A 57,671-nucleotide genomic window follows, 5' to 3' on the forward strand; every position below is an offset into this window, starting at 1 on the left:
GAACTACAAAAAAGAATACCCGAACGTAAACATCCAGATTCAGGCCGCTGGCTCCGCCACCGCGCCACCTGCGCTGACTGAAGGCACCTCCAACCTGGGCCCGATGAGCCGCAAGATGAAGGACACCGAACTGGCGGCCTTCGAACAGAAATACGGCTACAAGCCAACCGCTATCCCGGTTGCCGTGGACGCCCTGGCTGTTTTCGTGCACAAGGACAACCCGATCCAGCACCTGACCATGGAACAGGTTGACGCGATCTTCTCGTCCACCCGTCTGTGCGGCGCCAAGGCCGACGTGAAAACCTGGGGTGACCTGGGCGTGACCGGCGACCTGGCCAACAAGCCGGTTCAACTGTTCGGTCGCAACTCGGTATCCGGCACCTACGGCTACTTCAAGGAAGAAGCCCTGTGCAAAGGCGACTACAAGCCTAACGTCAACGAACAACCAGGCTCGGCTTCGGTCGTGCAGTCGATCAGCTCCTCGCTGAACGGCATCGGTTACTCGGGCATCGGCTACAAGACCGCCAGCGTGAAAACCGTTGCTCTGTCGAAGAAGGGCAGCACTGACTTCATCGAAGACACCGAAGAAAACGCCCTGAACGGCAAATACCCGCTGTCGCGTTTCCTGTACGTGTACGTCAACAAGGCCCCGAACAAGCCTCTGGCCCCGCTGGAAGCCGAGTTCGTGAAACTGGTTCTGTCGAAACAGGGCCAGGAAGTGGTCGTGAAAGACGGCTACATCCCGCTGCCAGCCAAGGTTGCTGCAAAAGCACTGGCTGACCTGGGTCTGCAGGAAGGCGGCGCTGAAGTCGCAAAAAAGTAACAAACTGAGTCAGGGGTGAACCACGCCTGACTCCCGTGTGGGGCCCGGCCCGCAAGCGGCCCGGCCCCCACACTCCCCGAATTCTTCTATCCACTGCCAGTGCCCTGCTGGCGGCGGATTTGGTGCGTCACTGCATTGTCATCTTTCTGTCATACAGGATCGCTAGGGTGTGCGCATGAATGATCTGGCCAATTCCAAAATGACTACGAACCCTCCCAAGCGCATTGACTTCAATACGCCTGAGTTGCAACGCAAGCGCCGCATTCGCGCGCTCAAGGATCGCTTCACCCGCTGGTACGTCCTCGTCGGCGGTCTGGCGGTGCTGGCAGCCATCACCCTGATCTTCTTCTTCCTCGCCTACGTGGTCGCGCCGCTGTTCAAAGGTGCTGACCTGACTGCGAAAGATGCAATCACCCCGGCCTGGATGCAGGACGCCGGCAAGCCGCTGATGATTTCGCTCGAAGAGCAGAATCAGGTGGCCATGCGCGTTTCCGACAAGGGCCAGGCGCTGTTCTTCGACATCGACAGTGGCGCTGAATTGAAGCGCGTCGATCTGCCCCTGCCGGCAGGCGCCAGTGTGACCTCGATCGGCGAAGACCAGCCGGGCCATCCGCTGGTGGCCGTGGGCCTGTCCAACGGCCAGGCGCTGGTGTTCCGTCACACTTATAAAGTCAGCTACCCGGATGGCAAGAAGACCATCACTCCGGCCATCGAGTACCCGTACGGCGAGACACCGATCGCACTCAACGAAAGCGGCGGTGCGCTGGAGCATGTCAGCCTCAATGCCACCGATTCGACCCTGATGCTGGTCGGCTCCACCGGTTCGCAACTCAATGTGCTGTCGCTGACCAGCGAAGAAAACATGATGACCGGCGAAGTCACCAACGAGCAGAAGCGGATTGATCTGCCGCAGATGACCGAGCCGGTGAAAAACATCTTCGTCGACCCGCGCCAGCAATGGCTGTACGTGGTCAACGGGCGTGCCCAGGCCGACGTGTTCAGCCTGCGCGACAAGAGCCTCAACGGACGCTACAAGCTGCTGGAAAACGCCGACGCCGAAGTCACCGCCGCCACGCAACTGGTGGGTGGCATCTCGCTGATCGTCGGTGACTCCAAGGGTGGTCTGGCCCAGTGGTTCATGGCCCGCGACACCGATGGCGAACTGCGCCTGAAGCAGATCCGCACCTTTCAGATGGGCACCACGCCGATCGTGGAAATCTCCGCCGAAGAACGTCGCAAGGGCTTCCTGGCCCTGGATGCCAGCGGCAAGCTCGGCGTGTTCCACAGCACCGCGCACCGCACCTTGCTGGTCGATCAAGTCGTCGAAGGCCAGGGCCTGTTCGGCCTGTCGCCGCGCGCCAACCGCGTGATCGTCGAAGCCGGCGGCAAGCTGCAACCGCTGCTGCTCGACAACCCGCACCCGGAAGTTTCGTGGAGCGCGCTGTGGAGCAAGGTCTGGTACGAGAACTACGACGAGCCTAAATACGTCTGGCAATCGACTGCGGCCAACACCGATTTCGAACCGAAACTGAGCCTGTCGCCACTGACCTTCGGCACCCTGAAAGCCGCGTTCTACGCGATGCTGCTGGCTGCACCGCTGGCCGTCGCCGCTGCGATCTACACCGCGTACTTCATGGCCCCGGGCATGCGCCGCAAGGTCAAGCCGGTGATCGAGCTGATGGAAGCGATGCCGACGGTGATCCTTGGTTTCTTCGCCGGTCTGTTCCTCGCACCGTATGTAGAAGGGCATCTGCCGGGCATCTTCAGCCTGCTGATGCTGCTGCCGATCGGCATTCTGATCGCCGGTTTCACCTTCAGCCGCCTGCCTGAATCGATCCGCCTGAAAGTCCCGGACGGCTGGGAAAGTGCGCTGCTGATTCCGGTGATCCTGTTCGTGGGCTGGCTGTCGCTGTACATGAGCCCGTTCATGGAGAACTGGTTCTTCGGCGGTGACATGCGCATGTGGATCTCTCACGACCTGGGCATCACCTACGACCAGCGCAACGCCCTGGTGGTCGGTCTGGCCATGGGTTTTGCGGTGATCCCGAACATCTACTCGATCGCCGAAGACGCCGTGTTCAGCGTGCCGCGCGGCCTGACCCTGGGCTCGCTGGCCCTCGGTGCCACGCCTTGGCAGACCATGACTCGCGTGGTGATCCTGACCGCCAGCCCGGGCATCTTCTCGGCGCTGATGATCGGCATGGGTCGTGCGGTCGGTGAAACCATGATCGTGCTGATGGCCACCGGCAACACTCCGGTCATGGAAATGAACCTGTTCGAAGGCCTGCGCACCCTGGCCGCCAACGTCGCGGTGGAAATGCCGGAGTCGGAAGTCGGCGGCAGCCACTACCGTGTGCTGTTCCTCTCGGCGCTGGTGCTGCTGTTGTTCACCTTCGTCATGAACACCCTCGCGGAACTGATTCGTCAGCGTCTGCGCAAGAAATACTCGTCGCTTTAAGCAAAGGTAGAAGTCTGTGAAACAGAACTCCCTGAAAGGATGGTTCAAGAGCGGCGCCCCCGGCGTCTGGATCAGCGGCGGCGCGGTGTCCATCGCGGTCATCATGACCATTGGCCTGCTGGCGGTGATCGCCGTGCGCGGTCTGGGTCACTTCTGGCCAGCGGATCTGATCCACGCCAGCTATGACGTACCGGGCCAGGGCCAGCATCTGGTCGTGGGCGAGGTGGTGCAGAAAGAAGAAGTGCCGCGCGCCCGTCTGAAGAGCGCCGGCCTGCCGGTGCCGGACGAAGGTCCGGAATTCATGACCCGCGAGCTGATCAAGGTCGGTAACCGTGACCTGAACGGCAACGACTTCACCTGGATCGTCGGCGAGTGGCTGACCGACCAGAAGAATCCGCCGGAGCTGATGGCGCTGGAGCGTCGTGAGTGGGGCAACTTCTACGGCTACCTGGTCAACGTCAAACAGGACGGCAAGGTGATCGCCGAAGGCGAAGCCGCCTGGCCTGAGCTGCAAGCGCGGATCGATCGCGTGAACAAACTTGCCGCCCAGCTCAAGACTCTGGAAAAAGTCGATATCGGTGCGATCAACGCCGGCCTCGAGCGCATCCGTCTGCACGGTCGCAAGCTGGAACTGGAAGGCAAGCTCGACGCCACCGCGCAAGCGGACATGGAATCCGAGCGCGCCGAGCTGAACGCCCGCTATCAGGACATCGAGGCTCGTCTGGCCGACCTGCACGCGCAGTTCAACCGTGACGCCTTGACCGCTCGTGATGCGAACGGCAAGGAAATTGAAATCGGCCTGGGCAAAGTGGTTCACGCCTACCAGCCGAACGCGATGGGTACGTTCACCAAGATCGGTTTCTACTTCAGCAAGGTCTGGGAATTCCTGTCCGACGACCCGCGTGAAGCGAACACCGAAGGCGGGATTTTCCCGGCGATCTTCGGCACCGTGATGATGACCCTGATCATGGCGATGATCGTGACCCCGTTCGGCGTGCTGGCGGCGGTATACCTGCGTGAATACGCCAAGCAGAACACCCTGACCCGGGTGATCCGGATCGCGGTGAATAACCTGGCGGGTGTTCCGGCGATTGTTTACGGCGTGTTCGGTCTGGGCTTCTTCGTCTACGTGCTGGGTGGCTCGCTCGACCGTCTGTTCTTCCCTGAAGCGCTGCCGGCACCGACCTTCGGTACGCCGGGTCTGCTCTGGGCTTCGTTGACCCTGGCGCTGCTGGCGGTGCCGGTGGTGATCGTGGCCACTGAAGAAGGTCTGGCGCGGATTCCTCGCACCGTGCGTGAAGGCTCGCTGGCTCTGGGCGCGACCAAGGCTGAAACCCTGTGGAAGATCGTTCTGCCGATGGCCAGTCCGGCCATGATGACCGGCATGATCCTCGCCGTGGCCCGCGCCGCCGGTGAAGTGGCGCCGCTGATGCTGGTGGGTGTGGTGAAACTGGCGCCGTCGCTGCCGGTGGACGGCAACTACCCGTACCTGCACCTGGATCAGAAGATCATGCACCTGGGCTTCCACATCTATGACGTCGGCTTCCAGAGCCCGAACGTCGAGGCCGCGCGGCCGCTGGTGTACGCCACGGCGCTGTTGCTGGTGCTGGTGATCGCCACCCTGAACCTGTCGGCGGTGTACATCCGTAACCACCTGCGCGAGAAGTACAAGGCGCTGGACAGCTGATCGCCGTCACAAGAATTGAAGGGCTGCCGGCCTGTATCCCGGCAGCCAACCGAACCGAATTTGTTAGCACAGGGGATCTCCCATGCAGCACGAAACACATACCCACGGCATCAACATGTCTGCCCTGGGCCGCGACAAGCAGAGCCTGAACCTCGAGCAGGAAACCGTGGCCATCGAAGTGCCGGGCCTGAGCCTGTTCTACGGCGAGAAACAAGCGCTGTACGACGTCAGCATGAACATCCCGAAACAGCGCGTGACCGCCTTCATCGGCCCGTCAGGCTGCGGCAAGTCCACGCTGCTGCGTACCTTCAACCGCATGAACGATCTGGTGGACGGCTGCCGCGTCGAAGGCGCGATCAACCTGTACGGCAACAACATCTACCGCAAGGGCGAAGACGTGGCCGAGCTGCGTCGCCGGGTCGGCATGGTGTTTCAGAAGCCTAACCCGTTCCCCAAGACCATCTACGAGAACGTGGTCTACGGCCTGCGCATCCAGGGCATCAACAAGAAGCGCATCCTCGACGAAGCCGTCGAGTGGGCGTTGAAAGGCGCGGCCTTGTGGGACGAAGTGAAAGACCGTCTGCATGACTCGGCACTCGGCCTGTCCGGTGGTCAGCAACAGCGTCTGGTGATCGCCCGCACCATCGCCGTGGAACCGGAAGTGCTGCTGCTCGACGAACCGTGCTCGGCGCTTGACCCGATCTCGACCCTGAAAGTCGAAGAGCTGATCTACGAGCTCAAATCCAAGTTCACCATCGTCATCGTGACCCACAACATGCAGCAGGCGGCGCGGGTGTCCGACTACACGGCGTTCATGTACATGGGCAAACTGGTGGAATTCGGCGACACCGATACCCTGTTCACCAATCCGGCCAAGAAGCAGACCGAAGACTACATCACCGGTCGTTACGGCTGACAGTTGCGGGTTATTCACAGAATTGACGCTGCGGCCCGCCGCACCTTACCGGACGCTCCAAGGACGCCAACATGATTAGTAAAGAAGGCCTTACCCATCACATTTCCGCGCAGTTCAACGCCGAACTGGAAGAAGTGCGCAGCCACCTGCTGGCCATGGGCGGGCTGGTCGAGAAGCAGGTCAATGACGCGGTCACCGCGCTGATCGAGGCCGACTCGGGCCTGGCCCAGCAAGTGCGTGAGATCGACGACCAGATCAACCAGATGGAACGCAACATCGACGAAGAATGCCTGCGCATTCTGGCCCGTCGTCAGCCTGCGGCCTCCGACCTGCGTCTGATCATCAGCATCTCCAAGTCGGTGATCGACCTTGAGCGCATCGGCGACGAAGCGACCAAGATCGCCCGCCGCGCGATTCAGCTGTGCGAAGAAGGCGAAGCGCCGCGCGGTTACGTCGAAGTGCGCCACATCGGTGACCAGGTGCGCAACATGGTGCGCGATGCGCTGGACGCGTTTGCCCGCTTCGACGCCGATCTGGCGTTGTCGGTGGCGCAGTACGACAAGATCATCGACCGCGAATACAAAACCGCTCTGCGCGAACTGGCGACCTACATGATGGAAGACCCGCGCTCTATCTCGCGGGTCTTGAGCATTATCTGGGTGCTGCGTTCGCTGGAGCGGATCGGCGACCACGCCCGCAACATCTCTGAGCTGGTGATCTATCTGGTGCGCGGCACCGATGTGCGCCACATGGGCCTCAAGCGCATGAAGGAAGAAGTTGAAGGGACAAGTGGTGAAACCGCTAATGTTCCGGGCGATGCTGACGATAAGTAAGATTGCCTGAGAAAAGCGCCCGGCCCTTTGGCCGGGCGTTTTTGTTTCTGCTTTTCATAGGCAGAACCGAATTAAAAAGCAGCACCCGCGAACGAAAAGTCCCGGCGTGACTGAAGAGTTTTGGCAATGTGCCATCAGCCAGCGTTATGCTTGCCGGGATTTTAATAGGGGTGTTGGATGAGCAAGATCAGTGTGTTGGTCGTGGACGATGCATCGTTCATTCGTGACCTGGTGAAAAAGTGCCTGCGTAATTACTTCCCGGGGATTCGCACCGAGGACGCCATCAACGGCAAGAAGGCCCAGGCCATGCTGGCCAAGGAAGCCTTCGACCTGGTGCTGTGCGACTGGGAAATGCCGGAAATGTCCGGCCTCGAACTGCTGACCTGGTGCCGTGAGCAGGACAATCTCAAGACCATGCCGTTCATCATGGTTACCAGCCGTGGCGACAAGGAAAACGTCGTGCAGGCGATCCAGGCCGGCGTCACCGGTTACGTCAGCAAACCGTTCACCAACGAGCAACTGCTGACCAAGGTCAAACAGGCTCTGAACAAGGTCGGCAAGCTCGACACCCTGATGAACAGCGCCCCGACCAAGATGAACTCGGCGTTCGGCAACGACTCCCTGAGCGCGTTGACCGGTGGCAAGGCTGCCGTGGTCGGTTCCGCACCCGCTGCTGCTGCGGCCAACCCGTTTGCCAAGCCTGCCGCGGCGGCCCCGGCACCTGCCGCCGCGCCACAGCGTGGCCTGCTCAACAGCCCGCCGGTGAAAGCTCCGGCAGCCTCCAGCGCTCCGGCCGGTGGTCGCGGTCAGGGCCAACTGCGCTTGCCGAGCGGCACCCAGCAATGCGTGATCAAGGCCCTGAGCATCAAGGAAGCGCTGCTGGTGGTGAAACGCACCGACACCCTGCCGCAGATCCTCGACAGCGCCGTGCTCGATCTGGAGCAGGGCGACAACGCCGAAATCGCCCGCCTCAACGGCTACCTGCACGCCGTCGTTGCCCACGAGCCGAAACCCGACAGCGACTGGCTGCAACTGACCTTCCGCTTCGTCGACCAGGACGCGCAGAAGCTCGACTACATCTCCCGCCTGATTGCTCGCGGTACGGCGCAGAAGCACTTCGTACCGGGCGCTTGATCTTCGTCGACTGACCGTCCGCCATCGCCAGCAGGCTGGCTCCCACAGGGTTCACACCGAACCTGTGGGAGCCAGCCTGCGGGCGATGGGACCATCAAAAGCACCACCCATCTCTCGCGCTGCCCAATTTGAAACATCTGTCGACTAGCCTGGTCTGCTTCAGCTGCTAGGCTCATTCCCAGGCCTTACTCGACAGAATTTTTGCCCATGCCCCTGCGCCTGCTGTTTTTTTGTGGTCTGTTCATGGCCTCCACCTCGACTGTGGCCATGACGATCTACAAATCCACCGATGCCAACGGAGTGGTTTCGTACAGCGACCGTCCGAGCAAAGGCTCCCAGGTGTTCGTGTTTCAGGACCGGATGGTCGAGCGCCTCGAGCGCCAGGTCTATCTCGACATCAAGAAGCAGAAGGGCGCGGACGTGGTGTTCGTGCGCAACGACCTGTACGCGCCGGTCGAGATTGCCCTGGCGTTTACCGGGATGAGCAACGTGCGCGGCGCGCCGGCGCAAACGATCCGCCGGGTGTTGCCGGCGCGCAGCAATACGCGGCTGGCGCTGCTGACGGCGGTGTCCGGTGGCAAGCCGCTGGTGTACACGCCGCAGTTCCATTATTCCCTCGGTGACCCGGCTGGCGCGGCTCAGGGCTATCGCTATCCGTTTCCGTGGCGTGGCGGGCCGTTTCGCCTCAGCCAGGGCGCCAACGGCGACTACAGCCACTTCGGGCCGAAGAACAAGTACGCGATGGACATCGCCATGCCGGTCGGCACGCCGATCATTGCGGCGCGGGCCGGGGTGGTGGTGAAGACCGAGAATTCCCAGAACGGGCGCGGCACCGATCCGTCCGGCAACTTCGTGCGGATACTGCACGACGACGGCACGATGGGTGTGTACCTGCATCTCAAGCAAGGATCGGTGAGTGTCCGGGAGGGGCAACGGGTTACGGTGGGCAGCCCGCTGGCGCTGTCAGGCAATACCGGCAACAGCAGCGGCCCGCACCTGCACTTCGTGGTGCAGCGCAATACCGGGATGGGGCTGGTGTCGATTCCGTATCAGTTCAACCGGCCGCTGGGGGCGTTGCCCAACTTTGCGTTGGGCAAGCAGTAAACCCCGTCAGTCGAGCATCAGCACCTTGGCCAGAATGATCTTTGGACCTTTCATCTTCTTGATGATGATCCGCAGGCCTTCGACTTCCAGCACTTCTTCCTCTTCCGGCACCCGTTTCAGGGTTTCGTAGATCAGCCCGGCGAGGGTTTCGGCTTCGATGTGGTCCAGGTCGATCCCCAGCAGGCGCTCGACCTTGAACAGCGGCGTATCGCCCCGCACCAGCAACTTGCCCGGCTGATAGGCGAGGATGCCGCGCTCGGCCTTGCGGTGTTCGTCCTGGATATCGCCGACCAGCACTTCCAGCACGTCTTCCATGGTCAGGTAGCCGATGATGTTGCCGTCGGCTTCTTCGACCACAGCGAAGTGCGAGCCGCCCTTGCGGAACTGCTCCAGCAGCTGCGACAGCGGCATGTGCCGGGAAACGCGCTCCAGCGGGCGGGTCAGCTCGGCGAGGTTGAACGACTCGGGAATGTGATCCAGCGCTGCCAGTTCCAGCAGCAGATCCTTGATGTGCAGCAGGCCGACGAATTCCTTGCGCTCGCTGTCGTACACCGGATAACGGCTAAATTTGTGGCGGCGGAACATCGCCAGGATTTCTTTCAGCGGGGCGTTGAACTCGAGGGTGATCAGGTCTTCCCGGGAGTTGGCCCAGTCGACCACTTCCAGTTCGCCCATTTCCACCGCCGAGGCCAGCACGCGCATGCCCTGGTCGCTCGGGTCCTGGCCACGGCTGGAGTGCAGGATCAGTTTCAGTTCTTCGCGGCTGTAATGGTGCTCGTGATGCGGCCCGGGTTCACCTTGACCCGCAATGCGCAGGATGGTGTTGGCGCTGGCATTGAGCAGGTAGATCGCCGGGTACATGGCCCAGTAGAACAGGTACAGCGGCACCGCCGTCCACAGCGACAGCAGCTCGGGTTTGCGGATCGCCCAGGATTTGGGTGCGAGTTCGCCGACCACGATGTGCAGGTAGGAAATGATGAAGAACGCGGTGAAGAACGAAATGCCTTTGACGACTTCGGCCGACTGCACGCCGACCGCGCTCAGTAGCGGTTCGAGAATGTGCGCGAACGCCGGCTCGCCGACCCAGCCCAGGCCGAGGGAGGCGAGGGTGATACCGAGCTGGCACGCCGAGAGGTAAGCATCGAGCTGACTGTGTACGGTGCGCAGGATGTGCCCGCGCCAGCCGTGCTGTTCAGCGATGGCTTCGACCCGGGTCGAGCGCAGTTTGACCATGGCGAACTCCGCCGCAACGAAGAAGCCGTTGAGCAGAACCAGGATCAGAGCGAAAAGAATCATGCCGAAATCGGCGAATATGGTTGCGAGGGACAAGCCAGGGGAAGGGTCCATGATGGAGTTTTGCGGGTTCCGTGTGATTCGAAAGAAAGAAAAATCCGCACCTGAAAGGCAGGCGCAAGTCAGCCAATGTAGCGGCTGACCTGGCGATTGCCTAGTCCGGCATTACTCAGCGGCGCTGATGACCCGTGCCTGAGCGACCTGGGCCGGGGCGAAATGGCAGGTGAAGGTGCTGCCATGACCGGGCACGCTGCTGATCTCCATCCGTGCGCGATGGCGCAGCAGCACGTGTTTGACGATGGCCAGGCCCAGGCCGGTGCCGCCGGTGTTGGAGTTGCGGCTGGAGTCGACGCGGTAGAAGCGTTCGGTCAGGCGCGGCAGGTGTTTGCTGTCGATGCCGATCCCGGAATCCTGCACGCTCAGGTGCGCACCCTGATCGTCGCCCCACCAGCGGATGCGGATATTGCCTTCGGCCGGGGTGTATTTGACGGCGTTGAACACCAGGTTGGAAAACGCACTGCGCAGTTCCGCTTCGCTGCCCTTGAGTAGAATGCTGGTGTCGGCTTCCAGGGTGATTTTCTGATTCTTCGAACCTGACAGCTGCTGGGCGTCGCTCTTGATCGACTGCAACAGGGTGTCGATGTGCACCGGCTGATTGTCCGACGGGTAATCGGTGGCTTCCAGCTTGGCCAGCAACAGCAAGTCGTTGAGCAGGGTCTGCATGCGCCCGCCCTGCTGCTGCATCTGCTGCAGGGCGCGGCTCCAGCGCGGGTTCACTTCCTCAACGTTGTCGAGCAGGGTTTCCAGGTAGCCGCAGATCACCGTCAGCGGGGTGCGCAGCTCGTGGGAGACGTTGGCGATGAAGTCTTTGCGCATCTGTTCCAGTTGATGGATGCGCGTGACGTCGCGCACCAGCATCAAGTGTTCGTTGTTGCCGTAGCGCGTGAGGTACAGCTGGATGCGTACGCGATCGTTGGTCGGCGAGGGGATTTCCAGCGGTTCGGCGTAGCTTTCCTGCTCGAAGTATTCCTTGAAGCGCGGATGGCGGACGAGGTTGGTCACCGGTTGACCGCTGTCCTGCGGGGTCTTGAGACCGAGCAGGGTTTCGGCGGCGCGGTTCCACCATTCCAGGTTGCCGTCGCTGTCGAGCATGATCACCGCGTCTTTCAGCGCAGCGGTGGACTCCTGGACGCGGTCGATCACCGCTTGCAGGCGCCCGCGTACCCGTTGGTCGCGGCGTTGCAGGTGGTAGATGCTGTCGAACACCTCGCCCCACAGGCCATAGCCGTCGGGCGGTGCTTCATCGGGTTGGTGCAGGCGCAGCCATTCGTGCAGGCGCAGCAGTTGCTTGAGCGTCCAGGCCAGGTACAGGCCCAGGCCTGCCGCCAGACTCCAGCCGTAGTAGCCGGTGATCAGGCCGATCACCAGGCAGCCGGTGACCAGCAACAGCATGTGGCGGATCAGGGTGCCATGCCAGTTTTGGTTCACGGAAAATGCGGTCCTTGTCTACGGGGCTGGCGCTCGGCTCAGGCCTTGGTGGAGAACCGGTAGCCGGTGCCGCGCACGGTTTGTACCAGATTTTCGTAGGCGTCGCCGAGGGCCTTGCGCAGGCGCCGGATGTGCACGTCGACGGTGCGCTCTTCAACATAGACGTTGCCGCCCCAGACCTGGTCCAGCAACTGGCCACGGGTGTAGGCGCGCTCCTGGTGGGTCATGAAGAATTGCAGCAGACGGTATTCGGTCGGGCCCATCTCGGCCGGACGGCCGTCGATGGTCACGCGGTGGCTGATCGGGTCGAGCAGCAGGCCGCCGACTTCGATCGGCGCTTCGCCATCGGTCGGGCCGGCGCGACGCAGCACGGCCTTGAGGCGTGCCACCAGTTCGCGGGGGGAAAACGGTTTGGTGATGTAGTCGTCGGCGCCGACTTCCAGGCCCTGGATCTTGTTGTCCTCTTCGCCCTTGGCGGTGAGCATGATGATCGGGATGTCCCCGGTCAGTTCGTCACGCTTGAGGCGGCGGGCCAGCTCGATGCCGGAGGTGCCGGGCAGCATCCAGTCGAGCAGGATCAGGTCCGGCTTGCGGTCGACGATGATGGCGTGGGCCTGCTGCGAGTTCTCTGCCTCGAGGCAGTCATAGCCGGCCATTTCCAACGCAACGGCGATCATTTCGCGAATGGGCGCTTCGTCGTCGACGATCAGAATGCTCCTGCCAACCATGCCTTAATCCTCTTGTCATTTAACTGTCTTGCGCCGCATTAGATAACGGAATTATTGCAGTCGTGTGACAGTATTTTAGTCCGGCGGCGATTGCGCGAATCCTGAACTAAGCTTTAAGTCCGAATCCTGACAACCACAAGAGAAGGTTTCCATGACTCAAATGACTGCTTCCTTTAAGGCTTTGCTGATGGCTGCCGCCCTGACTTTGCCTGGACTGGCGATGGCGGCCGAGCCGGCCATGATGAAAGACGGAATGATGGTCGACCACAAGGGCATGACGCTTTACACGTTCGACAAGGACAGTGGCGGCAAGTCGATGTGCAACGGCGACTGCGCCAAGAACTGGCCGCCGCTGATGGCTCCCGCAGGCGCCAAGGCCGAAGGCAAATGGACGGTCATCAAACGCGATGACGGCATGATGCAATACGCCTACGACGGCAAACCGCTGTATACGTTCATGAAGGATGAGAAGCCCGGAGAAATGAAGGGCGATGGCATGAAGGACGTGTGGCACGTGATGCGCGAGCACAAATAAACGCAAATGCCCTGTGGGAGCGAGCAAACTCGCTCCCACAGGTTCTGTGGATCAACGCAACGCATAATCCAGCACGATCCCGACGAAAATCGCCAGCCCGGCCCAGTGGTTGTGCAGGAACGCCCTAAAGCAACGCATCCGGTCCCGGTCGCGGGTGTACCAGAACTCCCAGGCGTAGCATCCGGCCGCCACCAGCAGGCCGAGGTGGAACCACATCCCCAGCTCGAATTTCGATCCCGCCAGCACCAGGCAGCCCAGTGACAGAGCCTGCAAGGTCAGGATGATCACCCGGTCGGCATCGCCGAACAGGATCGCCGTGGATTTCACGCCGATCTTCAGGTCATCGTCGCGGTCAGTCATCGCGTAATAAGTGTCGTAACCCACCGTCCACAGCAGATTGGCGATCCACAGCAGCCAGGCCGTTGCCGGCAGCTCACCGGTTTCGGCGGTGAACGCCATCGGCATCCCCCAGGAGAACGCCGCGCCCAGCACCACTTGCGGGTAGTAGGTGTAGCGCTTCATGAACGGATAGGTGAACGCCAGCGCCAGACCGCCCAGCGACAGCCAGATCGTCGCCGCATTAGTGCACAGCACCAGCAGGAAACTCACGCCCATCAGCAGCGCGAAGAACACCAGCGCCTCTTTAGAACTGATCTTGCCGGCAGCAATAGGCCGCTGTGCAGTGCGTTTGACGTGGCCGTCGACCTTGCGGTCGGCCCAGTCGTTGATCACGCAGCCGCCGGCACGGGTCAGCACCACGCCGAGGACGAAAATCACGATATTGGCCAGCGATGGCGAGCCTTTACCGGCAATCCACAGGGCCCAGAGGGTCGGCCACAGCAGCAGGTAAATGCCGATCGGCTTGTCCATCCGCGTCAACTGGATGAAGTCCCAGGCGCGCGGGTTCAAGCGATTCAGAGATTTGAGCAGGCTTTGGTACATCAGCAGTTCTCCGGACGGGCGCGGACGGCTTCCCACAGCGTAGGCAGGAAAATCTCCGCCACCAGTACGCTCAATGCGCCACGGTCGAACCGCGAGCGCCGTCCCCACAGGCCGGCAGCCCGGGAACCTTCGGGCAACCAGTGTTCCGGGTAATGGCAGACCTCGATGGCGCGACGCTGGAAGGCGTGATCGCAGAACAGCAGTTCGCCCAGCGAGCGGCTGCCCAGTTCATCCATGTGCAAGCCGTCGCCCTGCAAGGCACTGCGCGACGCCACGCTGCGGGCGAACACCCAGGCCTCGCCATGCCCACGCAGATACACCTCGCGCACCCAGCCCTCGCTGCCTTCGGCCAGATCCAGCGCGGCGCATTCGTCGTCGCGCAGGGTCTGCCAGCCTTCGAACAGCGGCGTCACGCTGAAGCCGTCATCGGACAGACGGGTCAGGCGGCGGGTCAGGGAGCCTTCGTCGAACAGCCAGTCGAGCGTGGATGTGTCGGGGAGGGGTGTCAGGTGGCTTTGCGGGCACCACAGCGGGGCATTTTTGAGTTGCACAATGAGTCAGTATTGGCAGCAAATGAGGCGGCGAGCTTACCATGGTGAGCCGCGAGTTTGATTGATCCGGGTCGCCGCTGCGCCGAACAGGCTTGCATCTGCCCGGCACGATCAGTACAAAACGCCCTGAGCCGGACGGCAGCGCTGCACCATCGACCGTCCGCGCCGGTTAAAGCCTGAACCCTGAGGAAGTACCTGAATGAAAAAGTGGCAATGTGTGGTCTGCGGCCTGATTTACAACGAAGCCGACGGCTGGCCGGATGACGGCATTGCGCCGGGCACCCTGTGGCAGGACGTGCCGGAAGACTGGCTGTGCCCGGACTGCGGCGTCGGCAAGATGGACTTCGAAATGATCGAAATCAACTGAGAAAACACTGAGGAGTAGGGCATGAGCGCACCTGTCGTAATCGTTGGCACCGGGCTGGCGGGTTACAACCTGGCCCGCGAGTTTCGCAAACTCGATGGCGAAACCCCGTTGCTGCTGATTACCGCCGATGACGGTCGCTCCTACTCCAAGCCGATGCTGTCCACCGGCTTCGGCAAGAACAAGGACGCCGACGGCCTGAGCATGGCCGAGCCGGGCGCCATGGCCGAACAGTTGAAGGCCGAAATCCGCACCCACACCCGCATCAGCGGCATCGATCCGGGCCACAAGCGTCTGTGGATCGGCGAGGAAGCGGTGAGCTATCGCGACCTGATCCTCGCCTGGGGCGCGGAAACCGTGCGTGTGCCGATCGAAGGCGATGGCGCGGACCTGGTGTTCCCGATCAACGATCTCGAAGACTACGCCCGTTTTCGCGCCGCAGCGGCCGGCAAGCGTCGGGTGTTGCTGCTCGGCGCCGGACTGATCGGCTGCGAGTTCGCCAATGACCTGATTCTGGGCGGCTACGAGGTGCAGCTGGTCGCGCCGTGCGAACAGGTCATGCCGACTCTTCTGCATCCCGCGGCGGCGGCTGCGGTGCAGGCCGGGCTGGAAAGCCTCGGTGCACGTTTCCACCTCGGCCCGGTGCTGACCCGCCTGCAAAAAGTCGCGGATGGGCTGGAAGCGCACCTGTCCGACGGTCAGGTTGTCCCGTGCGATGTGGTGGTCTCGGCCATCGGCCTGCGCCCGCGGATCGACCTGGCGGCAGCCGCCGGCATCCAGACCAATCGCGGCGTGGTGGTCGACCGTCACCTGCAAACCTCTCACACCAACATTTACGCCCTGGGCGACTGCGCCGAGGTCGACGGGCTGAATCTTCTGTACGTCATGCCCCTCATGAGTTGTGCGCGAGCGCTGGCACAAACCCTGGCCGGCAACCCGACCGTGGTGAACTATGGACCGATGCCGATCACCGTGAAAACCCCGGTCTGCCCACTGGTGGTTTCCCCGCCGCCTCGGGGCCGCGAGGGTGTTTGGACCGTTGAGGGGCAGGGCGCCGATATCAAGGTGTTGTGCCACGACGCAGAAGGGCAATTGCTCGGTTACGCCCTGACCGGCGCGGCGGTGATGGAAAAACTCGCACTGAACAAACAGCTTCCGGCCTTGCTGGCGTAAATACTGGTCGTTCTGTCGGAATCACCCCGCTTTTGCCCCCACAAACGTCGCGGGGAGACTGGCGCCGCCCTTAACCGCGTGCCATCCTCACTCCCGTCTGCCGCAGAGTAGAGCCTGCGGCGCCTTGGGCGCTGTTCCAACGAGAACAGCACGGACATAACAACAAAAAACCGTCAAAGGGGCTTCACTAATGCGTAAACCAGAACTCGCCGCTGCAATCGCTGAAAAAGCGGATCTGACCAAAGAGCAGGCCAACCGCGTTCTCAACGCCGTTCTCGAAGAAATCACCGGCGCCCTGCACCGCAAGGACAGCGTCACGCTGGTGGGCTTCGGCACCTTCCTGCAACGCCACCGCGGTGCCCGCACCGGCAAAAACCCGCAAACCGGTGAACCGGTGAAGATCAAGGCCAGCAACACCGTTGCGTTCAAGCCAGGCAAATCGTTGAAAGACAGCGTTAATCCGTAATCGCGGCGAATGCCCGGTCAGCTGGGCGCGCTGCATGAAAAATGGGCATACCGATTGCGGTCGGATGCCCATTTTTTTGGCTGATGGCGAGCCGAGCTGGTCTTGGTGGATCGTTATGGGATTCGTCTAGCCGGTTACCCGTAGGTGGCCAGCACCATTCTGGCGAACTCGTTCTTGCTTGGCTGGTGTCCATAAGATTTCAGGTATTTACGCCACTCGGATTCGAGTATGGGACTTTCGTATTCACCCTCCGTCGCCAGATGCGCAGCTGCATCGTCTATCAAGGCTTGGGTGTAATGTTTCGAGGGGCCATCCAAACTGGCGTCTGAAGTTGAAATGAACGGTCCAACCGTTGTGAATAGCAACCCGATCCCGGTCAGCATCGAGAACTCCAAGGGGCCACCGTTCAATAGGCATCCAAATCCGATGCAGCCCTCAGCACGAGCAGAGGTGCTGGTTGTGAGCGTTAGCATGACAACCAAAGCGCATCCAAACCCTGATATTGATCGTTTATTGTGTCTGCCGCTCATGATGGTTTAACGCTCCCTGACGTTACTTATGGATCCCTTTGTTCAGTGATTGCAGATTGGCAAGTGACTGGAGGGGGTGAGATGCCTTACCAGCTCCCGAAGGGGATGCCGTATTTTTCGATGTAGGTTTTGGACTCCGGTGAAAGAGGTAGCGCGTAGCGTCCTCCATTTTTCCCTTGATACGGCCCCTGCTTGACGATGCTCCCTTCAACCCGAGTTATCTCGACAGACTTGAGACAAGGCGCTCCCAGCCAGACCTTGGCAATGCCGCCTGGAGCCAAGCCAATACCTATGCGGTCGCGGTAGTCTGTGATCCATTTGCCATCCAGTCTGCAAAAAGCCTTTTCCGGTTTGCGCATGATTTCCCGCGCGGACTCGGGAATAACAATGTAGGCCTCGTAGGTTTGAGGCTCTGCCAATGATTGCCATCGCACATAGATCAAGCGGGGAAGATCGGCACCGGTGACGTCACGTCCGGCGCCGCTGCCGGGGCTGTCAGGCCATCCTGCGGGCTTGCCCTTGTTGTCGGCGGGGGTGTTCACCGAGGCAATCCCGGCGCCGGCGCGTTTGAATACACGTTCGCGGATATCCACCACGTCGGCCGTTTCAATCCAGACCTCCATGTAGGTGGGTGCACCGAAGCCAAGATACCAGGGCTGTTTGGTGATCGGCTGTGCATTGCTTGGAGTGCAGAGCAACAACAGCAATCCGAAGATGAAACCTGTGTTTTTTTTGATGGGACGAGTGGGTTTATTCATGGGGGTGCACCACTCGTTGTTTGTCTTTTGTCGGTCGGTTTATGAAAACAATGCTCATGTCGCTGTTGTTGAAATCTTTGGCTGCGTTCCAGTGCGCAGAAAGATGGATATAGCGACTGCGTAACAAAGCCCGTTCTTTGATAGTCAGTCCTTCAACAGATGACTCGCCCAAGGCGTAAGCCTGGAGTTTTTTGTGAATGGGTATTAACTCTACGGGCAAATTTAGCTCTGGCCTGTCGGGAATCAACTTGAGCGGTACACCGGCTCTCACCGCAAGCTCATGCATGATGCGTAGATACACCAGCGACAACTCACCGTGTACCGGGCGCTCAATCATGGCCGCAGCATAAACCCGCTTCTGGGGATCCGGTGTGGATCGGCCCCTTTCCAATCGTTGAATGACAGGGGTTTCCCAGAGTGCAACCCGCAGTTGATTGCCTGGAGCGTCATCTTCGATGACGCCTTTTGTATACCAGGCAAACGCCTCCTTTTCGGCAGTGACGTAAGCTGCGCTACGGGTCGCTTCGTGGCTTCGGCTGATGGTGCTGGTGACCGGACTGCTCAATAGAAGTTTCTCCCTGGCCCTGGGCAGATAACCACCTCCCAGATCCGAGTGGGCGCCGGGTAATACCAGATCAATCTCACCCAGGCTGTTAAGGGCAAAGTTCTCGCGATGTTCATCACGCGCCACCAGGTGCACCACTTTGTTGGCGCAACCCTCCGGCAGCTTCAAGTTCAGTCCCGGATTTCTGCTGTTGGCGCCAGTGAAGTCGAGCAACCATGGATTGGCGATTGCCGCGACGGTATCAAACAGACCAATGAAGTTGATGCCGATACTGGATTGTGGATCCCAGTCAAAGCCACTGACCAAGAACGGAGAGCCCGCTGGCAGCGCCTTTGCGAGAATGCTGCGCTTGCCCTTGAGTACCTCGTTCGCGAAGTGCCGTGCAGCGGCGGCGCCGCGACTGAAACCGAAAATATCGAGCTCGATTCTTTCTATTAGCGCATTGGGGTTTTTTTTAATCAGTGTTCGCATTTGGTCCATGATTTTTTCAGGGCTCTGCTCCACACGAGCCAGAACACCGGTTTCGCCTCGGCCGGTTGCCTGTGCGTAAAGTGAATCGCCTCCATCAGCGGTTGTACCGATGCCTTCGATGTATACGCGCAAGGAAGCCTGTTTCGTGTTCTCTGGTAATACGTCAAAGGCATGGTCTGTATACAGCTCATGCAACCGCACGATATTGCTTACATCATTGCCGTAGCTGTTATCCGGCGAGTTGCCATTTCCGTCATAGCCATAAGCGGCGCAGTGCTTCTGAATCTCTTCGGCTGCCTCCGCCAGATTGGCATCTGGCGCATAGCAGGCCGCGACCGTTTCGCTGTTGGCCTTGTTGTTCCCCGTCCCATCGAAAAACACGCCGATCCGCAAGGTGATGCCGGCAGGCGTTTCATCCTCCAGTTCGACCTCTTCCTCCTCTTCTTCGAGTTCGGCGTCTTCCGGGTCTTGAGTGGATGAGGCCGTCAGCCCGACCTCCAATGCCCCCGCCATCGCGGCTTCTGGATGATCAACGGCTCCGCTGGTGGACGTCTTTCCTCCCGCCACGATCTCGGTACTGCTGAAGATCCCACCCCTGTCGATCACGATATGGTGACTGCCCGCCTTCAGTGTGATGCTGGCGCCTGCATCCAGCACCACGCTGGCGCCGGCCTTGATCTGCACCTGCTGGCCCGCCTCGACGGTGATGATTTTTCCGGCCGTCGTCTGGCTGCTGCCCTGGATGCTTTCCCAACGATCACGCCCGACCGCCAGCCGGCTGTCATGGAGAACCTGCCGCTCCATGTCGCGCTGGGCACGCAGGTAGACCAGTTCCAGTCCGGCGCGGTCTTCAATCGTCAATTCGCTGTAGCCGCCGGTGTCGGGCGAACTGCGACTGCGCAGCACGGTTCGGGTCTTGTGCTCGGGAAGCTTGTAGGGTGCAGGGGTGACCTTGTTGATCACGCAGCCGGTAATCAGCGGCTGGTCGGGATCACCTTCCACGAAGGTCACCACCACTTCCATGCCGAGGCGGGGGAGGGTGACGACACCGAAACCGTTACCGGCCCAGCTTGACGACACCCGCACCCAGCAACTGCTGCGCTCACTGTTTAATTCGGCTCGGTCCCAGTGGAATTCGACTTTTACCCGACCGAACTCATCGCAGTAGATCTCTTCGCCTTTGGGGCCTGTCACCCTGGCGGTCTGGCTGACCAGCGGGGGCCGGCGTGCGGGCAGTGGCGGGCGGAACACTACTTCGGCAGGAATGGCGCAGAAGGTGTTGCGATAGCCTTGGGTAAAGCCGTCCGCCGATTGAGTTTCGCTGCTGGCCGACTCCTCCAGAACTTGCGGCTGCCGTCCGGTGTGGGTGACACCGAGCAGCAGCCACAGACCGTTGTAGTTCTGACGAGGGTGTTCGGTCAGTTCAAGCAGATGGCCACAGCGCAGGGTCGTCTGGTTGCTTTGACCCTCGGCTATTTCATAATCGGCGCGATGGCGTTCCAGGGCCTGACGGGCCAGATGCTTGCCGCGCTTTTCGTTGTCCAGCAGCAGCGGGTATCGGTAGTCCTCAAGCGTCGGTGTGAATCCGGCGCTGAAGCGGCTTTCGAGTAAAAGCGTCGGTCGCTTCAGGTCGTAACCACGCCGGGTGACCCGGCTTGTCCGAGTGGCGGCGCGCAAGGAAAAGCTGCTGACCACCGGATATTCCGGGACCATCCCGTTTTCCCGCCGGAAGGGCGTGGGACGCAATGTCGGGAGGAAAACCGCATCATCGGTGAACACCAGCAAATGGCCTTGCGCCGAGTGCTGATGATGCCAGGCGATTCCCTCCTCGGCACACAGGCGCTGGATGAACTCGAAATCGCTTTCGCCGTATTGGGTGCAGTACTCCCGTGCCACGAGGGGCTGGACATGAAAAGTGAACGCATCGACGAGGATGCCGTGTCGCTTGAGCGTTTGCGTGATGATCTGCGGGACGGTCTGACTCTGGTAAATCCGTTGATCGTGACTGAACTGCAAATAGTGGAGGCTCGGCACCAGTGTCAGGCGATAGCGGGTCAGGCGTTTGTCGGATTCACCCGCCAACACATCGTCGATGCATCCATGAATGCCTTCATCGTTCAGGCCGAACTGCAGGAAGGCAGTCTGACCGAGCAGGCCTTCCATATCGAAGTCGGGATCTTCACTGACCAGTTCGACGTGAATGGCATAAAGGGTGCTGACGGTCTCGGTGCCCTCGAAGGCCAGCACCTTGAAGTCATTGCGAACAGCAGAAATCTGCAGAGTGAAGTGCGCAGAACTGACAGCTCCAGGCATACGCTTGTCCTTAAGCAGAGAGAGAAATCGGCGTGATGTCGAAACCCTCCCTGGTCAGCGCACGCGAACATTGGCCGGCACGCTAACAAGGCGTTAAACAGATTTATGTAAGAAGGATCGCTTGTTTAAGTCGGAGCTTTCCGGGTTGTAAAACAACGTGGAAATTGTGGGAAAAGGCTGTGAGAAAGTGACAGCGGATGATTGGAATTCTGCGTAATAGTCTTGTGCAGCCAAGGATTCATGACTATTAAATATATAAAATGCCATCAAATTGATGGCACTTTTAATGTTGTCTGTTGTCGCCAGTCATTTGTTAATAAATGGCGGTGTATTTTCGGAAGCGTCCTACTTCAAATTTTTTCGGGGTTTGTCATGCTTTCTCCGCTTACTTGTGGAACGAGCGTGCAGATGTTCCAGACGCCGCGCTCCGGCCGCTCTGGCCCAATGCTTCCGGAAGGGATAGGCTTAAAAGTGAAATATAAAGGCACATCAGGGAAACCCCTGGCACATATAGGGCGATCTCCTACAGCGCCCAATGAACAGTTCGTCTTGTTGTTTAATCAGATGCTTGCTAGTGGCCATCATAGTGATTACGATGCGCGCACTTGAAAGAGCAAACACTCAATTGGATGAGTCTTCCGACTGCTCTTCGATACTGTCCCGCGCCGCTGCAACTCCAATAGGCGCACGATCGTAATCCTAATAAAGGCCATGGATGTCCTACTCAAGCAAACTTTCCGCCCATTACCTCGAACTCGCTAAAGTCTCTGTTTCCAAAGAGAATTTTGCGGGCGAAGACGTTCGCTTTTCGAGCGAATTCGAGGCGCTGGAAAGCGAGCTGGCCAAAGCCTCGTCGATGCACGAAAGCGGGCAGATCGACTGGCTGAAAATTCGCGAAAACAGCGAAAACCTCCTGCGTACCCAATCCAAGGATTTGCGTGTCGGCGCCTGGCTGACGTGGTCGCTGTACCAGCGTGAATCCTTCCCCGGCCTGCTGGCCGGCCTCGGTCTGCTGCACCACTTGTCGGAAAACAATTGGGCCGAAGTTCACCCGCTCAAACCCCGCACCCGGGCCGCCGCCATCGGCTGGCTGGTGCCGCGTCTTGAGCAGGTCATCACCGAGAACATCGCGATCAAGGAACAGCTGCCGATGTTCCGGCAACTGTCCGAGCATCTGTCCGGTCTCGACGCCGCCTGCACCGAGCATCTGGGCGATGATGCGCCACTGCTGCTGCCGCTTTCCCGCCGTCTGAAAACCATGATCCAGCGCGCCGCCGACAACCAGCCGGCACCCGGTGTTGTGGGCGCGGCGGTGGCGCAGGTCAAGCAGGCCGCCAGCCAGTTGCTGGCGCCGGGCGCGCCGATCGACAACGAGAAAGAAGCCCACAAGGCCCTGCGTGCACAGCAGGAAAGCGCCCGCCCGTTGTGCGCCTGGTGGCTCAAGCAGAAAGCTACCGACCTGCGCGCCCTGCGCCTCAACCGCACCTTGCTGTGGATGACGATCGACGCGGTGCCCGAGCGCAACGCCGAGCAGATCACCGTGCTGCGCGGGTTGCCGGTCGACAAGCTCAAGCAGTATCAGGACCGTTTCGATCAGGGCAAATACGCCGACCTGCTGGTGGAACTGGAGGCGAGCCTGGCGAAGGCGCCGTTCTGGTTCGATGGCCAGAGGATGGTCTGGGAATGTCTCCAGAACCTCAACGCCGAGCTGGCCATGCGCGAAGTGGAAATCCACTTCGCGCTTTTGATTCAACGCCTGCCCGGCATCATCGAGCTGCGTTTCCATGACGGCGCGCCGTTCGCCGATCCGTCCACCCGGGCGTGGATCGCCGCCAACGTCATGCCGCACCTGCAAAGCGCCAGCGCGCCGCGCAAGGTCGAAACCGAAAACGCCGAAACCCAGCCGGCCTGGGAAAAGGCCCTCGAAGAAGTCCAGCCGATCCTGCGCAAGGAAGGCCTCAAGCCCGCAGTGCAGATCCTCAAGCAGGGCCTGCAATCGGCGCACGGCGGCCGCGAACGCTTCTTCTGGCAGTTCGCCCTCGCGCGGCTGTGCTTCCTGGCCAAGAAATACGAACTCGCCAAGAACCAGCTCGAAACCCTCGATCAGACATTACAGGACTCAGGCCTGCACGCCTGGGAGCCCGATCTTGCATTGGAAGTGCTGCACCTGCTGCACAGTTGCTGCGAGTTGTTACCGCAGAACCATGCCGTACGTGAACGCAAGGAAGAGATTTATCGCAGGCTGTGCCACCTCGATCTCGAAGTGGTACTCGAATAGGCCCCAGGGCCACAACCGCAAGGAGAAAAGCCATGGCCAAAGAAGGCTCGGTAGCCCCCAAGGAACGCATCAACGTCACCTTCAAACCCGCCACCGGCGGTGCTCAGGAAGAGATTGAACTGCCGCTGAAGCTGCTGGCAATCGGTGACTACACCCACCGCAAGGACGATCGCAAGATCGAGGATCGCAAGCCGATCAGCATCGACAAGATGACCTTCGACGAAGTGCTGGCCAAGCAAGAGCTGGGTCTGACGCTGAGCGTGCCGAACCGTCTGCAGGAAGATGGCGAGGCCGACGAGCTGGCTGTGCAACTGCGCGTCAACTCCATGAAGGACTTCAACCCGGCCAGCCTGGTCGAGCAAGTGCCTGAGCTGAAAAAACTGATGGAACTGCGCGACGCGCTGGTGGCCCTCAAAGGCCCGCTGGGTAACGCACCTGCGTTCCGTAAAGCCATCGAAGGCGTGCTCGCCGACGACGAATCCCGCGGTCGCGTACTCGGTGAGCTGGGCCTGAACGCCGCAGCCCCGGACGCCTGAGACTCCAGCAGCCAAGGAAGCCAACACAATGAGCACTAGCGCAGCACAACAGAACGCCGCAGAAAACGGCGAGTACAGCATCCTCGACAGCATCATCGCCGAAACCCGCCTGACGCCGGACGACGAAGCCTACGACATCGCCAAACGCGGTGTGTCGGCGTTCATCGAAGAGCTGCTCAAGCCGCAGAACAACGGTGAGCCGGTCAAGAAAGCCATGGTTGACCGCATGATCGCCGAGATCGATGCCAAGCTCAGCCGTCAGATGGACGAAATCCTGCACCACCCGGACTTCCAGGCCCTGGAATCGTCGTGGCGTGGCCTGCAACTGCTGGTCGACCGCACCAACTTCCGCGAAAACATCAAGATCGAAATCCTCAACGTCTCCAAAGAAGACCTGCTGGACGATTTCGAAGACTCGCCGGAAGTGATGCAGTCGGGCCTGTACAAGCACATCTACACCGCTGAATACGGCCAGTTCGGTGGTCAGCCGGTTGGCGCGATCATTGCCAACTACTACATGTCCCCAAGCTCGCCGGACGTGAAGCTGATGCAGTACGTGTCCAGCGTAGCCTGCATGTCCCACGCACCGTTCATCGCCGCCGCCGGCCCGAAATTCTTCGGCCTGGAAAGCTTCACCGGCCTGCCGGACCTGAAGGATCTGAAAGATCACTTCGAAGGCCCGCAATTCGCCAAATGGCAGAGCTTCCGTACCTCGGAAGACTCCCGCTACGTCGGCCTGACCGTGCCGCGTTTCCTGCTGCGTAACCCGTACGACCCGGAAGAAAACCCGGTCAAATCGTTCGTGTACAAGGAAAACGTTGCCAACAGCCACGAGCACTACCTGTGGGGCAACACCGCTTACGCGTTCGGCACCAAGCTGACCGACAGCTTCGCCAAGTTCCGCTGGTGCCCGAACATCATCGGCCCACAGAGCGGCGGCGCGGTTGAAGACCTGCCTCTGCACCACTTCGAAAGCATGGGCGAAATCGAAACCAAGATTCCTACCGAGGTTCTGGTTTCCGACCGTCGTGAATACGAACTGGCCGAGGAAGGCTTCATCTCCCTGACCATGCGTAAAGGCTCCGACAACGCGGCGTTCTTCTCCGCAAGCTCGGTGCAGAAGCCGAAGTTCTTCGGCATCAGCGCAGAAGGCAAGGCAGCAGAGCTGAACTACAAGCTCGGGACCCAACTGCCGTACATGATGATCGTCAACCGCCTGGCTCACTACCTGAAAGTGCTGCAGCGCGAGCAACTCGGTTCGTGGAAAGAACGTACCGACCTCGAGCTGGAACTGAACAAGTGGATCCGCCAGTACGTGGCCGACCAGGAAAACCCGAGCGCCGAAGTCCGTGGCCGTCGTCCGCTGCGCGCTGCGCAAGTGATCGTCAGCGACGTTGAAGGCGAGCCGGGCTGGTACCGCGTCAGCCTGAACGTGCGTCCGCACTTCAAGTACATGGGTGCCGATTTCACCCTGTCGCTGGTTGGCAAGCTGGACAAAGAGTAAGAGCGACTCATGGACGGATACGGCAGCCTTTTCGAACGCCTCAACGGCGACGCGGAACTACGCAAGGGCAGGAGCCTCGAGGCTTCGGCCATGGCGTCGGTGGCTGCCCATCTGGCCAAAATGCTCAGCACCCGGGCCGGCAGCGTGCAAACGCTGTCCGACTACGGGTTGCCCGATCTCAATGACATGCGCCTGAGCCTGCACGACTCCCTGAGTCAGGCCCGCCTGGCCATCGAAAGCTTCATCGAAGCCTACGAGCCGCGCCTGAGCAACGTGCGTGTCATTTCCCTGCCGCGTGACCACGATCAGCTTCGCCTGGCCTTCAGCATCGAAGGTCTGCTGGAAGTCGAGGGTTTCAAGCGTCAGGTCAGTTTCTCCGCGCGCCTGGATGGCAGCGGTCAAGTGAAGGTCAACTAAGGAGAACCCCGATGTCTGGCAAACCTGCAGCACGCGTATCCGACCCCACCGCTTGCCCGCTCCCCGGCCACGGCACCAACCCGATCGCCGCCGGTTCCGGCGACGTGTTCTTCGACGGCCTGCCGGCGGCCCGCCAGGGCGATGCCTCGGCGTGTGGCAGTGCATTGGTCGGCGACCTTGCGACCACGGTTCTGATCAATGGCAAGCCGGCCGCCACCGTAGGTTCAGTCGGGGCCCATGGCAACAAGGTCACTGCCGGCTCCGGGACGGTAATCATCGGGAATTCGCATACGCCTGCACCGTTTTCGGGGCTTGCTGCCCTGGCGGTCGCCGCTGCTCTGGAATACCGACTGGGTCTGAAGTCGGGTGGCAACTCGGTTTTGACCCCGCTGGAAATACCGGACTTCGATGAACTGAAGTCCGGAACATCGAAAAACCGCGAACTGGTCGACTTCGTCGTCGAGAACCGGATGGACGCGGCAGACAGTGTGAAGCTGGAAGTGCTGGACGGCGAAAAGCCGGTCTACACCGAAGCCAATACCGCCCCGTTCTTGCCCCCTGGCAAGCACCCGTGGCAATGGGATGGGTACGACACTGCCGGCATCCTCGACACCAAAATCCTGAAAAGCCCGAACCTCAAAGTTCGTCTGACCGCGACCGGAGCGGGCAAGCAGCAAGTCACCGAAGTGAAGCTCACTTGTTCGGCTGACGAGGTGAAGTGGGTCGATGCGCGTATTGATCGCAATGCCAAGACCGTGGAAGTGACGCTGCGCCCGAGCTTCTCGGAGGGTGGCAGCACTGGTTCCACGCCTGGCCTGGTGCCTACGCCGCTCAGCACTTTGCTGGGTTGGGCCAAGGAGGGCATCGAATTGTATTGGTCACGCAATGGTTCGCGCGGTGGTGGCATTGCCGAAGGAATCGCGACCAGCAAAGGGGTCTACAAAGTCACGGTCAAGGCCGAGGTCAACGTCGAGCCAAAGGCCGGGAACTTCCCGTTGATTGACTCGTTGTCAGCGGACTTCGGTCGTTCGACCAGCCTGGCAATTGCCCGTAAGGTTTACCACAACGCTGGCTACGCCTTTGACCAACTCGTCAAGCGTCAAGGCCTTACGGCTGCGGATGCTGCCAACTATGCGCAGGAAGAGTTCAAAGAGACCTCGGCCCATGAATTCGGGCATCTGATTCTCAACGAATACGGTGGTGGGCTGATCCCGAACTACTCGTGGACGCACAAAGAAACCTCAACGTTGATGCAAAACCCCAAGGCAAACCACCCGACACCGAGCACGGGTGAGGTGGATGTCATGCATTACTTCAGCAGCTACACCCAGACGTCCACCAACCTGCAGAAGCGCATGGCCGCTTCTGAACAGGACGTGAAAAGCCTGCTTTGGTTGGCCAGGGTTGAATTCAATGACTAGGTTCGCCGGTTTCATCCTGCTGTTTGTTTCCTTGTACGGCTGTGCGGCGCAGCAGGTCTACAACAACCATGTGTACATGGAGAACCGTTGTGGCCAGCCACTCGAGATGAAGGTTTCCAATAGCTCAAACATGCACTCACTGGATCGCACCCTGACAGTTGCAGCAGGCGCTCGTGCGCTCGTGGCGAGTTTTGCCTCGTACGGTGAAGACGTGATCGAACAGATCCCGAGCAACTATCAGCTGACCATCGACGACGCTGCGGGCAGTAAATCCATTGACGCCACTCAGTTGAAACAGCGCCTGGCAGTTGTCGAGAAAGTTACTGAAGGAACCCAGCGCGAGTGGACGATCCGTGAGGCTTCGATCTGCCCATGAAGCTGTCAGGAATCATCTGCATGTTGGGCTGGTCCGGGCCTTTCGCGTTTTTGGCCACGTTGACTGCCTGCGCTGCTCAACGGGTCTATCGCAATGACGTGTACCTGCAGAACACTTGTGGAGTACCGCTGGAGCTGACGTTGGCAAACGACTCCAACTACGACGATCAACCACGCAGCTTCACGTTGGCTCCGAATGAGCGCAGCTCTGTCGCCAACTATCAATCCTTCGGCGAAGACGTATCCGGTCAGATCAGCGACCGATACAGCCTGAAGCTTAAAAGTCCGGCCGCGACTAAAACCATCGACGCGCAGACATTACGAAAAGCCTTGGCGAGCATAGAAAAAACTGAAGAAAGGGGTGTTCGCTCATGGACGGTCGATAACGGGGCTTTCTGCCCATGAAGCGCTTTTTTCGGATCGGCTCCAAGAAGCTCAGTGCCTGGCAATGCCTTGTAGCTTTTCTCAGCTCGGTCGGTTTGCTGGCGATTCTGATCGGCCTTGCGTTGCTGTTGCGAATGGAACACTCCACCGAGCCCAAGCTGTTCGCCCATCCCAATGCTCTGTGGATCGGTGCCGAAGATGGCGGGGTATTCGTTGAAATTACCAGGAGCGAGGCACCGGACTACTACGTTGAGATCCGCCACGAGGGTGGTGGAATGTGGACCGAAGGTTGGATTCGTTATGGCACACGGGACAGTTATCCGCTCAGCGCCGCAGCTGTCGGCGGCTACGATGGCGTCGAGCTCTATCTGTACACGGGCGTCGCGATCACGTCGCAAAAACAGGGAATTGCGCAGCAATGAATATCTACGTGCGCCTTGCTCTGTGTCTGGTGATTCACGCGGTGGGATGCGTGGCCTACGTATTTCTGAACAACGCAGTCGTTGTGGCCTACAAGGCGTTTAACGGCGGATTTACTACCCGTGGGGTGGCGATCGGTATTGCTCACTACATGTTCATTTACATCTTTTTCGGGGTGAACGCGCTGGCCGCGATTATCCCGAAACTGTGGGCCAAGCTCGGCCTGCTCACACTAATGGTTGCCTGGATTCTATTCATGATGGTGCCCGACAACCCGTTGCGGGCGCTGTTCTACACCGTGGCTCAGGGCGGGGTGACGTTGCTGGCGATTCTGGCCACGCAGCTCATTGAGCTGCGCCTGGAAAAGCGCGCGTTGATGCGGCAGGCAATGCCTGCGATTGCTTCGCAGAACGTGCTTTCGAAGATGAGGACCTGCCCGTGATCGGTGTATCGAATCAGATGCCCATCCTCAGCCGCGCGCAGCTGAGTTTTTTCATGGGTGCCTTGTGGACGCCATTCTTGGCCATGCTGGCGTTTTCATCCTATGGCCTGTGGATTGGCGATTATTCGACATTCGATTCGTCCGAGACCCACTGGGTGTATCTGTTGTGGTTTGGCATGCCCGGACTGTTGTTATTTGCGCTGTGGGTATCGCGAACCGCGAAGAGCCGCAATGAGCAGCAGGCGCTGCGAATGGTCTGGCTGGCGCCGTTGAAGATCATCCCTTTCTACGCGGTGCCCTGGATGCTTTATGGCTTGTGCAGCCTGGTCATCGGGCCGTTCGACAATGCTTTCATGGCCTATGGCTGGATCCTGCTTGTGCCGTACCTCCTGATCGCCGGTTACTTCTGCGCCGGCGTGACGGTTGCGCTCTACAGGATATTTTTTTGATGAGTTCCACTACCAGGCAGGTAACCCGTGTCCTTTAACCACTACTACCAAAGCGAACTCACCGCACTGCGCCAACTGGGCCGCCGTTTCGCCGAGCGTAGCCCGGCGTTGGCGCCGTTCCTGGGGCAGGCCGGGCGGGATCCGGATGTGGAGCGGTTGCTTGAAGGCTTTGCGTTTCTGACCGGGCGGCTGCGCCAGAAGCTCGATGACGAGTTGCCGGAGCTCAGCCATTCCCTGATGCAGTTGTTGTGGCCGAACTACATGCGCCCGCTGCCGGCGTTCAGCATTCTGCAGTTCGACCCGCTCAAGCGTTCCGGGCCGGCGCTGAAGGTCGAGCGTGATACGCCGATCGAGAGCGTGCCGATCGAAGACGTGCGTTGCCGCTTTCGCACCTGCTACCCGACCGAAGTCATGGCGCTGGATCTGGCCGCGCTGAACTACTCGGTGAAGGGCGACGGTTCGCTGCTCAGCCTGCGCCTGGAGATGAGTGCCGACGGCCACCTCGGCGAGCTGGAGCTGAGCAAACTGCGCCTGCACTTTGCCGGCGAGCGCTACATCAGCCAGATGCTCTACCTGAGCCTGCTGCGCAACCTCGACGGCATCGAACTGATCCCGCTCGACGGCGCCGGCAAGCCGATCGATGGCGTGAGCGGCAAGCCGATGGCGTTCAAGATTCCGGGCGATCGGGTGAAACCGGTGGGCTTTGCCGAAGAAGAAGCGCTGATCCCGTATCCGCTGAACACCTTCCGCGGCTATCGCTACCTGCAGGAATACTTCGCCTTCCAGGACAAGTTCCTGTTCGTCGATGTCCACGGCCTGGACATTCTCAAGGCACTGCCGGAAGACACTCTCAAGCAGATGCGAGGCCTGGAATTGCGCTTCGACATCCGCAAGAGCGGCATCATGCGCATGCGTCCGACCCTGGATAACGTGAAGCTGTTCTGCACACCGATCGTCAACCTGTTCAAGCACGACGCACTGCCGATCCGTCTCGACGGCAAACAGGACGAATACCTGCTGCTGCCGGCCGAATACGATCTGGAAAACTGCGGCGTGTTCTCGGTGGAAACCGTGACCGGCTGGAAGCCCGGCGGTCTCGGTTATCAGGAGTACGTGCCGTTCGAATCCTTCGAGCACGACCCGAGTTTCGACGTGCCCAACAGCCGTCCGCATTACAGCATCCGCCAGCGTTCGTCGCTGCTGCACGACGGCCTCGACACTTACCTGAGCTTCGGTATCCGCCACACCGAAGCCCATGAAACCCTGTCGATCGAGCTGGTCTGCACCAACCAGAACCTGCCGCGCAAACTCAAGCTCGGGCAGATCTGCATGGCCTGCGAAGAGACCCCGGAGTTCCTGAGTTTCCGCAACATCACCCCGGCCACTTCCAGTTTTGCGCCACCGCTGAACCGTGACTTCCTGTGGAAGCTGATCAGCAACATGTCGCTTAACTATCTGTCGCTGGCCGACGTCAATGCATTGAAGGTGATTCTCGAAACCTACGACCTGCCGCGCTACTACGACCAGCACGCGGAGAAGGTCAGCAAACGTCTGCTGGGCGGCCTCAAGCACATCAAGCATCACCACGTGGACCGCTTGCACCGTGGTCTGCCGGTACGCGGTTTGCGCACCGAACTGACCATCGACCCGGAAGGGTATATCGGCGAAGGCGACCTGTTCGTCTTCGCCTCGGTTCTCAATGAGTTTTTCGCGCTTTACGCCAGTCTCAATTCATTCCATGAGCTGCGGGTAAAAAGCACACAGGGAGAGGTGTACCAATGGACACCACGTATGGGCCTGCAGCCCCTGCTTTAAGCGGGCTGACGAAGGTAATACGCGAGTACTCGCTGTTTCAGGCCGTGCTGCTGGTGATCGACCGGCTGCGCGATGCGCACCCGTACCTGAGCGAAGACGACCTGTACGACCAGCTGGAATTCCAGGCCAACCCGAGCCTCGGATTTCCGCGCAGCGACGTCGATCGCGTGGAGTTTTTCGAAGAGCACGGAAAGATGCGCGCGCGCCTGCGGTTCAACCTGATCGGCCTGGTCGGTTCCGGTTCACCGCTGCCGGCGTTCTATGGCGAACAAGCCCTGGGCGACAGCGAAGACGGCAACCCGACGCGCAATTTCCTCGACCTGTTCCACCATCGCCTGCAACGGCTGATGCTGCCGATCTGGCGCAAGTACCGCTATCGCGCGAGCTTCCAGAGCGGCGCGGTCGACCCGTTTTCCTCGCAACTGTTCGCCCTGATCGGCCTCGGTGGCGACGAGATTCGCAAGGCCAAGGAACTGAACTGGAAGCGCCTGCTGCCGTACCTCGGCCTGCTGAGCCTGCGGGCGCACTCGGCGGCGCTGATCGAAGCGGTGCTGCGTTACTACTTCAAGCACGAAGACCTTGTCATCGAGCAGTGCATCGAGCGCCGCGTGGAAATCCTCGAAGAACAGCGCAACCGCCTCGGCTTCGCCAACAGCGTACTGGGTGAAGACCTGGTGCTGGGCGAACGCGTGCGCGATCGCAGCGGCAAATTCCGCATTCACATCACCGAACTCGACTGGGAGCGATTCCACGAATTCCTGCCGATCGGTTTCGGTTACCAGCCGCTCTGCGCGCTGGTGCGGTTCACCTTGCGTGACCCGCTCGATTACGACATTCGCCTGGTGCTGCGCCCGGAAGAAATCCGCGAACTGCGCATTGGCGAGAAGAACGACTGTCGCCTGGGTTGGACCAGTTGGCTGGGCTGCGAAAAAGCAGACGGCGTAGTGACCCTGGGCAGCAAAATTCATTAAGGACGTGAGCCATGATCAACGTAGACCTGCAACAACTCATCCAGGCGCTGGACGCCGAAACCCGTCGCGATCTGGAGCGTTCGGCCGAGCGCTGCGTGGCCCGTGGCGGCAGCAAGATTCTGGTCGAAGACTTGCTGCTCGGCCTGCTGGAGCGCCCGAACGGGCTGCTCTCCCGCGCGCTGCAGGATGCCGACGTTGACGCTGGCGAACTGAGCGCGGCGCTGCAATCGCGGGTCGAGCACAGCGCTTCGCGCAACCCGGTGTTCGCCCCGGAACTGGTGCAGTGGCTGCAAGACGCACTGCTGGTGGCCAACCTTGAGCTGGGCCAGACCTCGGTCGAAGACGCGGCGCTGATCCTCGCGCTGCTGCGCAACCCGATGCGCTACGCCGGCAGCCGCTACCAGCCGTTGCTCGCCAAACTGAACATCGATCGCCTGAAGGAATTTGCGCTGTCGCAACAGCCCCAGGCAGCGGCCAACGGTAAACCGGCCGCCCAGGGCGAATCGCTGTTGGAGCGCTTCACTCACAACCTGACCCAACAGGCCCGCGACGGCAAACTCGACCCGGTGCTGTGCCGCGATGGCGCGATCCGCCAGATGGTCGACATCCTTGCCCGTCGCCGCAAGAACAACCCGATCGTGGTCGGTGAGGCCGGTGTCGGTAAAACCGCCATCGTCGAAGGCCTGGCCTCGCGCATCGCTGCCGGTGAAGTGCCGCAAGTGCTCAAGGGCGTCGAGCTGCTGTCGCTGGACATGGGCCTGTTGCAGGCCGGCGCCAGCGTCAAAGGTGAATTCGAACGTCGTCTGAAAGGCGTGATCGACGAGGTCAAAGCCTCGCCGAAACCGATCATCCTGTTCATCGACGAAGCCCACACCCTGATCGGCGCGGGCGGTAATGCCGGCGGTTCCGATGCGGCCAACCTGCTAAAACCGGCACTGGCTCGCGGTGAACTGCGCACCATCGCCGCGACCACCTGGGCCGAGTACAAGAAATACTTCGAGAAAGACCCGGCGCTGGCCCGTCGTTTCCAGCCGGTTCAGTTGCACGAACCGACCGTGAGCGAAGCGGTGACCATCCTGCGTGGCCTGGCTCAGGTCTACGAGAAGAGTCATGGCATCTACCTGCGCGATGACGCGGTGGTGTCCGCCGCTGAGTTGTCCGCCCGCTATCTGGCCGGTCGCCAGCTGCCGGACAAAGCCGTCGACGTTCTCGACACCGCGTGCGCCCGCGTTCGCATCAGCCTCGCCGCTGCCCCGGAAAGCCTGGAACGCCTGCGCGGCGAACTGGCTGAAGGTGGCCGTCAGCGTCAGGCCCTGCGCCGCGATGCCGAAGCCGGTCTGCTGATCGATCACGAAGCGCTGGAGGCACTGGAAGCGCGTCTGGACGAAGCCGAAGCCGAAATGGTCGCACTGGAAACCCTGTGGACCGAGCAGAAACAACTGGCCGAGCGCCTGCTGGAACTGCGCCAGCAACTGGCCAAGGCCCGTGAAGCCGCTGCGGTCGAGCCGACAGTGACTGTTGAAGAAGACGCCGAAGGCACGGTGATCGAAACCCACGCCGCCGAAGTTGACGAAGCTCTTAGTGTCGAAGCGCTGGAAGCACAACTCAACCAAACCCACAGCGCGCTGACCGCCGCTCAGGTCAAGGAGCGCCTGGTCAGCTTCGAAGTCTGCCCGCGTCTGGTGGCCGAAGTGATCAGCGCCTGGACCGGTGTGCCGCTGGCGCAACTGGCCCGAGAGCACAACGCCAAGGTCGCGAGCTTCGCCACCGACCTGCGCACCCGCATCCGGGGTCAGGAACAAGCCGTGCACGCCCTGGATCGCTCGATGCGCGCCACCGCTGCCGGCCTGAACAAGCCTGACGCACCGGTCGGCGTGTTCCTGCTGGTCGGCCCGAGCGGCGTCGGCAAGACCGAAACCGCGCTGGCGCTCGCCGACCTGCTGTACGGCGGCGACCGCTTCATCACCACCATCAACATGTCCGAGTTCCAGGAGAAGCACACCGTTTCCCGCCTGATCGGTGCACCACCAGGCTACGTCGGTTACGGCGAAGGCGGCATGCTCACCGAAGCCGTGCGCCAGAAGCCGTACTCGGTGGTGCTGCTCGATGAAGTCGAGAAGGCCGACCCGGACGTGCTTAACCTGTTCTACCAAATCTTCGACAAAGGCGTGGCCAACGACGGCGAAGGGCGCGAGATCGACTTCCGTAATACGTTGATCCTGATGACCTCGAACCTGGGCAGCGACAAGATCAGCGACCTCTGCGAAGACGGTGCGCGTCCGACCGCCGAAGTGCTGGAAGAAACCATTCGCCCGGTGCTCAGCAAACACTTCAAACCGGCGCTGCTGGCGCGGATGAAAGTGGTGCCGTACTACCCGGTCGGCGGCCCGGTGCTGCGCGAGCTGATCGAGATCAAGCTCGGTCGTCTGGGCGAGCGTCTGAACCGTCGACAGCTGGATTTCACCTGGTGCCAGAACCTCGTCGATCACCTGTCCGAGCGCTGCACTCAAAGCGAAAGCGGTGCGCGCCTGATCGACCATTTGCTCGACCAGCACGTGCTGCCGCTGGTGGCCGACCGTTTGCTCGACGCCATGGCCACCGGTGAAAGCCTCAAGCGCGTGCATGCGACGCTTGACGGTGAAGCCAGCGTGACCTGCGAGTTCGCCTGAGGTGAGTGTGATGTTCACCCAAGTGCCGCAGCCACTGCTCTATGCCGAAGCCTTGCTGGCGCAGTTCGCCAGCCTGTCGCGCGCGGCGGACGGTGCTGCGCTGCTGGGTGACTTCGTGCGCGGCCTGGCCGGGCTGAGCGGTTGCGAACTGACGCAGCTGTACTTGCTGGACGCCACGCATACGTCGCTGGGGATGAACGCCGAATGCCTCGACGGCGTGCTGCAACCGCGCAGCGCGGCGAGCCTGCCGGCGGATTACAACGGCGAGCAACTGTTGCAGTTCGCCCTGTGCCAGAACCGCGTGGTGAGCTTCGACGACCTGGGCGGCAGCCTGCACGAAACCAGTTTTCTGCCGGCGTCGTCCACGCCGTGGCAGTCGCTGTTGTGCGTGCCGCTGGTCAATCAGCAGAAGGCCGTCGAAGGCCTGTTGCTGTGCGCCAGTCGTCGCCACATCGACCTGCAAGGCTTCGCCGATTCCCTTGGCCAGCTCGGCTCGTTCGTGCTTGGTCAACTGCATCTGCTGCAACGTCTGCGCCAGCCAGTGGATGCGGCCGCACCGGTCGTGCGCAGTCTGCCGAGTGCCAGCGGCTACGGCTTGATCGGCAAGAGCGCGGCGATGCGCCAGACCTACTCGCTGATCAGCAAAGTCCTGCACAGCCCGTACACCGTGCTGTTGCGTGGCGAGACCGGTACCGGCAAGGAAGTGGTCGCGCGGGCGATCCACGATTGCGGCCCGCGCCGGTCCCAGGCGTTCATCGTACAGAACTGCGCGGCGTTCCCGGAAAACCTGCTGGAAAGTGAGCTGTTCGGCTACCGCAAAGGTGCGTTCACCGGCGCCGATCGCGACCGCGCCGGGCTGTTCGATGCGGCCAACGGCGGCACTCTGTTGCTCGACGAAATCGGTGACATGCCGATGTCGCTGCAAGCCAAGTTGCTGCGTGTTTTGCAGGAAGGCGAGATCCGTCCGCTGGGTTCCAACGACACCCACAAGATCGACGTGCGCATCATCGCCGCGACGCACCGCGATTTGTCGGTGCTGGTCAGCGAAGGCAAATTCCGCGAAGACCTGTACTACCGTCTCGCACAATTTCCGATCGAACTGCCGGCCCTGCGCCAGCGTGAAGGCGACATCCTCGACCTCGCCAAACACTTCGCCGACAAGGCCTGCACTTTCCTGCAACGTGATCCGGTGCGCTGGTCGGACGCAGCGCTGGAACACCTGTCCGGTTACACCTTCCCCGGCAACGTGCGTGAACTCAAAGGTCTGGTCGAACGCGCGGTGCTGTTGTGCGAGGGCGGCGAGTTGCTGGCCGAACATTTCTCGCTGCGCCTGGAATCGGCGCCAGCGCCGGAAGACCACTGCGGCCTCAATCTGCGCGAACGACTGGAAGCGGTCGAACGCAATCTGTTGCTCGATTGCCTGCGCAAGAACGACGGCAACCAGACGCTCGCCGCCCGGGAACTGGGCTTGCCGCGCCGCACGCTGCTGTACCGGCTCGGCCGCTTGAACATCAATCTGGGTGATTTCGATGGGTAGGCGAAAGTCCGTCGGATTCACCTCGAACACCTATTTCAGCGCCGCCCGCAAGGGTCGGCGCTTTGTGCTTTGTCTACACCTGGAGACCCTCTGATGTCTGTTCGTCACTGGCACGCTGTCCTGCTGACCCTCGTCGTTCTATGCGGCCTCGGCGGTTGCAGCGGCAATTACAAATTCAACGATAACGATTACCGCCCGCTGGGTGATCCGCAGGCGGTCAATCGCGGCAAGTGACCGCAAGGAGCATCAAACATGGAATTGGTTTTCGAAATGCTGAACACCAAGCAGTTCGTGCCCACCGAGCTGTGCCAGCGGACCTTCAAACAGGCCGGTGGCGTGATCGGGCGGGGCGAGGACTGCGATTGGATCATCCCTGACCGCAAGCGTCACTTGTCCAACCACCACGCGATCGTCAGCTATCGCGAGGGTACGTTTTTCCTGACCGACACCAGCAGCAACGGTGTTCAGGACGGCGACAGCGGCGCACGCCTGCACAAGGGCGAACCGGTGCGCATCGAGCACGGCAGCACCTACGTGCTGGGCGACTTCGAGATTCGCGCGCGCCTGGTGCGCGACCCGGCGACCTTCGACGGTGAAGTCGGCCTGCCACGCGCCGCCGGCAGCATCATTCCGGACGATGCGTTTCTCGACCTCGATCCGCTGAAGTCGCTGGAGCAGCAAGAGCGCGTGTACTCGGAGTTCGAGGAAATGCTCGCACCGGTGACCGACCCTGAAGACTCCCGTCAGCGCGCCGACTATGCGCGTATCGACATGGAAAGCCTGATGGTGCCGGAGCTGATCGTCGAGCCCAAGCCTGAGCCTGCACCGGCACCGAAAGCAGTCGAGCGCCAGAGCGAAACCTTCTGGGACAAATTCGGCGCGGCCCTCGGCGTGAACGTGAAGAACCTCAGCCACGACGAGCGTGAAGCTCTTGCGCTGAACGCTGCTCGTCTGCTGCGCCAGAGTATCGGCGGTCTGCAACAGAGCCTGCGCACCCGTTCCGAGCTGAAGAACGAGCTGCGTCTAGCCCAGACCACCGTGCAAGGCACCAACAAGAATCCGCTGAAATTCGCCGTCGACCCGAGCGAAGCGCTGGACATCCTGTTGCAGCCGAACAAACCGGGCCACTTGCCGGCCGAGCAGGCGATTTCCCGCGCGTTCCGCGATTTGCAGGCGCATCAGGTGGCGCTGCTGACCGCCAGCCGCGCGGCGGTACGCGGCACTCTGGAGCACTTCTCGCCGGAGCAGTTGACCCTGCGTTTCGAGCGCGACAACAAGCCGTTGCTCGCCACCGCTGGCGGGCGCTGGAGAGCGTTCAACCGTTACCACCACGCGCTGCGTCAGGACGACGACTGGAGCGAGCGCCTGCTGGCCCGCGACTTCGCCCAGGCCTACGAAGAACAGATCCGCCTGATCTCCACCCTCCACACCGACCACCAAGGATGATGCGCATGTCTCGCCGCTCGACCGCTTTTTTCAAGACGCTGACCGCGCTCACCCTGTTGGTGCTGCTCGCCGGTTGCTCGTCGCTGTCGCCGTATTCGAAAGTGACCAAGATCAACCTGAAGCTGACCGGCAGCGATCAATTGAACCCGGACCTCAACGGTCGTCCGTCGCCGATCGTGGTGCGCCTGTTCGAACTCAAGCACCCGGTGACGTTCGAGAACGCCGATTTCTTCAGCCTCTACGAGCGCGCGAAGGAATCCCTCAACCCGGATCTGGTGGCCAGCGAAGAACTCGAACTGCGCCCGGGTGAAACCGTGGAGCTGAAACTCAGTGTGGAGGAGGGCAGCCGCTTCATCGGCATCCTCGCCGCGTACCGTGACCTGCCGGAAACCAAATGGCGCCACACGTTCCCGATCACACCGCTGGAAGTCACCGAAGCCGATCTGACCCTGGATCAGGCCGGTATCCGCAAGACCAACGAAGTGCTCGCCAAGGCGGATGACTGACCATGAATACCCATAAAGTCATCTGGCAGGAAGGCATGCTGCTGCGCCCGCAGCACTTCCAGCACAACGACCGCTACTACGATCACCAGATGAAGACCCGCACCCAGTTGCTGGGCGGCTACACCTGGGGTTTCCTGAATCTGGAGATCGACCTGCAGTTCCTCAACATGGGCAAACTGGTGATCAGTGAAGCCTCGGGGATCCTGCCGGACGGCAGCCTGTTCGAACTCGGTGGCAACACCGAGCCGCTGGCGCTGGACGTACCGCCGAACACCGGCAACATGCCGATCTACCTGGCGCTGCCGCTGGTCACCGGTAACCACATCGAGGCCCGGCGCCCGGAGCAGTCCGATGTGCTGGCGCGCTACACCGCATATGACGCCGAAGTCGCCGACTCCAACGCCGGTGATGATTCCGCCAGCCAGGTCAGTTGCGGCCGCCCGGACTTCAAGCTGTTGCTCGGCGAGCAGCAGAGTGACCAGGCTTACGTGAAGCTGAAGATCTGCGATGTGCTCGACACCACGCCGGACGGCGTGATCAGCCTCGATCCGGATTTCGTGCCGACCTACATTCAGGCCCACGCCTCCAGCTACCTGCTGTCGTGCCTGAAAGAAGTGATCAGCATGCTCGGCCACCGGGGCGACACCATTGCCGAGCGCATTCGTTCGAACGGCAAGGTCGGCGGCGCGGAAATCGGCGACTTCATGATGCTGCAACTGATCAACCGCACCGAACTGCTGCTGCGCCACTACCTGGGCCTGGAGCAGGTTCACCCGGAAGAGTTGTACCGCACGCTGCTGACCATGCTCGGCGATCTGGCGACGTTCTCCAGCGACAGCAAACGCCCGCGTCTGGACAGCCGCTACTCCCACGCCGACCAGGGCGCGAGCTTCCGCAAACTGATGGAGTCGATCCGTCAGGTGCTGTCGATGGTGCTGGAACAGCACGCCATCGAACTGATCCTGCAAGCGCGTCAGTACGGGATCATCGTGTCGCCGCTGCACGACCACAAACTGCTGGGCTCGGCGTCGTTCGTGCTGGCAGCCAGTGCCAACTGCGACTCCGAAGAACTGCGCAACCGCTTGCCTGCGCACCTCAAGGTCGGCCCGGTGGAGCGCATCCGCCAACTGGTCAACCTGCACCTGCCGGGGATCAAGGTCAAACCGTTGCCGGTGGCCCCGCGGCAGATCGCGTTCCACTCCAACAAAACCTATTTCATCCTCGAACTCAGTTCCGAAGACCTGGCACAACTCGAGCGCTCCGGCGGCTTCGCGTTCCACGTGTCCGGCGAATTCGCCGAGCTTGAACTGAAATTCTGGGCCATCAGGAACTGACCGACATGATCAAGGACATGGAACACAACCAGGACGACAAAACCGTCCTGCTCGACCGTCAGGGCCATGGCCCTGCGGCGAGTCCGCTGACCGACTTCGCCGCGCCGCCGCGCTTCGAACAACTGGAAGAACGGATGATCTACGCCGCGCGCCTGCGCCCGGCGGAGGCCTTCAATATCAGCCTCAATTCGCTGGTGGCCGCGTCGTCCGAGCTGCTGTCGGAAGTGGTGCGCCTCAAACACAGCGAAACCCGCGAAGACCTCTACGCGCTCAACGAGCGCCTGACCGCCGGGCTCAAGCTGTTCGAAGTGCGCGCCCTGCACAACGGCGCCGAAAGCAGCCAGGTGATGGCCGCCCGTTACGTGCTCTGCACCGTGGTCGACGAAGCCGTCGTGACCACGCCGTGGGGCAACGAGAGCGAGTGGTCGCAGATGAGCCTGCTCAGCAGCTTCCACAACGAAACCTTCGGTGGCGAGAAGTTCTTCCAGCTGCTCGATCGGCTGTCGAAAAACCCGGTCAAGCACCTGCCGATGCTGGAGCTGATGTACCTGTGCCTGTCCCTCGGTTTCGAGGGCAAGTACCGCGTGCAGGCGCGCGGCATGCTGGAACTCGAAGGCATCCGCGACGCCCTGTACCGGCAGATCCGTCAGTTGCGTGGCGATGTGCCGCGCGAATTGTCGCCGCAGTGGGAAGGCCTCAACGATCAGCGCCGCAATCTGGTGCGCATCGTGCCGGCGTGGATGGTGGTGCTGTTCACTTTCGTCTGTCTGGTGATGATGTATTCGGGCTTCGCCTGGGTCTTGGGCGAGCAGCGCGACACCGTTCTGCAACCTTATCAGCCGCTTGATCCGGCCGCGGCCCAGCCGCAGTCGCAGCCGTAAACAGGGACGTGTGATGAAAAAGTTTTTCAAGAAAGTCGGCGCCTTCCTGCGCCAGACCTGGGTCTGGACCTTGCTGCTGGTGCTGTTCGTGGCGCTGCTGGTGTGGTTCGTCGGCCCGTTGTTGGCAGTGGATGACTACAAGTTCTGGGAAAGCGCGACCTCGCGTCTGCTGACCATCAGCGTGCTGTTCCTGATCTGGGGCCTGACCATGGTCTTCGTCAGCTGGCGCGCCGGGATCCGCAAGAAAGCCGTCGAAGAAACCGAAGACGGCCAGGACCGTATCCGCCGCGAAGAGTTGATCGACGAAGAGCAGAAAGAGTTGAAAGAGCGTTTCAAGGACGCCCTGAAAACCCTCAAGACTTCGAGCCTGTACCGCGGCCGCAGCGAGCGCTGGCGCAATGACTTGCCGTGGTACTTGCTGATCGGCCCGCAGGCCAGCGGCAAGACCAGCCTGCTGGACTTCTCCGGGCTGGAATTCCCGATCAACAAGATCGACCGCAAGCTGACCCGCGACACTCACGGCACCCGTCATTGCGACTGGTACTTCGCCGACCACGGTGTGCTGATCGACACCGCCGGCCGCTACCTGACCCAGCCGGATGCGGAAGTCGACGGCAGCGCCTGGACCACCTTGCTGGAACTGTTGCGCAAGCGTCGTCGCGGTCGTCCGCTGAACGGCGTGCTGGTGACCATTCCGGTGGAAACCCTGACCGGTGGCAGCGAACAGGACATCGAAACCCTGGCCCGCCAGGTGCGTGCGCGTCTGCAAGACGTCTATCAGAAGCTGCACGTCGATGTGCCGGTGTATCTGGTGCTGAGCAAGGCCGACAAGCTGCTGGGCTTCGACGAGTTCTTCGATCAACTGACCCGCGAAGAAAGCGATCAGGTGCTGGGTACCAGTTTCCGCAAGGATCAGGTCGGCACCGACGTGACGGTACTGCGCAACGAGTTCGAAGAGCTGCTGCGTCGCCTCAACAGCCAGGTGATCATGCGCATGCACTCCGAGCGCGACACCCAGCGCCGTGGCCGCATCCTCGACTTCCCGCACCAGATGGGCCAGATCGGCGAGCGTCTGTGCCTGCTCGTCGATATGGCGTTCACCGGCAACCGCTACCAGCGTGCGACACAACTGCGTGGTTTCTACCTGACCAGCGCACCGCACCTGACTCAGGAAATGGATTCGACCACCGCCGGCATCGGCGCGAGTCTGGGCATGAGCGCCGGCGTGTTGCCGACACTGCGCAGCGGTCGTTCGCGTTTCATCCATCATTTGCTCAGCCGGGTGATTTTCCCGGAGGCCGATCTGGCCGGTCTGGACAAGCGCGAACGCAGCCGCATCCACTGGGGCCAGCGTGCGTTGTACGTCGGCGCGCTGGGTGCTCTGGTTCTGTTCGGCATGCTCTGGGCCGGTGGATTCTCGGCCAACTACGAGCGTCTGGAAAACCTGCGCAACCTGGCGCAGAACTGGACCCAGCAACGCACGGCACTGTCGCCGCGCGATGACGCGATGGGCGCGCTGAAAACCCTCGACACCAGCTACGCTGCCACCCAGGTGTTCCCGAAAAAAGGCGACGCGGCGTACCACGAACGGATGGGGCTGTATCAGGGCCAAGACGTCAATCCGGTGGTCAAGGAGGCTTACGAGCGCGAGCTTGAAAAGCAACTGCTGCCACGCGTCGCGACGATGCTTGAAGGCCAGATCCGCGCCAACATGAAGGACCGCGAAAAGCTGATCAACAGCCTGCGTGCGTACCTGATGCTGAACATGAAGGATCGTCGTGACGCGGCATGGCTCAAGGACTGGATCGCGGCTGACTGGTCGCAGCGCTACACCGGCAACACTGCGGTGCAGAACGGTCTGAACACGCACCTTGAGCGTCTGCTGCAGCAGCCGTTTATCTACCCGCTCAACGAGCAACTGGTGACCCAGGCGCGTCAGGTGCTGCGCAGCGAATCGCTGGCGACCGTGGTTTACCGCATGCTCCGCGAGCAGGCGCGCAACCTGCCGGATTACCGTTTCAGCCAGCACCTCGGGCCGCAAGGCTCGCTGTTCATCGGTACCGAATACGTGATCCCGGGCTTCTACACCCAGACCGGTTATCAGCAGTATTTCTCGGTACAAGGCGCGTCGCTGGTGACCGACATCCTGCGTGACAACTGGGTGCTGGGCGAAGGCGCCGGCATCAGCGACATGGACTTGCGTCGCCTGATGGTCGAGCTGGAGCAACTGTACTTCCGCGACTATGCCAACTACTGGAGCGAGGCCGTTGGCCAGGTGGCGCTGCCGCCGATCAGCGATGCCGGTGAAGGCGCCGAGCAACTGGCGGGCCTGACCTCGGCCAACTCGCCGGTGCTGGCGCTGCTGACCGAAGTGCGCGAGAACACCCGTTTCCCGGCTGCTCCTGAGCCGGTGGACGAAGCCGGTGACGCTGCCGATGCGCTGGCGGGGCAGAAGGGCAAGCTGGGCAAGGTCGGCAAACTCGCTTCCGCTGTCGCCGACAAGGCTTCGGCGATGAACGTAGCGAAAAACCTGCCGGACACCGCCAAGAAGTCCCTGCAACGTCGCTTCGAGCCGCTGCACAAATTGCTCGACGACAACAACGGCCCGGCCGCTGACCTGACCCCGGCCTTCACCGCGCTCAACGACCTGCAACTGCAACTGGCGGGCCTCGCCCGTTCCAGCACGCCGGAGCAGGCCGCGTTCGAACTGGCCAAGACCCGCATGAGCGGCCAGCGTGATGCGCTGACCAACCTGCGCAATGCATCGGGTCGTCTGCCGCGTCCGTTGAGCGTGTGGTTCAACGTGCTGGCTGAGGACTCGTGGCGCCTGGTGCTCAACGATGCCTACCAGTACCTGAACGGCCGTTATCAGAACGAGCTGTACAGCGTGTATGGCAAGACGATCAACAAGCGTTACCCGTTCAGCGCCTCGAGCACCAGCGATGTGGCGATCAGCGATTTCCGCGAGTTCTTCCGGGCTCAAGGCACCATCGACCGCTTCTTCGACAGCTACATGCGTCCGTTCGTCAGCGGTGATCCGGGCAACTACCGGATGCGCAGCATCGACGGTCGCAGCCTGCCGGTGTCCAAGGTCTTCCTCGACCAGATGGCGGCGGCCCTGAACATCCGTCAGAGCTTCTTCTCGATCAATCCGGCCGAGCCGACCGTGCAGTTCAAGCTGGAGCCGTACACCCTCGATCCGGCCGTCAGCCGTTCCGAGTTCAAGTTCGGTGACAAGACCATGGAATACCGCCACGGTCCGATCCTGCCCATGACCTTCAAGTGGCCGACCGATGCTGAAGACGGTCGCACCAGCCTGGTCATGGACAAGATGGCCGGGCGCCCGATCGGCATCGAGAAGAACTCCGGCCCGTGGTCGCTGTTCCGTCTGTTCGACCTGATGCAGACGGAGTACCTGACCGGTCGCGACGTGCTGGTGCTGAAAGCCGATGTGGGTGGCCTGCGCGCCAACTACCTGCTGACCAGCCAGCGCACGCCGAACCCGTTCGACATGGGCGTAATGCGTACCTTCCGTATGCCGGTGCAGCTCTGATGCTGGTGGCCAGTCCCTGGCGCAGCGCGGCGCGAACCGACCCGGGCAAGGTGCGGTCGCGCAACGAAGATGCCTTCCTCGACACCCCGCAGCATGGGCTGTGGGTGGTCGCGGACGGCATGGGCGGTCATCAGGGTGGCGACATCGCCAGCCAGTTGATCGTCGCCAGCCTGGCTGAACTGCCGCAGCACGAAGATTTCGACGAACGCCTCAAAGCCATCCGCCAGTGCCTGCACTGGCTGAACCGGCGCCTGGGGCAGGAGTTGACCGTCACCGCCGGGCGCCACGACAGCATCATGGGCAGCACCGTCGTGGCGCTGCTGGTGGACGGCAATCGCGCGGCCTGCATCTGGGCCGGCGACAGCCGTTGCTACATGTGGCGCGGGCAGCGGTTATATCAGCTGTCGAAGGATCACTCGCTGCAGCAACAACTGATCGACGAACAGCAGATGAGCGTCGAACAGGCAGCGGCGCACCCGGCGGCCCAGGCCCTGACCCGGGCGGTCGGCGCGGCGGAACAGTTGACCCTGGATGTGCTGGAACTCGAGGTCTATCCCGGTGATGTGTTCTTGCTGTGCAGCGATGGTTTGTATCAAGGCCTGAGCAGCGATGCCCTCGGCAATGCTCTCAGCCTGGCGGCGCCACACGTGGCGCTGGAACGTCTGTTCGACGGCGCCCTGCGGGGTGCCGCTCGCGACAACCTGACGGCCGTGGTGATCCGCCAATGACTGAAATCGAATCCTCAGTCGACGACTTGCTGATGAGCGAAGAGCAGGCCAACAACCTGACTTATTTCGCCTTCGCCAAGCAACATAATGCCGAACCCGCGCTGGCGCCGACCAAGGCCAGCGTCGGCGCACTGCCGGATGTTCTGGCAGGCCGCTACCACCTCGAGCGTCTGCTCGGGGCCGGTGGCATGGGAGCGGTTTACCGGGCCCGGGATCTGCTGCACGAGCAGTTCGGCGATCCCGATCCTTACATTGCGCTGAAAATCCTCAGCGAAGAATTTGCCGAGTCGCCGGACGCCAGTGCCTTGCTCTACAGCGAGTTTGCCCTGACCCGACGCCTGCGCCACGACAACGTGCTGCGACCGCACACGTTCGAAGTGGACACCGATTGCCAGCGGGCCTTCATCACCATGGAACTCATGCGTGGCCTGACCCTGGACAAACTGCTCTGCGAGCGGCCGCTGGGCCTGCCGTGGAAAGAACTGCGCGACATCGCGCTGCCGCTGCTCGACGCGCTGGCCTACGCCCACCGTCGCGGCGTGCTGCACGGTGACATGAAGCCGAGCAACGTCATGCTCAGCGAAGACGGCGTGCGCCTGTTCGACTTCGGTCTCGGGCAAGCCGAGGAGGGCATCCTGCCCGGCCTGCCGCACCTGAGCCGCGAGCGCTTCAACGCCTGGACACCGGGCTACGCCGCCCCCGAACTGCTTGAGGGCCAACCGCTGTCGGCCAGCGCGGACGTGTACGGCGTGGCCTGCGTGATCTATGAACTGGCGGGCGGCAAACACCCGTTCCGCCGCTTGCCCTCGACCCAGGCCCGTGACGAACACCTGGAGCGCGAGCTGCAAGCCCCGGCAAATCTACCGACACACTGCTGGCCCGCGCTGCGCACCGCGCTGGCCTTTGACGCGGCAGAGCGCACCATCACTGCCGACCAATTGCGTGACGCCTTGGGCGCCACTTCGTCCTGGCTGCAGCGTTTGCGACTGCGGGCGTAACGGATGACATTCGAACAGGGAGCACTTTATGTTCAACCCAGCTAACGAAACGCACTTCAGCCTGACCGTTGAAGATTATGTAGGCGACCTGCTAGTCCTGTCGTTCACCGGCACCGAAGGCATCAGCCAGCCGTTCCGTTTCGACCTGGAACTGGTCAGCGAAAACCCGGATCTGGACCTGGAAAAGCTCCTGCACAAACAGGCCTTCCTCGCCCTCGATCCGCAAAGCTCGGGCATCCACGGCCAGATCTACCGCGTGGCCCAGGGCGATGCCGGCAAGCGCCTGACCCGCTACAAGGTTTCGCTGGTGCCGCAGCTGCAATACCTGCATCACCGCACCAACCAGCGCATCTACCAGCAGATGTCGGCGCCGAAAATCATCGCACTGATCCTCGACGAGCACGGCATCAAGGGCAACGCCTACAGCTTTCAGTTGAGCCAGCCGTGCCCGGACCGCGACTACTGCGTGCAGTACGACGAAACCGATCTGCACTTCGTCCAGCGCCTGTGCGAAGAAGAGGGGATTCACTACCACTTCCAGCACAGCAAGAAAGGTCATCTGCTGGTGTTCGGCGATGACCAGACCGTGTTCCCCAACCTCGGACAACCGACCGCGTATGTACAGGGCAGCGGCATGGTCGCCGAAGAACCGGTGATCAAAGGCTTCAAGCTGCGTCTGGAAACCCGCACCAGCCGCACCACCCGCCGCGACTACGATTTCGAGAAACCGCGCCTGCAAATGGAGGCGGCGTACAAACCGGACGGCGAGAGCACTGAACCGGATCTCGAAGACTACGACTACCCCGGCCGTTTCATCGACCGCGCGCGCGGCAAGTTCCTCAGCCAGCGCGCCCTCGAACGCCACCGTGCCGACTACCGCCAGGCCGAAGGTCGCGGTGACCAGACCAGACTCGTCAGCGGCCACTTCATGGAAATGTCCGACCACCCGCGCAGCGAGTGGAACGACCTGTGGCTGCTCACCGAAATTTTCCACGAAGGCAAACAGCCGCAAGTCCTCGAAGAATCGGTGACCAGCGACACCACCGACAACAAGGACGACTTCCACCAGGGCTACCGCAACCGCTTCCTCGCCACCCCGTGGGACGTGTTCTACCGCCCCGCGCTCGAACACCCGAAACCCCGCGTGCTCGGCAGCCAGACCGCGATGGTCACCGGCCCCAAAGGCGAAGAAATCCACTGCGACCAATACGGCCGCATCAAAGTGCAATTCCACTGGGACCGCGAAGGCCTGGCCGACGACAAAACCAGCTGCTGGCTGCGCGTCTCCAGCTCCTGGGCCGGCGACCGCTACGGCGCCATCTCCATCCCGCGCATCGGCATGGAAGTCCTCGTCACCTTCCTCGAAGGCGACCCCGATCAACCGCTGGTCACCGGCTGCCTGTACCACAAGGAAAACCCGGTGCCGTACGCCTTGCCGGCAAACAAAACCCGCAGCGTCTTCAAAACCCTCAGCTCCCCGGGCGGCGGTGGCTACAACGAACTGCGCATCGAAGACAAAAAAGGCGCCGAACAGATATTCATCCACGCCCAGCGGGACTGGGATGAAAACGTTGAGCACGACCAGAAGATTCGCGTCGGGAATGAACGTCACGACACGGTGGTGAAGAACAGCTACACCGAGCTCAAGGCAGAAGAACACCGCACCACCATAAGCGACCGCAAGATCGAAGCGAAAGCCGACGATCACCTGACGGTAGGAGAAAGCCAGCACATCAAGCTCGGTACCGCCCAGTTGACCAGTGTGGGGAAAGAGATCCACCTGAAGTCTGGCGACAAGATGGTGATTGAGGCTGGCACCGAACTGACCATTCTGGGCGGTGGGAGCTTTATCAAGCTCGATGGCGGTGGTGTGACGGTGGTTGGACCGGTGGTGAAGATCAATGCCGGAGGCTCGGCGGGAAGCGGTACGGGGATTGGCATTCTGGCACCGGTCATTCCGCTGATTGCGGATCAGGCTAGGGCGGGGAACACACTGAAGTCTGGTACTGCCAATAGTCCGAAGTATGACGAACAAATCCGTTTTGTGACCGGGCTCGGTCAACCCATAAAGTCTGTGAAGGCAGCGATTATTGTCCCTTCGTCGGTCGCTCCTAAAATCTCCAAAAGCAACGCAGATGGTCTGCATCCGCGTGTGGTGACTGACAGCGAGGAAACCGCTGAGGTCCATCTGATGTGGGACGAACTCATCGTGCCGGAAGGCTCCGACGATTACGAAGCGAGTAGAAATAAATGAGCGCACCCGTTGCTACATTCAAAACCAATAACCAAAGCTGCTCCGTTCAAGACATCACGTTGAAATGCGACAAGCTATGGACGATGGGGCAGCAAGAGGCTATCAGCCGACTGAGTGTCTCAGAAAAGAGCTGGTTTTCTTCGTCGAGCAAAATGGTATTGGTGGGTGACTTCAGCGCGCGAGCCGCGCGCATTGCAGCAGCCTATGCTGAGTTTTATCTAGAGCGTGGTGAGGACGGCAAACCTGACTTGAAGGGACGCTTTTACTGGATGGGATTGGCAGCTTTCGCGAGCAAGCAAGTCATGTGTGGTCTCGATTACATTCCTTCGGAACCGTACCTGACAGGCATAGTGCCGTTGCCATTTCAGATCCCCTACAAAATAGGCAAAAATGGCCTCGGCATGGGCAACTTTTGGCTGTTTCAGGATATTTTTGTCTGGCATTGGTTCTATAAAAAATATCCGGAGCAATTTAATGACTGTGCCCCGAAGCGAAACGCGAAGAGCTGCGATGCGCAAGTTCAGATGAATATCGATGAGTTGCCTTGGGCGGATAAAGCACTACCTGTTCTGAAAAATCTGGGACTGACTCCTGACATCACTGCAGGCTTCAACCTCATAAAAAAATCCGAGACGACATCTGATCCGGTTGCGAAACGAAATATTCAACAGCAATCACTATTGGCAATTGCTGATCATGAACAAAGAAGAATTCTTCAACCGCTTATCTATAACGGCTTTTTGTTTCAGAAAGTTCTGCAGACACAAGCTGCCGCTGAGGGTGCGCCGTTTGTACCGTTGCGGGTTGCTTCTTTCAGTTCTGCCTGTGATGTAAACAATAAGGAGTTGCGGGTTCAGATGACTAAAGGGGACTTGTTTAACGAATCTGATCGAATGGAGTTTATTCTGGAAATTGCAAAGCAATACCATAAAATGATGGGGCAAAAGAAAGATTATATGGAGCAGCAAATAGAGACGATTTCTACCTGGAAAAGCCGAAAATGAAATTTTACGGGTTGTTGATTTTTTTATTGCTCGCTGCATGCGGTGACTCAGACAAAGTAGGGACTGTTTCCATGGCAAACAAAACCCAGTTAATCAGTGTTGAGATTGGTGAGGAGATAAGCAATCTACTTTCTAGTTCTCCTGTGTCTTTTTCAAAAGAGTGCATTTCTGATGTGGATATGTGCTGGTATAAAGTTAAAAAGTCATTCGGTGATGAAGACCTTCCATCAGTCGAGGTGAATAAATCTCTGCGTCTAGACCAGGTTGCGAGTGTCAGTACTGCAGTAGATGGTGAGGTAGGCACTACTGTGGAGAACCTCGACTTATCAGTTCGGAGTCTCCCGGATGGAAGCAAGCATGATGAGTATCGAGCGTTTCTATACGATCTCATAAAAGATATAAAGAAGGCGGGCTGGGTACACTATTACGCACCTTCTGATCCTAGAATTTCCGGTAGTCAAATTGGCAAGATTAATTCAGCTGATGAAGTCATGGGTGATAGCGTATTAAGTCATCCGTGGCTGGATCCGAACTATAATCTGGATCATGAGCGATGGTTGAAAGTCGGTAAATTCTACAATTGGCATTTTTATAAGGATGGCAATCATCTTACGTTGCAAGCATGGCGGCGAGACTCTGATGCTGCTCCTGATGAGCGCGGAACGTATTTGGTAAGTTTGAGCTTCACCACCGAGCGTGAATACTGGAGTGCTGCTTTCACCGAGGCTGAAGATAAAAAGCGTTGGAAAGAGCTGCTGCCAGCCAAGATGAAAGAATATGCTGCTATTCGGAAGTCCCGAGAAGACAAGGCGGAAAAGGCGGGTATTAAAATTGACTCAAGCTATCAAGATCCAACCATCAAAGCATTGAAGTAAGTTGGAAGGAGACGGGTTGTATTCTTCCTGTCTCCTTTAAACTCCCCGCCCTCAAGGAACGCGCTCAGGACACGGAATGCCAGCCCCCTCTTTCTCTCTTCGCCCCGTGATGGTGCTTTGGCTGTACGCCGCGGCAATCGTGCATGTGCTCGCCGGTCTCACGCTGACCTGGGCCGGTCATTCCGGATTACTCGACGGCTATTTGCACACCCTCGAACTCGCGTTCTGGGGCGCCGATGCGGTCCCTGCCGCCGGTCAAGAGCTGCAGGTCTGGTGGCTCGCACTGTTCGGCGCGACGCTGCAAAGTTATTCGCTGTACATGCTCGCGCTGGTGCATTTGGGCAATCGCCTGAAATCATCAAGTGTGTGGGGCTGGTTGATGGCGGGCGTGCTGTTATGGGCGCCTCAGGACATGTGGCTTTCAGCGCAACAACAGGTCTGGTCGCATCTGTGGCTCGACGGATTTGCGCTGCTGGTGCTGTTGCCGCCGCTGGTCTGGTTGCTGCGCCATGATCGTCGAAAATCCCCACCAGAAAGGACCGTGAGCAAGTCCAACCCCTTTGTCGGCGGCGCCTACAAGCGTGTGCTGATCACCGGTGGCACCGGGTTTATCGGTGAAGCCGTAGTCAATCAATTACTCGATGCCGGCCACACCGTCAGCGTGTTGGCGCGTGATCCGCTGAAAGCGGCGAACCTGTTCGACGGTCGCGTCCGCTGTGTACGGTCGTTGAGCGAACTCGGCCGTGACGAACCCTTCGACGTAGTGATCAACCTCGCCGGCGCACCGGTCGCCGGTCCACGCTGGAGCCCCGAGCGGCAGGCGCAATTGCTCGCCAGTCGGGTCAACACCACTGAAGCGTTGATGACCTGGCTGAAAAACGCCAGGCACAAACCGGCGCTGTGGATTCAGGCCTCGGCCATCGGTTTTTACGGCGTGCGCGATGCCAGCGAAAGCCTCGATGAACAAGCCAGCAAGGGCGACGGTTTCATGGCCGAGCTCTGTGCGCGTTGGGAGGCTTCGGCGCAACCCGCCACGCAGTTTGGCGTGCGTCAGGTGGTGCTGCGCCTCGGCGTGGTGTTTGGTCCGGGCGGTGCGCTGCTGCCGTTGCTGATTCCGTTTCGCCTGGGTTTCGGCGGGCGCATGGGTGATGGTCAGCAGATCATGAGCTGGGTGCATCGCGACGATGTGATTCAGGTGATCGCTCGATCCTTCCACGATGAAAATTTGCGCGGCACCTACAACATGGTCGCGCCTGAAACCGTCAGTCAGGCGGCCTTCGCCGAGAGCGTCGGCAAAGTCCTCAAGCGCCCGGTGTGGTTCCACATTCCTGCAGCGCCCGTGCGTGCGTTGGTCGGTGAAATGGCTCAGCTGTTCTTTGACGGTCAGCGTGTGGTGCCGCGGCGTTTGAGTGAGGCAGGTTACGAGTTTCGCTATCCGACCCTCGACGCCGCTCTGCGCGATCTGGCCTGAGGATCGCCCATGAGCAAGCCTCTGATGTACCTGCTGGCCGGCAACGGCAGCGCCGCCGATTGGTGGAATGACGCGCTGCCGCATTTTCAGCGTTACGACGTGGTGCCGCTGGAGCTGCCGGGCTTCGGCGCCAACCCGCAGCCGCCCTGCGAGGATCTGGCGGCTTACGCCCAAACCTTGTTGGCGATGACGCAAAAAGGCAGCGCGATCATGGCCGTCGGGGTCAACGCGTTGCTGGTGCTGCATGCGCTGCAACGTCGGCCCGGGTACTTTTCTCGTAGTGTTCTGTTGGCGCCGGTGGGCGCCTTTTTGTGGCAGCGCCGATTGCCGGCGTTGATGTCACCGCTGCCGATCCGCAAGTCCATTCACTGGCTGCTGTCGAACAAACCCACGCTGTTCGCCCGCAAGTTCTCCAACCAGACCTGGACACCCGCGCAGTACCAGCGCATGGGCGCCGGTTATGCGCGTTGCCGTGCGTTTGTGCCGCACTGGGATCTGATCCGTGCCGACACCGCGCTGCCATTGCTGGAGTGGATCACCGACCCGGTCCAACTGGTCTGGGGTGATCAGGACAAGGTGCTCGGCATCGAGCAAGCCGCCGCGTGGTCAGCGATTCTTGCGCGTGCAGATCTGACCATCAGCCTTCAACCCGGTTGGGGCCATTACCCGTGGATCGACGCGCCCGCGCAGTTTGCGCAGTGGCTGGAGTCAGGCGAACGCGGGTTTGTCGCGCACACCAAGGGCGGGCGTTTGCGTCTGGCGGAACTGGCCCGGCAACCGGTGCCGGCGGCGCTGACCCTCAATGATTGCAACGACCCGCGACTACCGACCTTCCTCGCCCGCCAACCACAGGCGATCTGGGCGGTGCGCTCTTCCAGTTATGGCGAAGATCAGGCCGACTCGGCGAATGCCGGTTTGAGCACGACCTACCTGCGCGAGCCGGCCGCCAACGTGCCGGCACGTATCGCCGAGCTGACAACCGAAGGTGTCGAGGAAGTGGTGGTGCAGCGCTTCATCACGCCGCAGGTGTCGGGCATCGCGTTTGTGCGTCATCTGTCGGTGGAACTCGAATGGGTTGAAGGTCATCTTGAGTCCCTTGCCGATGGTCAGATCAGCCCGGAACGAGCGACGCTTTCGCGGCTCGGCGATGCCTGGCGCAGCGGCACGTTCACGGCCGCCCATGGGTTGACCGAAGACGTGCTGTGGCGCTTTCTCCAGGATGTCTTGCGGGTGTTTCACTATGTGCCGGGCGATGTCGAATGGGCCTGGGACGGTACGCAACTGTGGCTGCTGCAATACCGGCCGATCAGCGACTACGGCTGGCGCCGGCACCTGACGGCCGCCAACATCGCCGAGATCCTGCCGCCGCAACCCAGCGTGCTGGTGGAGTACGCCCAGCGCCGGGCCGCCGCGAGCATTCCGGCGATCATGGCCCGTTGGGATGCGCGGGTGTTGCAGGACAACGAGCCGTTCACGGCGGTATTTGGCGGCGCGTCCTACATCAACAACGACCTGTTTCTCGCACGATTGGCCGACTGGGGCATCAGCGCCAGCAACTATGCCGGTGAAGTCGGCGGCGCGACTCCGCATCTGCCGTGGCGACCGCTGCGGATGTTGCGTTCGCTGCCGTTGTTTTTGCGCATGCAACGTATCGCTCGCGGTCATTTGCTGAGCCTTGAGCACGGCTTGCAGCGCTTCGACCGGGAGCTGACCGACCTCGTCGCCCAAGGTGCTGACGGTCAGCAACTGGCCGACTGGTTCACCCGGTTCTATGTGTTCGTGGTGCAGGGCAATTTGTGCATCGCCACGGCGCTGGCCAGCAGTGGCGGGGACTGGCTGGGCCGACCGCCCACCGCTTACGACAACCTGGAAAACAGCCCCCATCGACTGCCGTGGGAGACCGATCCGGCCACACCTCGACCCGCGTCGAGCGCGTTGCCATTACAGGCGTTCCCGCAATGGTCAGGGCTGATTCGCCTCGCTCATTCAACCGGCCTGCCGGGCCTGCGTGGTTACTACCTGCAAGTGCGCGAGTGGTATCGCGACAACCTGATGCGCATCTTCTTCCGCCTGCATCACGCCATGCCACTGGCGGATCGCGAACATTGGTTTGCGCCGCACCCGGACATCCGCACGCGCGACGGCAGCTTCTGGCAGGACGGCCGCGAAGGTGCCGAACAAGCCACCGGATTCATGATTTACCCGGGGCAGGTGCGGGGCATTCTTGGCGAAGACATCTTGCTGGAAGACACCCTCGATCCCGGGCGCCACGCGCACTATCAGGCCGCGCGGGCGGTGATTGCGCGGATGGGCGGGCGGTTGTCGCATGGTTCGACGTTGTTGCGGGAACTGCGCAAGCCTTCGGCGGTGATGCCGCAGGTGGATCTGGCGTGGATCGGGTGCGAAGTGTTGTATCGGGATGGTGAGCTGGAATTGATGAATTCGAAGGATGTGAAGTGAACGCCCGATACTTCCATGGGTTGATGTCTGGTTTGCTCGTGCTTGCTCAGGTGGGCCATGCCGCCGATGCCGTGATAGTCGGCAATTCAATGGGTCAGTCACAGGTCCTTCACGGCCCGGCGGCGGCAGTTGTAGACATGGAGTCATGTCGGTTCTCAATGCCGCTGCTGCAAGACCAATGGTTGACGTTCGATGATTTCTATCCGGTCTTCGTGGCAGCCAAACAGTTGCCCAAATCGTCCAGCGCGCCTCGCTTGTGGCAAGCGCCAACGTCGAGTGGCTCCGATTGGCACTTCGAGAAACCCTCCAACCTGAGCCAGCCGTGGTTTGGTTTGATGTGTGAAAGTACGGAATTCTTTTCCCGCCTCACCGCCTGGAAACCTCCGGAAGACGATGCGTTTGCGGTGCAAGTCCTGCGTGATGACAACGACCGAAGGTGCCCGGCGACCCTCACTGATCACGGTTGGGTGCCCAACGAGTTGGCGGGTCGCGGGAGCACCTACACCTTCGAGCAATGGGCTGGGGAGGCTTCTTCAGGGTTCATCTTCGGCTTCCACGACAAGTCACGACGGCACATTACCCGCGTCGCTTTTTGCCTGCTGCGGGGTAAAGACGTGCTGATCGGCTCGGCGGAATCAGGCTCGGCCAAACCGTTGGCGATCAGCACCGAAGGATTTGAACAAATCAAAACAGCGGTGCGCAGCATCGCCTTCGAATGAATACCCAGACGATGAATGTCAGAGATGGAGTTACAGCGTGAAAGGATTTTCGATTGTTCTCGGCAGCTTGCTGTCAGCTGCCACTTCCATCGCATTCGCCGCTGATCCCGACTTCAAGGATTACGCCGTCACCCCCGTTTTCAGCGGCCCCAACCATGAGCCGGTGCAGCAAGAGCAAAGCAACGCGGTCATGGACAGCACCCGGGCGAAGGCCCTACAAGGCAAGGTCAACTTCGCCGGCCATTACATCCTGTACAGGTTCGGCTGTGGCGGCGGCGCCATTTGTGGCGAAGTGCTGGACGCCCAGACCGGTGATGTCGTTGGTGGTCTTCCGAATGCCTACGACGGCAGCACTTTCGACACGACGTACCTGCCCGATAGTCGCTTGATCATCATTTCCGGCGTCACGCTCGATGGCGAAGAAGATGCCCAAGGAAATCCTCTGGAAAACCGTAACCGGGATCGGTACTACGAATTCGTGAACAACGAGTTCCGGCTGCTTGGCATGACCGACGTGGAATCACCGTCGATTGATGAGGAATGAGTGGATGAACCGTCTACTCGCGGGCAGCCTTAAGTGGGTGATGATTGTCATCAGCCTCTTCGCTTCCGCCAATGCCTTGGCTGAGAGCATTCAGATCGTCGGGGTTGGCGGGCACATGTTGACGCTGAAGGATAAGAAATGGAGCAGGCCTGCTGCGGAGTTGGCGATCGCCTCGTTTACCGCGAATGGCAAGACTTTCCCACTCTATGTTTCCGACGTTGGTACCGAAACGCATGACAGTTGGCTAAGCCCTGACAAAAAAACAGTGCTGCTTCTTCAGACTCTGTATGGCGTTGTCATTGGTCAAGAGGCTGAAGAAATTCCAACAGAGGAGACTGGTTGCGGTGTCGTTTCGATGGAGACCGGTTGCGTACTGAGTCAGCACGCAGCCACGTTTTGCTACGGCAAGTGGGAGGGCAATCGATGGACCTCCGGTGAAGGGGAAGTTCTTGACCTTGCCTTGACGACACCGTCTCCAAAGGATTTGTTGAATCGAGTCGCAAGTATTGAGGTGCCGCAATCTCGCGTGGAAGAACTCGAATTCAATCTTCGCACTATAAGTCCAGACGCCTATATGGCTTGTCACCCACCGGCGCGCAATGTTCAAGCTCTCAACGACCTAGCCTTCTACCTGGCCGAGGGCGGTAACGATGAACTTGCATTGAAGTTTTATCGAGGCGTTGAGGCCGTCGGCAAACGCACGGTACTGATGTTGAACATCGCCGACTCACTCTGGCGCCTTGATCGCAAAGACGAAGCGCAGCGCTATTACAGCGAGTACCGCGACGCGATGAGCGCGGACGGTAAGGCGCAGAAAATACCTCAACGTGCAGTTGAGCGATCCGTTATTCAGGGAATGAAACATTGAACATGTTTGTGCGCTGTATCGCGTTGTCCTTAGGCCTGCTGTCCGCTTCAGCCGTGCTCGCTGAGGACACTTGCAAAGTCATCACCGTGAGCTGGCAGTACGATGAGTGTGTGGAAGCCGACCGCAAGAGTGCCGACGCAAAACTCAATTCCAGCTACAAAAAACTGATGGCGCGATTTGAATCTCGATGGAAGCCTGAGCCTGAACAAGGAAAGGCTTACATGGCTATGGCAAAAGACTCGCAGCGCGCCTGGATCAAGTTGCGCGATACCACTTGCCCCCTCGATGCCACGGATGTCGAACCTGGTTCGCAGGCATATACCTTGGTGCTCAATAAGTGCATCGCCAGAATGAGTCTAGAGCGTGCAGCCTTCCTGGATGCGGTCGTTCCGGATGGTCCGAGTGAAGTGGTCGATGTCGCCAAGGTTTCCAGTTCTGCTTCGCAACGATACGGCGATGTGGTGGCTCGTTATGTCACTACGTTTGGTAGCCCCTGCCTCAATGTTCAGATCCTCGCGCCCGAGGGCAATTGGCGGGAGCTCTCCTCAAAACGGTTTTGCAGTTTTAACGGCAAATCGTTTTGGGATGGTTACGCCAGTGCCTTGTTTGAGGATCATGCATTCACTTCGGATGGTTTACAGCTGACGCTCAGCTTGTTCGAGCTTCGTGAGGAGGCAGAGAAGCGCCTCGCCTGTGTAATTCCGATTCAAAACGAGCAAATCAAAGAGCTGAAATGCGGCGCACCTGAGTCATCGTGAAACCATCAGCGTAAATATTTAGAAGATTGATCAGCAGGGAAGTGATCGGAATTGAACAGGCTCTTAAGTTGTTTTGGTGTGCTCGGGCTTATCGTCGGCTTGTCGACTCAGCCGGCATCGGCAAGTGACCCTCAAACCATCGGTGAACTGCATCCTCCGGTGGTTGCTTCGTTGGGTGATCAAAAGATCACGGTGTTCTTTTTGAAGAACAACCTCAAGGGTCAGGTCAGGGGCGTGCATGTGCCACGTGCCGAGATTTTCTACGCGCCCATGAATGCGGTGAAACCTACGCTGAATTATGTGTGGAAGGTTGAGGATGAACAAATTGCCTCGGTGTTCTTCTTCGAGCGCAAATTCCCTGAGCGAGCGGGGAAGTCCATGTTTGTCCTGACAAAACACAAAGTTCTGGACGAACATTTCGAAGGAGATTCCTATTCGGTGCTGGAACTTCCAATCTTCAAGGACGGCGATCACTTGGCTTTGCAGTTCTTTCGGGGTGACCTGCCAGATCCTGAGTTACAGAACTGCCTTGACGGTATCAATCGGGAAGATGGCGTAGAAGTCGAGTGTGCTTACAAGGATGCGGCGAGCATCAAGAAGTACTTGGCGGATCTGGATGGAAGGATGATTTCGGATTCGAAACTGGATCAGGGCAACCGTCAGAAGCCACTCAAAACTGATGGTGACAAGGCCAGTGTTGCTTGCCCCTCACTCAACTTTTCAACGTTTCTCTCAGCCTTCTCTGAACGCGCGGACGTGCAGAAAGCTTTCGTCCAGCAGCCGCTGAAAATGGTCACGACTGTGGCCGGTGATCCCGAGCCCGAGATGCAAAAAAGCAGCCTCAGCGGCGATCAGCTCAATTTCCCGATCATCCCGGATGTAGCGAAGCGAGAGGCCCAGGGCCTGACGTTGACCGTCAAGG

The 57,671-nt window shown here is 60.3% G+C and carries 50 protein-coding genes and 1 pseudogene (2 of these 51 only partly in view); 43 read left to right on the forward strand and 8 right to left on the reverse strand.

The window, feature by feature from the left end; all coding sequences use genetic code 11:
* The 7 genes from JKA62_RS24005 to JKA62_RS24035 form a co-directional block, all read left to right on the forward strand.
* Positions 1-823: the 3' portion of a phosphate ABC transporter substrate-binding protein PstS gene (locus tag JKA62_RS24005; RefSeq protein WP_011336616.1), read on the forward strand. The gene continues 179 nt to the left of window position 1, outside the view; the window shows 823 of its 1,002 coding nt (coding positions 180-1,002); the start codon falls outside the window, past its left edge; it ends in the stop codon at positions 821-823.
* A gap of 424 nt (positions 824-1,247) precedes the next feature.
* A complete protein-coding gene (locus JKA62_RS24010) occupies positions 1,248-3,281 on the forward strand; it encodes an ABC transporter permease subunit (protein ID WP_170928910.1) in 2,034 nt (677 codons plus the stop codon).
* A 16-nt stretch (positions 3,282-3,297) separates the two neighbouring features.
* Positions 3,298-4,968: a phosphate ABC transporter permease PstA gene (gene pstA, locus JKA62_RS24015; protein ID WP_011336614.1), complete on the forward strand. Its 1,671-nt coding sequence runs from the start codon at positions 3,298-3,300 to the stop codon at positions 4,966-4,968.
* Between the two features lie 82 nt (positions 4,969-5,050).
* Positions 5,051-5,884 (forward strand): phosphate ABC transporter ATP-binding protein PstB, encoded by an 834-nt coding sequence (pstB, locus tag JKA62_RS24020; protein ID WP_065258233.1) that lies wholly within the window; start codon positions 5,051-5,053, stop codon positions 5,882-5,884.
* Positions 5,885-5,955: 71 nt separating this feature from the next.
* Complete coding sequence (gene phoU, locus JKA62_RS24025; protein ID WP_007954334.1) at positions 5,956-6,717, forward strand: phosphate signaling complex protein PhoU; 762 nt, start codon at positions 5,956-5,958, stop codon at positions 6,715-6,717.
* 177 nt (positions 6,718-6,894) lie between these two features.
* Entirely contained in the window at positions 6,895-7,851 is a 957-nt protein-coding gene (locus JKA62_RS24030; RefSeq protein WP_011336612.1) for a response regulator, read from the forward strand.
* Between the two features lie 207 nt (positions 7,852-8,058).
* Entirely contained in the window at positions 8,059-8,955 is an 897-nt protein-coding gene (locus JKA62_RS24035; protein WP_011336611.1) for a peptidoglycan DD-metalloendopeptidase family protein, read from the forward strand.
* A gap of 6 nt (positions 8,956-8,961) precedes the next feature.
* Here the strand turns inward: JKA62_RS24035 and JKA62_RS24040 are convergent, their stop codons facing one another.
* The 3 genes from JKA62_RS24040 to phoB form a co-directional block, all read right to left on the reverse strand.
* On the reverse strand, positions 8,962-10,302 hold the full coding sequence (locus tag JKA62_RS24040) for a hemolysin family protein (RefSeq protein WP_007954342.1): 1,341 nt from the start codon (positions 10,300-10,302) through the stop codon (positions 8,962-8,964).
* 111 nt (positions 10,303-10,413) lie between these two features.
* The gene (gene phoR / locus JKA62_RS24045; protein WP_232253752.1) at positions 10,414-11,700 is read right to left on the reverse strand and encodes a phosphate regulon sensor histidine kinase PhoR; all 1,287 of its coding nucleotides are present in this window, start codon (positions 11,698-11,700) and stop codon (positions 10,414-10,416) included.
* Positions 11,701-11,774: 74 nt separating this feature from the next.
* Complete coding sequence (gene phoB / locus JKA62_RS24050) at positions 11,775-12,464, reverse strand: phosphate regulon transcriptional regulator PhoB (protein WP_003229608.1); 690 nt, start codon at positions 12,462-12,464, stop codon at positions 11,775-11,777.
* A gap of 151 nt (positions 12,465-12,615) precedes the next feature.
* On the opposite strand from phoB, the gene JKA62_RS24055 reads away from it, so the two are divergent.
* Positions 12,616-12,999, forward strand: a complete 384-nt coding sequence (locus tag JKA62_RS24055; protein ID WP_197868906.1) for a COG4315 family predicted lipoprotein — start codon at positions 12,616-12,618, stop codon at positions 12,997-12,999.
* A 51-nt stretch (positions 13,000-13,050) separates the two neighbouring features.
* On the opposite strand, the gene ubiA is transcribed toward JKA62_RS24055, so the two are convergent.
* Both ubiA and JKA62_RS24065 read right to left on the reverse strand, forming a co-directional pair.
* Positions 13,051-13,941, reverse strand: coding sequence for a 4-hydroxybenzoate octaprenyltransferase (ubiA, locus tag JKA62_RS24060; protein ID WP_201819783.1), 891 nt, complete (start codon positions 13,939-13,941; stop codon positions 13,051-13,053).
* Positions 13,941-14,492: a chorismate--pyruvate lyase family protein gene (locus JKA62_RS24065; protein ID WP_201819786.1), complete on the reverse strand. Its 552-nt coding sequence runs from the start codon at positions 14,490-14,492 to the stop codon at positions 13,941-13,943. Before JKA62_RS24065 ends, ubiA begins: the two co-directional genes overlap by 1 nt.
* 199 nt (positions 14,493-14,691) lie before the next feature.
* Here JKA62_RS24065 and JKA62_RS24070 point away from each other — a divergent pair, with 199 nt between their 5' ends.
* From JKA62_RS24070 to JKA62_RS24080, 3 genes are all read left to right on the forward strand, one after another.
* Positions 14,692-14,859: a rubredoxin gene (locus JKA62_RS24070; protein ID WP_007954349.1), complete on the forward strand. Its 168-nt coding sequence runs from the start codon at positions 14,692-14,694 to the stop codon at positions 14,857-14,859.
* Positions 14,860-14,880: 21 nt separating this feature from the next.
* Positions 14,881-16,029 carry an NAD(P)/FAD-dependent oxidoreductase gene (locus JKA62_RS24075; protein WP_201819789.1) on the forward strand — a complete coding sequence of 383 codons (1,149 nt, stop codon included), beginning with the start codon at positions 14,881-14,883 and terminating at the stop codon, positions 16,027-16,029.
* 190 nt (positions 16,030-16,219) lie between these two features.
* Positions 16,220-16,495 carry an HU family DNA-binding protein gene (locus JKA62_RS24080; RefSeq protein ID WP_003213368.1) on the forward strand — a complete coding sequence of 92 codons (276 nt, stop codon included), beginning with the start codon at positions 16,220-16,222 and terminating at the stop codon, positions 16,493-16,495.
* A 134-nt stretch (positions 16,496-16,629) separates the two neighbouring features.
* Here JKA62_RS24080 and JKA62_RS28985 read toward each other — a convergent pair whose 3' ends face one another.
* The 3 genes from JKA62_RS28985 to tssI form a co-directional block, all read right to left on the reverse strand.
* Positions 16,630-16,878: a hypothetical protein gene (locus JKA62_RS28985; RefSeq protein WP_236676644.1), complete on the reverse strand. Its 249-nt coding sequence runs from the start codon at positions 16,876-16,878 to the stop codon at positions 16,630-16,632.
* Between the two features lie 233 nt (positions 16,879-17,111).
* Complete coding sequence (locus JKA62_RS24090) at positions 17,112-17,783, reverse strand: DUF2931 family protein (RefSeq protein ID WP_201819794.1); 672 nt, start codon at positions 17,781-17,783, stop codon at positions 17,112-17,114.
* The gene (tssI, locus tag JKA62_RS24095; protein WP_201819797.1) at positions 17,776-21,132 is read right to left on the reverse strand and encodes a type VI secretion system tip protein TssI/VgrG; all 3,357 of its coding nucleotides are present in this window, start codon (positions 21,130-21,132) and stop codon (positions 17,776-17,778) included. The genes JKA62_RS24090 and tssI overlap by 8 nt, the downstream gene beginning before the upstream one ends.
* Positions 21,133-21,847: 715 nt before the next feature.
* Here tssI and tssA point away from each other — a divergent pair.
* The 32 genes and pseudogenes from tssA to JKA62_RS24255 form a co-directional block, all read left to right on the forward strand.
* The gene (tssA, locus tag JKA62_RS24100) at positions 21,848-23,410 is read left to right on the forward strand and encodes a type VI secretion system protein TssA (RefSeq protein ID WP_011336601.1); all 1,563 of its coding nucleotides are present in this window, start codon (positions 21,848-21,850) and stop codon (positions 23,408-23,410) included.
* A 32-nt stretch (positions 23,411-23,442) separates the two neighbouring features.
* A complete protein-coding gene (tssB, locus tag JKA62_RS24105) occupies positions 23,443-23,946 on the forward strand; it encodes a type VI secretion system contractile sheath small subunit (protein ID WP_003229587.1) in 504 nt (167 codons plus the stop codon).
* 28 nt (positions 23,947-23,974) lie between these two features.
* On the forward strand, positions 23,975-25,450 hold the full coding sequence (tssC, locus tag JKA62_RS24110; protein ID WP_011336600.1) for a type VI secretion system contractile sheath large subunit: 1,476 nt from the start codon (positions 23,975-23,977) through the stop codon (positions 25,448-25,450).
* Between the two features lie 9 nt (positions 25,451-25,459).
* The gene (gene tssE / locus JKA62_RS24115) at positions 25,460-25,867 is read left to right on the forward strand and encodes a type VI secretion system baseplate subunit TssE (RefSeq protein WP_039765135.1); all 408 of its coding nucleotides are present in this window, start codon (positions 25,460-25,462) and stop codon (positions 25,865-25,867) included.
* An 11-nt stretch (positions 25,868-25,878) separates the two neighbouring features.
* A pseudogene (locus JKA62_RS29080) lies at positions 25,879-26,172 on the forward strand (PAAR domain-containing protein); the annotation flags it as partial.
* A gap of 1,108 nt (positions 26,173-27,280) precedes the next feature.
* Positions 27,281-27,664: a hypothetical protein gene (locus JKA62_RS24125; protein ID WP_011336598.1), complete on the forward strand. Its 384-nt coding sequence runs from the start codon at positions 27,281-27,283 to the stop codon at positions 27,662-27,664.
* A gap of 20 nt (positions 27,665-27,684) precedes the next feature.
* The gene (locus JKA62_RS24130; protein WP_201819802.1) at positions 27,685-28,068 is read left to right on the forward strand and encodes a hypothetical protein; all 384 of its coding nucleotides are present in this window, start codon (positions 27,685-27,687) and stop codon (positions 28,066-28,068) included.
* A complete protein-coding gene (locus tag JKA62_RS24135; protein WP_011336596.1) occupies positions 28,065-28,469 on the forward strand; it encodes a hypothetical protein in 405 nt (134 codons plus the stop codon). Before JKA62_RS24130 ends, JKA62_RS24135 begins: the two co-directional genes overlap by 4 nt.
* Complete coding sequence (locus JKA62_RS24140) at positions 28,466-28,909, forward strand: hypothetical protein (RefSeq protein WP_201819804.1); 444 nt, start codon at positions 28,466-28,468, stop codon at positions 28,907-28,909. The genes JKA62_RS24135 and JKA62_RS24140 overlap by 4 nt, the downstream gene beginning before the upstream one ends.
* Before the next feature lie 17 nt (positions 28,910-28,926).
* A complete protein-coding gene (locus JKA62_RS24145) occupies positions 28,927-29,358 on the forward strand; it encodes a hypothetical protein (protein ID WP_011336594.1) in 432 nt (143 codons plus the stop codon).
* A 27-nt stretch (positions 29,359-29,385) separates the two neighbouring features.
* Entirely contained in the window at positions 29,386-31,173 is a 1,788-nt protein-coding gene (tssF, locus tag JKA62_RS24150; RefSeq protein WP_011336593.1) for a type VI secretion system baseplate subunit TssF, read from the forward strand.
* Entirely contained in the window at positions 31,137-32,144 is a 1,008-nt protein-coding gene (tssG, locus tag JKA62_RS24155; RefSeq protein WP_201819806.1) for a type VI secretion system baseplate subunit TssG, read from the forward strand. Before tssF ends, tssG begins: the two co-directional genes overlap by 37 nt.
* Before the next feature lie 11 nt (positions 32,145-32,155).
* Complete coding sequence (gene tssH, locus JKA62_RS24160; RefSeq protein ID WP_201819809.1) at positions 32,156-34,813, forward strand: type VI secretion system ATPase TssH; 2,658 nt, start codon at positions 32,156-32,158, stop codon at positions 34,811-34,813.
* A 10-nt stretch (positions 34,814-34,823) separates the two neighbouring features.
* A complete protein-coding gene (locus JKA62_RS24165) occupies positions 34,824-36,350 on the forward strand; it encodes a sigma-54 interaction domain-containing protein (protein ID WP_201819811.1) in 1,527 nt (508 codons plus the stop codon).
* Positions 36,351-36,443: 93 nt separating this feature from the next.
* The gene (locus JKA62_RS24170; RefSeq protein ID WP_003229566.1) at positions 36,444-36,584 is read left to right on the forward strand and encodes a hypothetical protein; all 141 of its coding nucleotides are present in this window, start codon (positions 36,444-36,446) and stop codon (positions 36,582-36,584) included.
* Between the two features lie 18 nt (positions 36,585-36,602).
* Entirely contained in the window at positions 36,603-37,796 is a 1,194-nt protein-coding gene (tagH, locus tag JKA62_RS24175; protein ID WP_011336588.1) for a type VI secretion system-associated FHA domain protein TagH, read from the forward strand.
* A 5-nt stretch (positions 37,797-37,801) separates the two neighbouring features.
* Positions 37,802-38,302 carry a type VI secretion system lipoprotein TssJ gene (gene tssJ, locus JKA62_RS24180; protein ID WP_011336587.1) on the forward strand — a complete coding sequence of 167 codons (501 nt, stop codon included), beginning with the start codon at positions 37,802-37,804 and terminating at the stop codon, positions 38,300-38,302.
* Between the two features lie 2 nt (positions 38,303-38,304).
* Positions 38,305-39,636, forward strand: coding sequence for a type VI secretion system baseplate subunit TssK (gene tssK, locus JKA62_RS24185; protein WP_011336586.1), 1,332 nt, complete (start codon positions 38,305-38,307; stop codon positions 39,634-39,636).
* A gap of 5 nt (positions 39,637-39,641) precedes the next feature.
* Positions 39,642-40,517 carry a type IVB secretion system protein IcmH/DotU gene (gene icmH, locus JKA62_RS24190; protein WP_011336585.1) on the forward strand — a complete coding sequence of 292 codons (876 nt, stop codon included), beginning with the start codon at positions 39,642-39,644 and terminating at the stop codon, positions 40,515-40,517.
* Positions 40,518-40,530: 13 nt separating this feature from the next.
* Positions 40,531-44,070 carry a type VI secretion system membrane subunit TssM gene (gene tssM, locus JKA62_RS24195; RefSeq protein WP_201819813.1) on the forward strand — a complete coding sequence of 1,180 codons (3,540 nt, stop codon included), beginning with the start codon at positions 40,531-40,533 and terminating at the stop codon, positions 44,068-44,070.
* Positions 44,070-44,798, forward strand: a complete 729-nt coding sequence (locus tag JKA62_RS24200) for a PP2C family protein-serine/threonine phosphatase (RefSeq protein WP_011336583.1) — start codon at positions 44,070-44,072, stop codon at positions 44,796-44,798. Before tssM ends, JKA62_RS24200 begins: the two co-directional genes overlap by 1 nt.
* Positions 44,795-45,796 carry a serine/threonine-protein kinase gene (locus tag JKA62_RS24205; RefSeq protein WP_085667340.1) on the forward strand — a complete coding sequence of 334 codons (1,002 nt, stop codon included), beginning with the start codon at positions 44,795-44,797 and terminating at the stop codon, positions 45,794-45,796. Before JKA62_RS24200 ends, JKA62_RS24205 begins: the two co-directional genes overlap by 4 nt.
* A 28-nt stretch (positions 45,797-45,824) precedes the next feature.
* The gene (locus JKA62_RS24210) at positions 45,825-48,050 is read left to right on the forward strand and encodes a type VI secretion system Vgr family protein (RefSeq protein ID WP_201819815.1); all 2,226 of its coding nucleotides are present in this window, start codon (positions 45,825-45,827) and stop codon (positions 48,048-48,050) included.
* Positions 48,047-49,054, forward strand: coding sequence for a DUF2515 family protein (locus JKA62_RS24215; RefSeq protein ID WP_011336580.1), 1,008 nt, complete (start codon positions 48,047-48,049; stop codon positions 49,052-49,054). The genes JKA62_RS24210 and JKA62_RS24215 overlap by 4 nt, the downstream gene beginning before the upstream one ends.
* A 71-nt stretch (positions 49,055-49,125) precedes the next feature.
* The gene (locus JKA62_RS24220; RefSeq protein ID WP_236676645.1) at positions 49,126-49,929 is read left to right on the forward strand and encodes a hypothetical protein; all 804 of its coding nucleotides are present in this window, start codon (positions 49,126-49,128) and stop codon (positions 49,927-49,929) included.
* A 76-nt stretch (positions 49,930-50,005) separates the two neighbouring features.
* Positions 50,006-51,400, forward strand: coding sequence for a TIGR01777 family oxidoreductase (locus tag JKA62_RS24225; protein WP_201819817.1), 1,395 nt, complete (start codon positions 50,006-50,008; stop codon positions 51,398-51,400).
* A gap of 9 nt (positions 51,401-51,409) precedes the next feature.
* A complete protein-coding gene (locus JKA62_RS24230) occupies positions 51,410-53,860 on the forward strand; it encodes an alpha/beta fold hydrolase (protein WP_201819819.1) in 2,451 nt (816 codons plus the stop codon).
* Positions 53,857-54,579: a hypothetical protein gene (locus tag JKA62_RS24235; protein ID WP_285354284.1), complete on the forward strand. Its 723-nt coding sequence runs from the start codon at positions 53,857-53,859 to the stop codon at positions 54,577-54,579. Before JKA62_RS24230 ends, JKA62_RS24235 begins: the two co-directional genes overlap by 4 nt.
* A gap of 37 nt (positions 54,580-54,616) precedes the next feature.
* A complete protein-coding gene (locus tag JKA62_RS24240) occupies positions 54,617-55,123 on the forward strand; it encodes a hypothetical protein (RefSeq protein ID WP_285354285.1) in 507 nt (168 codons plus the stop codon).
* A 4-nt stretch (positions 55,124-55,127) separates the two neighbouring features.
* Complete coding sequence (locus tag JKA62_RS24245) at positions 55,128-55,991, forward strand: tetratricopeptide repeat protein (protein ID WP_201819821.1); 864 nt, start codon at positions 55,128-55,130, stop codon at positions 55,989-55,991.
* A gap of 2 nt (positions 55,992-55,993) precedes the next feature.
* A complete protein-coding gene (locus JKA62_RS24250) occupies positions 55,994-56,749 on the forward strand; it encodes a lysozyme inhibitor LprI family protein (RefSeq protein ID WP_201819846.1) in 756 nt (251 codons plus the stop codon).
* Positions 56,750-56,800: 51 nt separating this feature from the next.
* Positions 56,801-57,671, forward strand: partial view of a hypothetical protein gene (locus tag JKA62_RS24255; RefSeq protein WP_236676646.1) — the 5' portion only. 122 nt of this gene lie beyond the right edge of the window; the window shows 871 of its 993 coding nt (coding positions 1-871); its start codon is at positions 56,801-56,803; its stop codon lies off the right edge, out of view.

The organism is Pseudomonas sp. B7, from assembly GCF_016735645.1.
Lineage (GTDB): Bacteria > Pseudomonadota > Gammaproteobacteria > Pseudomonadales > Pseudomonadaceae > Aquipseudomonas > Aquipseudomonas glycinae.

What these genes read in the sequence shown, in the direction of transcription:
- tssG (WP_201819806.1), top strand. Translation starts at nt 31,137, where the DNA reads ATGGACACCACGTATGGGCCTGCAGCCCCTGCTTTAAGCGGGCTGACG.
- tssB (WP_003229587.1), top strand. Translation starts at nt 23,443, where the DNA reads ATGGCCAAAGAAGGCTCGGTAGCCCCCAAGGAACGCATCAACGTCACC.
- tssC (WP_011336600.1), top strand. Translation starts at nt 23,975, where the DNA reads ATGAGCACTAGCGCAGCACAACAGAACGCCGCAGAAAACGGCGAGTAC.
- phoB (WP_003229608.1), bottom strand. Translation starts at nt 12,464, where the DNA reads ATGGTTGGCAGGAGCATTCTGATCGTCGACGACGAAGCGCCCATTCGC.
- JKA62_RS24040 (WP_007954342.1), bottom strand. Translation starts at nt 10,302, where the DNA reads ATGGACCCTTCCCCTGGCTTGTCCCTCGCAACCATATTCGCCGATTTC.
- JKA62_RS24145 (WP_011336594.1), top strand. Translation starts at nt 28,927, where the DNA reads ATGCCCATCCTCAGCCGCGCGCAGCTGAGTTTTTTCATGGGTGCCTTG.
- JKA62_RS24130 (WP_201819802.1), top strand. Translation starts at nt 27,685, where the DNA reads ATGTTGGGCTGGTCCGGGCCTTTCGCGTTTTTGGCCACGTTGACTGCC.
- JKA62_RS24225 (WP_201819817.1), top strand. Translation starts at nt 50,006, where the DNA reads ATGCCAGCCCCCTCTTTCTCTCTTCGCCCCGTGATGGTGCTTTGGCTG.
- tssI (WP_201819797.1), bottom strand. Translation starts at nt 21,132, where the DNA reads ATGCCTGGAGCTGTCAGTTCTGCGCACTTCACTCTGCAGATTTCTGCT.
- JKA62_RS28985 (WP_236676644.1), bottom strand. Translation starts at nt 16,878, where the DNA reads ATGCTGACCGGGATCGGGTTGCTATTCACAACGGTTGGACCGTTCATT.
- phoU (WP_007954334.1), top strand. Translation starts at nt 5,956, where the DNA reads ATGATTAGTAAAGAAGGCCTTACCCATCACATTTCCGCGCAGTTCAAC.
- JKA62_RS24200 (WP_011336583.1), top strand. Translation starts at nt 44,070, where the DNA reads ATGCTGGTGGCCAGTCCCTGGCGCAGCGCGGCGCGAACCGACCCGGGC.
- JKA62_RS24010 (WP_170928910.1), top strand. Translation starts at nt 1,248, where the DNA reads ATGCAGGACGCCGGCAAGCCGCTGATGATTTCGCTCGAAGAGCAGAAT.
- JKA62_RS24230 (WP_201819819.1), top strand. Translation starts at nt 51,410, where the DNA reads ATGAGCAAGCCTCTGATGTACCTGCTGGCCGGCAACGGCAGCGCCGCC.
- tagH (WP_011336588.1), top strand. Translation starts at nt 36,603, where the DNA reads ATGGAATTGGTTTTCGAAATGCTGAACACCAAGCAGTTCGTGCCCACC.
- pstB (WP_065258233.1), top strand. Translation starts at nt 5,051, where the DNA reads ATGCAGCACGAAACACATACCCACGGCATCAACATGTCTGCCCTGGGC.
- JKA62_RS24170 (WP_003229566.1), top strand. Translation starts at nt 36,444, where the DNA reads ATGTCTGTTCGTCACTGGCACGCTGTCCTGCTGACCCTCGTCGTTCTA.
- JKA62_RS24205 (WP_085667340.1), top strand. Translation starts at nt 44,795, where the DNA reads ATGACTGAAATCGAATCCTCAGTCGACGACTTGCTGATGAGCGAAGAG.
- JKA62_RS24055 (WP_197868906.1), top strand. Translation starts at nt 12,616, where the DNA reads ATGACTCAAATGACTGCTTCCTTTAAGGCTTTGCTGATGGCTGCCGCC.
- JKA62_RS24250 (WP_201819846.1), top strand. Translation starts at nt 55,994, where the DNA reads ATGTTTGTGCGCTGTATCGCGTTGTCCTTAGGCCTGCTGTCCGCTTCA.
- tssJ (WP_011336587.1), top strand. Translation starts at nt 37,802, where the DNA reads ATGTCTCGCCGCTCGACCGCTTTTTTCAAGACGCTGACCGCGCTCACC.
- JKA62_RS24030 (WP_011336612.1), top strand. Translation starts at nt 6,895, where the DNA reads ATGAGCAAGATCAGTGTGTTGGTCGTGGACGATGCATCGTTCATTCGT.
- tssA (WP_011336601.1), top strand. Translation starts at nt 21,848, where the DNA reads ATGTCCTACTCAAGCAAACTTTCCGCCCATTACCTCGAACTCGCTAAA.
- JKA62_RS24125 (WP_011336598.1), top strand. Translation starts at nt 27,281, where the DNA reads ATGACTAGGTTCGCCGGTTTCATCCTGCTGTTTGTTTCCTTGTACGGC.
- icmH (WP_011336585.1), top strand. Translation starts at nt 39,642, where the DNA reads ATGATCAAGGACATGGAACACAACCAGGACGACAAAACCGTCCTGCTC.
- phoR (WP_232253752.1), bottom strand. Translation starts at nt 11,700, where the DNA reads ATGCTGTTGCTGGTCACCGGCTGCCTGGTGATCGGCCTGATCACCGGC.
- JKA62_RS24215 (WP_011336580.1), top strand. Translation starts at nt 48,047, where the DNA reads ATGAGCGCACCCGTTGCTACATTCAAAACCAATAACCAAAGCTGCTCC.
- JKA62_RS24165 (WP_201819811.1), top strand. Translation starts at nt 34,824, where the DNA reads ATGTTCACCCAAGTGCCGCAGCCACTGCTCTATGCCGAAGCCTTGCTG.
- tssE (WP_039765135.1), top strand. Translation starts at nt 25,460, where the DNA reads ATGGACGGATACGGCAGCCTTTTCGAACGCCTCAACGGCGACGCGGAA.
- JKA62_RS24210 (WP_201819815.1), top strand. Translation starts at nt 45,825, where the DNA reads ATGTTCAACCCAGCTAACGAAACGCACTTCAGCCTGACCGTTGAAGAT.
- tssH (WP_201819809.1), top strand. Translation starts at nt 32,156, where the DNA reads ATGATCAACGTAGACCTGCAACAACTCATCCAGGCGCTGGACGCCGAA.
- JKA62_RS24245 (WP_201819821.1), top strand. Translation starts at nt 55,128, where the DNA reads ATGAACCGTCTACTCGCGGGCAGCCTTAAGTGGGTGATGATTGTCATC.
- tssK (WP_011336586.1), top strand. Translation starts at nt 38,305, where the DNA reads ATGAATACCCATAAAGTCATCTGGCAGGAAGGCATGCTGCTGCGCCCG.
- tssM (WP_201819813.1), top strand. Translation starts at nt 40,531, where the DNA reads ATGAAAAAGTTTTTCAAGAAAGTCGGCGCCTTCCTGCGCCAGACCTGG.
- JKA62_RS24035 (WP_011336611.1), top strand. Translation starts at nt 8,059, where the DNA reads ATGCCCCTGCGCCTGCTGTTTTTTTGTGGTCTGTTCATGGCCTCCACC.
- JKA62_RS24220 (WP_236676645.1), top strand. Translation starts at nt 49,126, where the DNA reads ATGGCAAACAAAACCCAGTTAATCAGTGTTGAGATTGGTGAGGAGATA.
- JKA62_RS24080 (WP_003213368.1), top strand. Translation starts at nt 16,220, where the DNA reads ATGCGTAAACCAGAACTCGCCGCTGCAATCGCTGAAAAAGCGGATCTG.
- JKA62_RS24140 (WP_201819804.1), top strand. Translation starts at nt 28,466, where the DNA reads ATGAATATCTACGTGCGCCTTGCTCTGTGTCTGGTGATTCACGCGGTG.
- ubiA (WP_201819783.1), bottom strand. Translation starts at nt 13,941, where the DNA reads ATGTACCAAAGCCTGCTCAAATCTCTGAATCGCTTGAACCCGCGCGCC.
- JKA62_RS24075 (WP_201819789.1), top strand. Translation starts at nt 14,881, where the DNA reads ATGAGCGCACCTGTCGTAATCGTTGGCACCGGGCTGGCGGGTTACAAC.
- JKA62_RS24135 (WP_011336596.1), top strand. Translation starts at nt 28,065, where the DNA reads ATGAAGCGCTTTTTTCGGATCGGCTCCAAGAAGCTCAGTGCCTGGCAA.
- JKA62_RS24070 (WP_007954349.1), top strand. Translation starts at nt 14,692, where the DNA reads ATGAAAAAGTGGCAATGTGTGGTCTGCGGCCTGATTTACAACGAAGCC.
- JKA62_RS24090 (WP_201819794.1), bottom strand. Translation starts at nt 17,783, where the DNA reads ATGAATAAACCCACTCGTCCCATCAAAAAAAACACAGGTTTCATCTTC.